The organism is Nocardioides ganghwensis (genome assembly GCF_014779655.1).
GTDB lineage: Bacteria > Actinomycetota > Actinomycetes > Propionibacteriales > Nocardioidaceae > Nocardioides > Nocardioides ganghwensis.
The window spans coordinates 1-55859 of sequence record NZ_JACXYX010000005.1; the positions used below are offsets into that span (position 1 = coordinate 1).

54 protein-coding genes and 1 pseudogene (1 of these 55 running past the window's edge) are annotated in these 55859 nt (G+C 73.0%); 31 read left to right on the plus strand and 24 right to left on the minus strand.

The genetic code is table 11. The features are described 5' to 3' along the window. A pseudogene (locus IEZ24_RS22600) lies at positions 1–111 on the plus strand (IS30 family transposase); the annotation flags it as partial. Between the two features lie 98 nt (positions 112–209). Here the strand turns inward: IEZ24_RS22600 and IEZ24_RS07025 are convergent. Then, complete coding sequence (locus tag IEZ24_RS07025) at positions 210–1109, minus strand: ATP-binding protein (protein ID WP_129455006.1); 900 nt, start codon at positions 1107–1109, stop codon at positions 210–212. Between the two features lie 90 nt (positions 1110–1199). Between IEZ24_RS07025 and IEZ24_RS07030 the strand changes: the two genes are divergently transcribed. The 4 genes from IEZ24_RS07030 to IEZ24_RS07045 all read left to right on the plus strand — a co-directional run bounded on the left by IEZ24_RS07030 (position 1200) and on the right by IEZ24_RS07045 (position 5643). Further along, on the plus strand, positions 1200–2975 hold the full coding sequence (locus tag IEZ24_RS07030) for a GAF domain-containing SpoIIE family protein phosphatase (RefSeq protein WP_129455005.1): 1776 nt from the start codon (positions 1200–1202) through the stop codon (positions 2973–2975). A gap of 75 nt (positions 2976–3050) precedes the next feature. Next, positions 3051–4592: a S8 family serine peptidase gene (locus IEZ24_RS07035; protein WP_129455004.1), complete on the plus strand. Its 1542-nt coding sequence runs from the start codon at positions 3051–3053 to the stop codon at positions 4590–4592. Positions 4593–4692: 100 nt separating this feature from the next. Continuing rightward, positions 4693–5055 (plus strand): SPW repeat domain-containing protein, encoded by a 363-nt coding sequence (locus IEZ24_RS07040; protein WP_129455003.1) that lies wholly within the window; start codon positions 4693–4695, stop codon positions 5053–5055. A gap of 12 nt (positions 5056–5067) precedes the next feature. Further along, entirely contained in the window at positions 5068–5643 is a 576-nt protein-coding gene (locus IEZ24_RS07045; RefSeq protein ID WP_129455002.1) for a TetR/AcrR family transcriptional regulator, read from the plus strand. Here the strand turns inward: IEZ24_RS07045 and IEZ24_RS07050 are convergent. After that, a complete protein-coding gene (locus tag IEZ24_RS07050) occupies positions 5633–10777 on the minus strand; it encodes a family 43 glycosylhydrolase (protein ID WP_129455001.1) in 5145 nt (1714 codons plus the stop codon). The two genes, IEZ24_RS07045 and IEZ24_RS07050, sit on opposite strands and share 11 nt — an antisense overlap. A 177-nt stretch (positions 10778–10954) precedes the next feature. Between IEZ24_RS07050 and IEZ24_RS22040 the strand changes: the two genes are divergently transcribed. The 3 genes from IEZ24_RS22040 to IEZ24_RS07065 all read left to right on the plus strand — a co-directional run bounded on the left by IEZ24_RS22040 (position 10955) and on the right by IEZ24_RS07065 (position 20408). After that, the gene (locus tag IEZ24_RS22040; RefSeq protein WP_129455000.1) at positions 10955–15583 is read left to right on the plus strand and encodes an alpha-L-arabinofuranosidase C-terminal domain-containing protein; all 4629 of its coding nucleotides are present in this window, start codon (positions 10955–10957) and stop codon (positions 15581–15583) included. Between the two features lies 1 nt (position 15584). Further along, a complete protein-coding gene (locus tag IEZ24_RS07060; protein WP_129454999.1) occupies positions 15585–19253 on the plus strand; it encodes an immunoglobulin-like domain-containing protein in 3669 nt (1222 codons plus the stop codon). A 90-nt stretch (positions 19254–19343) separates the two neighbouring features. After that, a complete protein-coding gene (locus IEZ24_RS07065; protein WP_207206795.1) occupies positions 19344–20408 on the plus strand; it encodes an aldose epimerase family protein in 1065 nt (354 codons plus the stop codon). Here IEZ24_RS07065 and IEZ24_RS07070 read toward each other — a convergent pair. Then, entirely contained in the window at positions 20380–20949 is a 570-nt protein-coding gene (locus tag IEZ24_RS07070; protein WP_165356072.1) for a TetR/AcrR family transcriptional regulator, read from the minus strand. The two genes, IEZ24_RS07065 and IEZ24_RS07070, sit on opposite strands and share 29 nt — an antisense overlap. Before the next feature lie 88 nt (positions 20950–21037). On the opposite strand from IEZ24_RS07070, the gene IEZ24_RS07075 reads away from it, so the two are divergent. Then, complete coding sequence (locus tag IEZ24_RS07075; RefSeq protein WP_165356071.1) at positions 21038–23170, plus strand: MMPL family transporter; 2133 nt, start codon at positions 21038–21040, stop codon at positions 23168–23170. Here IEZ24_RS07075 and IEZ24_RS07080 read toward each other — a convergent pair whose 3' ends face one another. Next, positions 23171–24079, minus strand: a complete 909-nt coding sequence (locus IEZ24_RS07080) for a LysR family transcriptional regulator (RefSeq protein WP_129454995.1) — start codon at positions 24077–24079, stop codon at positions 23171–23173. Between the two features lie 212 nt (positions 24080–24291). Between IEZ24_RS07080 and IEZ24_RS07085 the strand changes: the two genes are divergently transcribed. From IEZ24_RS07085 to IEZ24_RS07125, 9 genes are all read left to right on the plus strand, one after another. Then, complete coding sequence (locus IEZ24_RS07085; RefSeq protein WP_129454994.1) at positions 24292–25407, plus strand: PrpF domain-containing protein; 1116 nt, start codon at positions 24292–24294, stop codon at positions 25405–25407. 58 nt (positions 25408–25465) lie between these two features. Continuing rightward, positions 25466–26656: a Bug family tripartite tricarboxylate transporter substrate binding protein gene (locus IEZ24_RS07090; protein WP_129454993.1), complete on the plus strand. Its 1191-nt coding sequence runs from the start codon at positions 25466–25468 to the stop codon at positions 26654–26656. A 10-nt stretch (positions 26657–26666) separates the two neighbouring features. Next, positions 26667–28739 carry a tripartite tricarboxylate transporter permease gene (locus IEZ24_RS07095; protein WP_129454992.1) on the plus strand — a complete coding sequence of 691 codons (2073 nt, stop codon included), beginning with the start codon at positions 26667–26669 and terminating at the stop codon, positions 28737–28739. A gap of 55 nt (positions 28740–28794) precedes the next feature. Beyond that, on the plus strand, positions 28795–29166 hold the full coding sequence (locus IEZ24_RS07100; RefSeq protein WP_129454991.1) for a universal stress protein: 372 nt from the start codon (positions 28795–28797) through the stop codon (positions 29164–29166). A 73-nt stretch (positions 29167–29239) separates the two neighbouring features. Then, on the plus strand, positions 29240–29905 hold the full coding sequence (locus tag IEZ24_RS07105) for a PAS and ANTAR domain-containing protein (RefSeq protein ID WP_129454990.1): 666 nt from the start codon (positions 29240–29242) through the stop codon (positions 29903–29905). A gap of 5 nt (positions 29906–29910) precedes the next feature. Further along, on the plus strand, positions 29911–30684 hold the full coding sequence (locus tag IEZ24_RS07110) for a hypothetical protein (protein WP_242498461.1): 774 nt from the start codon (positions 29911–29913) through the stop codon (positions 30682–30684). A gap of 40 nt (positions 30685–30724) precedes the next feature. Next, positions 30725–31927, plus strand: a complete 1203-nt coding sequence (locus IEZ24_RS07115) for a thiolase family protein (protein ID WP_129454989.1) — start codon at positions 30725–30727, stop codon at positions 31925–31927. Beyond that, complete coding sequence (locus IEZ24_RS07120; protein WP_129454988.1) at positions 31924–32373, plus strand: hypothetical protein; 450 nt, start codon at positions 31924–31926, stop codon at positions 32371–32373. Before IEZ24_RS07115 ends, IEZ24_RS07120 begins: the two co-directional genes overlap by 4 nt. Before the next feature lie 99 nt (positions 32374–32472). Further along, positions 32473–32793, plus strand: coding sequence for an HU family DNA-binding protein (locus tag IEZ24_RS07125; protein WP_165356070.1), 321 nt, complete (start codon positions 32473–32475; stop codon positions 32791–32793). 71 nt (positions 32794–32864) lie between these two features. Here IEZ24_RS07125 and IEZ24_RS07130 read toward each other — a convergent pair whose 3' ends face one another. The 8 genes from IEZ24_RS07130 to IEZ24_RS07165 all read right to left on the minus strand — a co-directional run bounded on the left by IEZ24_RS07130 (position 32865) and on the right by IEZ24_RS07165 (position 36795). Further along, complete coding sequence (locus IEZ24_RS07130) at positions 32865–33563, minus strand: TIGR03943 family putative permease subunit (RefSeq protein ID WP_165356069.1); 699 nt, start codon at positions 33561–33563, stop codon at positions 32865–32867. Continuing rightward, entirely contained in the window at positions 33551–34555 is a 1005-nt protein-coding gene (locus IEZ24_RS07135; protein ID WP_129454985.1) for a permease, read from the minus strand. Before IEZ24_RS07135 ends, IEZ24_RS07130 begins: the two co-directional genes overlap by 13 nt. A 91-nt stretch (positions 34556–34646) precedes the next feature. Then, on the minus strand, positions 34647–34949 hold the full coding sequence (rpsN, locus tag IEZ24_RS07140) for a 30S ribosomal protein S14 (protein ID WP_129454984.1): 303 nt from the start codon (positions 34947–34949) through the stop codon (positions 34647–34649). Next, positions 34949–35119 (minus strand): 50S ribosomal protein L33, encoded by a 171-nt coding sequence (gene rpmG, locus IEZ24_RS07145; RefSeq protein WP_129454983.1) that lies wholly within the window; start codon positions 35117–35119, stop codon positions 34949–34951. Before rpmG ends, rpsN begins: the two co-directional genes overlap by 1 nt. Further along, positions 35119–35355, minus strand: a complete 237-nt coding sequence (gene rpmB, locus IEZ24_RS07150; protein WP_129454982.1) for a 50S ribosomal protein L28 — start codon at positions 35353–35355, stop codon at positions 35119–35121. Before rpmB ends, rpmG begins: the two co-directional genes overlap by 1 nt. Before the next feature lie 24 nt (positions 35356–35379). After that, the gene (ykgO, locus tag IEZ24_RS07155) at positions 35380–35502 is read right to left on the minus strand and encodes a type B 50S ribosomal protein L36 (protein WP_129454981.1); all 123 of its coding nucleotides are present in this window, start codon (positions 35500–35502) and stop codon (positions 35380–35382) included. Continuing rightward, positions 35499–35681 (minus strand): 50S ribosomal protein L32, encoded by a 183-nt coding sequence (gene rpmF, locus IEZ24_RS07160; RefSeq protein ID WP_129454980.1) that lies wholly within the window; start codon positions 35679–35681, stop codon positions 35499–35501. Before rpmF ends, ykgO begins: the two co-directional genes overlap by 4 nt. Before the next feature lie 40 nt (positions 35682–35721). Next, complete coding sequence (locus tag IEZ24_RS07165) at positions 35722–36795, minus strand: CobW family GTP-binding protein (protein WP_129454979.1); 1074 nt, start codon at positions 36793–36795, stop codon at positions 35722–35724. A 144-nt stretch (positions 36796–36939) separates the two neighbouring features. On the opposite strand from IEZ24_RS07165, the gene IEZ24_RS07170 reads away from it, so the two are divergent. Beyond that, positions 36940–37368 carry a Fur family transcriptional regulator gene (locus IEZ24_RS07170; RefSeq protein WP_129454978.1) on the plus strand — a complete coding sequence of 143 codons (429 nt, stop codon included), beginning with the start codon at positions 36940–36942 and terminating at the stop codon, positions 37366–37368. Here the strand turns inward: IEZ24_RS07170 and IEZ24_RS07175 are convergent. The 3 genes from IEZ24_RS07175 to IEZ24_RS07185 form a co-directional block, all read right to left on the minus strand. Continuing rightward, entirely contained in the window at positions 37358–38515 is a 1158-nt protein-coding gene (locus IEZ24_RS07175) for a YibE/F family protein (RefSeq protein WP_129454977.1), read from the minus strand. The genes IEZ24_RS07170 and IEZ24_RS07175 overlap by 11 nt on opposite strands. Positions 38516–38597: 82 nt before the next feature. Further along, positions 38598–39434 carry a mechanosensitive ion channel family protein gene (locus IEZ24_RS07180; protein WP_129454976.1) on the minus strand — a complete coding sequence of 279 codons (837 nt, stop codon included), beginning with the start codon at positions 39432–39434 and terminating at the stop codon, positions 38598–38600. A gap of 107 nt (positions 39435–39541) precedes the next feature. Further along, positions 39542–39985, minus strand: a complete 444-nt coding sequence (locus IEZ24_RS07185) for an SRPBCC family protein (protein ID WP_129454975.1) — start codon at positions 39983–39985, stop codon at positions 39542–39544. Between the two features lie 97 nt (positions 39986–40082). Here IEZ24_RS07185 and IEZ24_RS07190 point away from each other — a divergent pair, with 97 nt between their 5' ends. The 6 genes from IEZ24_RS07190 to IEZ24_RS07215 are packed head-to-tail and all read left to right on the plus strand — an operon-like array spanning position 40083 to position 44565. After that, positions 40083–40604, plus strand: coding sequence for a nucleoside deaminase (locus IEZ24_RS07190; RefSeq protein ID WP_207206794.1), 522 nt, complete (start codon positions 40083–40085; stop codon positions 40602–40604). Beyond that, entirely contained in the window at positions 40601–42211 is a 1611-nt protein-coding gene (locus IEZ24_RS07195; RefSeq protein ID WP_129454974.1) for an amidohydrolase, read from the plus strand. Before IEZ24_RS07190 ends, IEZ24_RS07195 begins: the two co-directional genes overlap by 4 nt. Positions 42212–42224: 13 nt before the next feature. Then, positions 42225–42878, plus strand: coding sequence for an HAD family hydrolase (locus IEZ24_RS07200; RefSeq protein ID WP_129454973.1), 654 nt, complete (start codon positions 42225–42227; stop codon positions 42876–42878). Between the two features lie 49 nt (positions 42879–42927). Further along, positions 42928–43419: a PPOX class F420-dependent oxidoreductase gene (locus tag IEZ24_RS07205; RefSeq protein WP_129454972.1), complete on the plus strand. Its 492-nt coding sequence runs from the start codon at positions 42928–42930 to the stop codon at positions 43417–43419. 40 nt (positions 43420–43459) lie between these two features. Further along, positions 43460–44050 (plus strand): rhomboid family intramembrane serine protease, encoded by a 591-nt coding sequence (locus tag IEZ24_RS07210; RefSeq protein ID WP_207206793.1) that lies wholly within the window; start codon positions 43460–43462, stop codon positions 44048–44050. Positions 44051–44100: 50 nt separating this feature from the next. Next, a complete protein-coding gene (locus IEZ24_RS07215) occupies positions 44101–44565 on the plus strand; it encodes a hypothetical protein (RefSeq protein ID WP_129454970.1) in 465 nt (154 codons plus the stop codon). On the opposite strand, the gene IEZ24_RS07220 is transcribed toward IEZ24_RS07215, so the two are convergent. The 5 genes from IEZ24_RS07220 to IEZ24_RS07240 all read right to left on the minus strand — a co-directional run bounded on the left by IEZ24_RS07220 (position 44562) and on the right by IEZ24_RS07240 (position 48546). Continuing rightward, positions 44562–45560, minus strand: a complete 999-nt coding sequence (locus IEZ24_RS07220; RefSeq protein WP_207206792.1) for a cation transporter — start codon at positions 45558–45560, stop codon at positions 44562–44564. The two genes, IEZ24_RS07215 and IEZ24_RS07220, sit on opposite strands and share 4 nt — an antisense overlap. Next, a complete protein-coding gene (locus tag IEZ24_RS07225) occupies positions 45557–46030 on the minus strand; it encodes a transporter substrate-binding domain-containing protein (protein ID WP_207206791.1) in 474 nt (157 codons plus the stop codon). Before IEZ24_RS07225 ends, IEZ24_RS07220 begins: the two co-directional genes overlap by 4 nt. A gap of 11 nt (positions 46031–46041) precedes the next feature. Next, positions 46042–47478, minus strand: coding sequence for an FAD-dependent oxidoreductase (locus IEZ24_RS07230; RefSeq protein WP_129454969.1), 1437 nt, complete (start codon positions 47476–47478; stop codon positions 46042–46044). Further along, the gene (locus IEZ24_RS07235) at positions 47475–47687 is read right to left on the minus strand and encodes a hypothetical protein (protein ID WP_129454968.1); all 213 of its coding nucleotides are present in this window, start codon (positions 47685–47687) and stop codon (positions 47475–47477) included. The genes IEZ24_RS07230 and IEZ24_RS07235 overlap by 4 nt, the downstream gene beginning before the upstream one ends. Positions 47688–47904: 217 nt before the next feature. Beyond that, positions 47905–48546, minus strand: a complete 642-nt coding sequence (locus IEZ24_RS07240; RefSeq protein WP_165356068.1) for an HAD family hydrolase — start codon at positions 48544–48546, stop codon at positions 47905–47907. A 154-nt stretch (positions 48547–48700) separates the two neighbouring features. Between IEZ24_RS07240 and IEZ24_RS07245 the strand changes: the two genes are divergently transcribed. The 3 genes from IEZ24_RS07245 (at position 48701) to IEZ24_RS07255 (ending at position 51130) form a co-directional block, all read left to right on the plus strand. Beyond that, positions 48701–49363 carry a hypothetical protein gene (locus IEZ24_RS07245; RefSeq protein ID WP_129454966.1) on the plus strand — a complete coding sequence of 221 codons (663 nt, stop codon included), beginning with the start codon at positions 48701–48703 and terminating at the stop codon, positions 49361–49363. Positions 49364–49433: 70 nt separating this feature from the next. Then, on the plus strand, positions 49434–50168 hold the full coding sequence (locus tag IEZ24_RS07250; RefSeq protein ID WP_129454965.1) for a helix-turn-helix transcriptional regulator: 735 nt from the start codon (positions 49434–49436) through the stop codon (positions 50166–50168). Further along, complete coding sequence (locus IEZ24_RS07255; RefSeq protein WP_129454964.1) at positions 50168–51130, plus strand: TIGR03557 family F420-dependent LLM class oxidoreductase; 963 nt, start codon at positions 50168–50170, stop codon at positions 51128–51130. The genes IEZ24_RS07250 and IEZ24_RS07255 overlap by 1 nt, the downstream gene beginning before the upstream one ends. Before the next feature lie 6 nt (positions 51131–51136). On the opposite strand, the gene IEZ24_RS07260 is transcribed toward IEZ24_RS07255, so the two are convergent. Together IEZ24_RS07260 and IEZ24_RS07265 are read right to left on the minus strand one after the other, a co-directional pair. Continuing rightward, positions 51137–51598: a hypothetical protein gene (locus IEZ24_RS07260; RefSeq protein ID WP_129454963.1), complete on the minus strand. Its 462-nt coding sequence runs from the start codon at positions 51596–51598 to the stop codon at positions 51137–51139. A 10-nt stretch (positions 51599–51608) separates the two neighbouring features. Beyond that, on the minus strand, positions 51609–52355 hold the full coding sequence (locus tag IEZ24_RS07265) for a GAF and ANTAR domain-containing protein (RefSeq protein ID WP_129454962.1): 747 nt from the start codon (positions 52353–52355) through the stop codon (positions 51609–51611). A gap of 183 nt (positions 52356–52538) precedes the next feature. Here IEZ24_RS07265 and IEZ24_RS07270 point away from each other — a divergent pair, with 183 nt between their 5' ends. The 3 genes from IEZ24_RS07270 to IEZ24_RS07280 are packed head-to-tail and all read left to right on the plus strand — an operon-like array spanning position 52539 to position 54885. After that, positions 52539–53720 carry an alcohol dehydrogenase catalytic domain-containing protein gene (locus IEZ24_RS07270; RefSeq protein ID WP_129454961.1) on the plus strand — a complete coding sequence of 394 codons (1182 nt, stop codon included), beginning with the start codon at positions 52539–52541 and terminating at the stop codon, positions 53718–53720. Further along, positions 53717–54679 (plus strand): iron-containing redox enzyme family protein, encoded by a 963-nt coding sequence (locus tag IEZ24_RS07275; protein ID WP_129454960.1) that lies wholly within the window; start codon positions 53717–53719, stop codon positions 54677–54679. The genes IEZ24_RS07270 and IEZ24_RS07275 overlap by 4 nt, the downstream gene beginning before the upstream one ends. Then, a complete protein-coding gene (locus IEZ24_RS07280) occupies positions 54676–54885 on the plus strand; it encodes a CDGSH iron-sulfur domain-containing protein (protein WP_129454959.1) in 210 nt (69 codons plus the stop codon). Before IEZ24_RS07275 ends, IEZ24_RS07280 begins: the two co-directional genes overlap by 4 nt. 21 nt (positions 54886–54906) lie before the next feature. Here the strand turns inward: IEZ24_RS07280 and IEZ24_RS07285 are convergent, their stop codons facing one another. Next, a complete protein-coding gene (locus IEZ24_RS07285; protein ID WP_129454958.1) occupies positions 54907–55524 on the minus strand; it encodes a methyltransferase in 618 nt (205 codons plus the stop codon). Continuing rightward, positions 55521–55859, minus strand: partial view of a phytoene desaturase family protein gene (locus IEZ24_RS22285; protein WP_242498460.1) — the final stretch only. It continues 1275 nt past the right edge of the window; only the last 339 of its 1614 coding nucleotides appear in the window; its start codon lies off the right edge, out of view; it ends in the stop codon at positions 55521–55523. Before IEZ24_RS22285 ends, IEZ24_RS07285 begins: the two co-directional genes overlap by 4 nt.

Consider the following 55859-nt stretch of genomic DNA (forward strand, 5'->3'; position numbering starts at 1 on the left):
ACCGACTGCGAGGCCGTCGCGCTAAAGCTCAACACCAGACCACGCAAGACTCTCGAGTGGCAGACTCCCGGCCAGGCCCTCAACAAGAGGCTCGTTGCAACAGCCGGTTGAACTCGCGCTGGGCTGGAGGACGACATACCTGATTCTATCGAACGCATGTTCGACACACAAGACCCTGTGGACGCCGCGGGCAGGCGGTCAGGACTCGCTCATCCCTCCAGCACGAACCACGCGCTGAAGCCGTCGTCATCGCGATCGGACCCCCACCGGCTGGCGAGGGCGTCCACCAGCTGGAGCCCGCGACCGTGGACCTGCAAGGGGTCGCGCAGATCCGGCTCGGGGAGGGCGGGCGGGTGGCCGGGGTTGCGGACCTCCACCGTCAGCGTGCCCTCGCCCCACGTGACCTGCACGTGGCACCCGGACCCGGCGTGGACCACGGCGTTGGTGACCAGCTCCGACATGCACAGGGCAGCTGTGTCGGTCATGTCGCGGTCCACCTCCCAGGCGGACAGCGTGGCGCGGAGCTCCTGGCGGACCGGACCGACCGCTGCCGGGTCGTCGGCGACGGCGAACAGCGCGACCTGCGCTCCCGCCGCCGGCGTACGCATCCGCGCGTCGAGGGCGCCAGCCTGGGCAGTCCGCGTGCCGAGGAGGGCCTCGCCGAGGCGGGCGCCCAGGTCCAGCAGCTCACGGACCGCCCCGTCCGCGAACCCGGGGGAGTGGCGGTAGAACAGGACGAAGGCGCCGAGGGTGTGCCCGTCCGCGACGAGCGGCACCGCCGCGAGCGCCCGCGTCTCCGTCCCGCGCTGGCGCTCGATGAAGGCGGGGTGGCTGGCCTCGAGCTGCCCGAGGTCGCCGACGACGGCGCGGCCGCTGCGCACCGCGGTGTTGAGGGGCACGTCGTCGTAGGCGTCCACCTGGCACCAGGTGACGGGGCGTTGGCCGGGGTGCTCGGCCGAGGTGAAGTTCAGTCGTCGGCCGCCGCCCTCCGGCAGGGCGAGCCCGGCCCGCCGTACGCCGGGGAGCGAGGTGAGTGCGTCCAGCGACTGTTCGGCCCACGCGTGCGTGGGTCCTGCGACCGCCGGATCCGATCCGGCTGCAGCGTTCACGAGCCGAGCGTACGGCGGGAACGTACCCCTTGGGGGTGAGGTGCACGCGAATACCGCCCCGCGGGACCCTGGAGTTGGGATGATGTCCCGGTGATCGGCTCAGACGGCTCAGGCGGCCCCGCGGCTCTGTCCGACCGGCTGACCCGTCTTGCGCGCGTCACCGGTGAGCTCGTCGACGCCGACACCGTCGAAGGGGTCTGCAAGGCCGTCGTGACCCACGGCGCCGAGGCCGTCGGGGCGGACCTGGCCTCGATGACGCTCCTCAGCGACGACCGGCGAACGGTGCGGCTCATGGCCCTCAGCGGCGGCGTCGAGGGGGACGAGGAGACGTGGAGCACCTTCCCGATCACCGTGCAGACACCGTCGGCCGAGGCCATCCGCACCGGGACCCGCCTGGTCGTCACCGGCCCGCAGGCGATCACCCGGCGCTTCACCGACATGCCGGACCGCGGAGCCCAGACCGTCGTGGCCCTGCCGCTGGGCGCCGGCGGCTCCGTGATCGGCGCCATCGGGCTGCTCTTCATGCACGCCCGCGAGCTCGACGATGCCGAGGTCGAGCTCCTCGACATCCTGGCCAGCGCCTGCGCACAGAGCATCGGCAGGATCAAGGCGCAGGAGGACGCCGGCCGGCAGGCTGCCAAGCTCGCGTTCCTGGCCGAGGCGGCCACGGAGCTGGCCAGCAGCCTCGACTACCAGGTCACCCTCGGCAACGTCGCCCGCCTGGCCGTGCCCACGTTCGCCGACTGGTGCGCGATCGACGTCGTCGACGACGGCCGGCTGCGTCGGCTCGCCGTGGCGCACGTCGATCCCGAGAAGGTGCAGCTCGCCCACGAGCTCGCCGAGCGCTATCCCCCTGACCCGGACGGACCGTACGGCGCGTGGCACGTCATGCGCACGGGGCGCAGCGAGCTCATCGCCGAGATCACCGACGAGATGCTCGCGGAGGCGGCCATCGACGAGGAGCACGCAGCGATCGCGCGCGCCCTCCACCTGCGCAGTGCGGTGACCGTGCCGCTCGTGGCGCGCAACCGTGTGCTCGGGGTGATCACGTGGGTGACGGCCGAGTCTGAGCGTCACTTCACGCTCGACGACCTCGTCCTGGCCGAGCAGCTGGCCAAGCGGGCAGCGGTGTCCCTGGACAACGCCGAGCTCCACAGCCAGACGCTCGCTGCCGCCGTGCAGCTGCAGCGTGCCGTGCTCCCCGACGAGGTCGCCGCGTCGTCGGGGTGGGAGCTGGGGCACCACTACAGTCCCGCGGGCCGCACCGAGGTCGGCGGCGACTTCTACGACGTCGTCGAGCTGGACGACGGTCGCCTGGTGATGTTCATCGGCGACGTCATGGGCCGAGGCGTCGTGGCCGCCGCGGCCATGGCGCAGGTCCGCGCCGCGGTCCGGGCGTACGCAGCGCTGGACCCCCGCCCGGCGCTGGTGCTCAGCCGGCTCGACGCGATGTTCGAGCACTACGGCTCCGAGCAGCTCGTCACCCTCCTCTACCTGCTCGCCGACCCGCGCGCCGACACCGTCACCATCGCGAACGCCGGTCATCCGCCTCCCGTCCTGCTGCGGGCGGACGGGTCCGCCCGCCAGCTCGCCTTCGCCGACGGTCCGCCCCTCGGCGTCGGTGCGCCGATCCGCACCGAGGAGCACGTGGGCTTCGGGGCCGGTGACGCCGTCGTGGCCTTCACCGACGGCCTGATCGAGCGCCGGGGCGAGGACATCACCGACGGCCAGGAGCGGCTGGCCGATGCCGCCGTCGGCCTGGCCGAGAAGGCACTCGCCGACCTCGTCCCGTCGCTGGTGCAGCGGGTGAGCGACCCCTCGCGGGACGACGACGTGGCGGTGCTGGCCGCGCGACGCCTGGTCTGAGGCAGGAGGCAGCCGGTAACCACGCCGGGTGCCGGTCGTTGGACCTCCGACGACACGCTCCCGGAGGTTCATCCGATGATTCGATCCACCCGATCCACCCGATCCACCCGATCCACTCCCGCCACCCGACGCACCCGCCGTCTGACGGCCCTCGCTGCGGCGCTCGCGACGAGCGCAGCCGTCCTCGTGCCGCTGTCGGCCGGGGCGACCCTCGAGGCGACGGTCATCACTGCACCGTCGCTGCCGACGGACGAGGCCGGGTTCGCGAAGGCCGTCGTGGCCTTCGAGGGCGGCGTGGTCCCGGCCGGTGCGCTCGTCTCGCTGCGCGACCTCGGCGTCGAGCGCGCCATCGAGCTCCCGAGCATCGGTGCCGTCGCGGTGACGGTCGACCCCGCCGCTGCCGACCTGCTCGGCACCCTGCCCGGCGTCGTCGCGGTGGAGCCGCAGCGCCGGCTGGTGTCGCACCTGTACGCGTCCAAGGAGCAGATCAACGCGCTCGGCGTCGACCAGCCGAAGTCCTACACCACGCGCGTCGGCGCGAGGAAGGTCACCGGGACCCGCCCCGGCGTGAGCGGTGAGGGCGTGACGGTGGCCGTCCTCGACTCCGGCATCTTCGCCGCCCACCCCGACTTCGGCGACCGCGTGGTCAAGGGGCTCAACTTCTCCTACGCCGAGGCTGCGCAGCAGGCGGGCTTCTCGGCCGCCCAGTGGGACGCGTACGCCGAGTCGACCGGTGCGCTCGCCCTGCAGGACGAGATCGGTCACGGCACCCACGTCGCGAGCACCGTCGGCGGCGACGGCAGCCTCTCGGAGTCGCAGGGCGGACCCGACCTGGCCGGGGTGGCCCCGGGCGTGTCGCTCATCTCGATGCGGGTCGCCACCCCCGGGTTCGGCATCGCCGACGACCTCGACTGGGAGGAGGCCGCGCTGGCCGCGTTCGACTGGACCATCCGGCACCGCGAGGAGCACGGCATCGACATCACCCAGAACTCGTGGGGACTGCTGCCCACCGAGCCCAACTGCCTCGGCCTCGACTGCGGCGAGCCGACCGACTTCGACGCGATGTCCGAGATGATCGCCTCGGTCGTCGACAGCGGCGTGCACGTCGTCTTCTCGGCCGGCAACGCCGGTCCCGAGCCCGGCACCATCGGGGGCTACCACGACCCGGCCAACGGGGCGGTCCTCGTCGGCGCGGCCTGCAAGTCCGTCGACTCCTCAGGGTGTGTGGCAGGCCAGCAGATCACCGACTTCTCCAGCCGGGGCGCGGCCGACGGCACCGGCCCGCAGGTCGACGTGGTGGCGCCGGGCGACACGATCATGGCCGCGCTGTCCCCGTCTGTGCTCGCCCCCCTCACCGAGTGCGCCGAGATCCAGCAGCCGGGGTACTTCTGCATCTCCGGGACCTCGATGTCCTCGCCGCACGTCGCCGGCGTCCTGGCGCTCATGCTCGAGGCGAACCCCGCGGCGACGCCCGCGCAGGCCAAGCAGTGCCTGCTCTCGACGGCGGTCGACATGATGAGCCCCGGGTTCGACATCCACTCCGGGCTCGGGATGGTCGACACCGAGGCTGCGCTGACCTGCGTCCACGCGCTCACCGCGACGAAGAGGGGGCGCTGACCGAGGCGACTCTTGACCGGGCGGTCAATCAAGCGCACTCTGAGGGTGGACGACCCGTCCGAGGAGCGGCGGGTCCCGCGCAAGGAAGTGAGGATCAGTCATGCAGAAGTGGACGCGATGGCAGGCCTGGATGGCGCTGGTGGCCGGCGCGTACGCAGCCCTGTCACCCCTGTGGACCCGGACGAACGACACGGCGACGTGGACGATGGTGGCCCTGGGCGTCATCACCGCAGCGATCGCGCTGTGGTCCCTGGCGATGGCGGAGGACCGAGTGTCTGAGTACGCCCTGGTCGTCATGGGCGTGCTGTTCATCGCCTCGCCCTGGGTGATGGGCTTCGAACGCCTCGACGCCATGGCCCTGACGGCCTGGATCGTCGGTGCGATCACGGTGACCGCCGGCGTCCTGGGCATGCCCCAGGTCGAGGAGAGGATGCACCTCCACCACGGCCCGATCGCGCACTAGGCCACTGCCCCGATGGCCGCCCCTGACCGCCGCACCCGCATCCTGGATGCGGCGGAAGGCCTCTTCGCCGCCGACGGCTTCGACGCGACGCCGACCGCGCGCGTCGCCGAAGCCGCCGACGTGCCGAAGGGGCTGGTGTTCTACTACTTCCCACGCAAGATCGACCTGCTGCTGACGCTGCTGCAGGAGCGGCTGCCGACACCGACGCCGGACATCCTCGCCGGAGTGATCCGACGCGGCGACCCGGCCGGCTCGCTGCTGGCCATGCACCGCCGCCTCGGCCTGGAGGACCACGACTCGCTGATGCTGCGCACGGTCATCTTCCGCGAGAGCGGCACCCACCCGGAGGTGCGGAGCCACCTGCGACAGCTGCGCCGTTCACTCGTCGAGCTCACCGAGGCCGCGCTGGACCAGGCCGTCGAGTGGACCGTGGCCAGGACGCTGCGCCGCCAGGCGGCCGAGACGTTCGTCTCGGTCATGCTCGACCACGCCAACGCGCACCGGGCGGGCGGCGCGTTGCCGGACGTGTCGGGTGCAGCTGCCGTGGTGGCGCTGGCGGTGGGGGCGCCGCGCCCGGCTAGCGGCTGACGCGCACCTTCCTCCTCGCCGACGACGGGGCGACGGAGTCCGACCCGGCGTACGACACCGTGAGCGTGTGCCTGCCGGCGGAGAAGGCCAGGCGGAGCACGGCCCTCCCGTCGCCGAGCCGCACCTTGCGCACGACCTTGCCGTCCACCCGGACCACCACGCGACCGGTCGCGCCGACCGAGGCCGGGACCGAGGCCACCCGCACGGTGACCTTGGTCTTCTCGCCCGCAGTGGGCGTACGGTCCGCCAGCCTGGTCCTGACCTTCGCCGGTGCCCTCACCACGGCCCGCGTCTCCGCGGACCGCGCGACGCCCGCCGCGCCACCGGGACGCGAGGCCGTCACCTGCACCGACATCCGGTGACCCACGTCCTCGACCCCCAGCGGGAAGGAGGACGAGGTCGCACCGGCGACCGGCACGCCGTCGCGCAGCCACTGGTAGGCGTACGTCAGGCCGCCCTGGTCCCAGCCGCCGGGGACGGCGGTGAGGGTCCGGCCGACGGCGGGGTTGCCCGCGACGATCGGGGGAGCAGTCGAGACCGGGGCAGCGGGCACCGGGGTCGGAGCCGCCTCCACGGTGAGGGAGCGGACGGCCGAGGTGTTGCCCGCGACGTCGGTCGCCCGCACGTCGATGCCGTGCGCCGCGCCGTCCAGCTGCACCGGCTCCGTCCACACGACCCACGCCCCGCCGTCGAGGCGGTACTCCCGCACCGCCACGCCCGACGCGTCGTCCGTCGCCGTGAGCGAGAGCCTCCGCTCACCCGAGACCGAGCCCGAGGCCACCGGCGGGGTGTCGTCGACCTTGACCGGGCGCGTCCAGACCTCGCTCCAGATGCCGTTGGCCGAGCGCGAGCGCCACGCCACGTCGTACGAGCCGGCCGGCAGCTGCACCGCGCCGTCGTACGCCGCCCACGCGCCGTCGCCGAGGCGGTACTGCACCACGGACCCGCCGCCGGTCAGGGTGAGCGCAGCGTCCGCGCCGAACCACCCGTCGGCACCCTCGTCGGAGACCGCCGCCGTGACCTCGCCGCCGGTGTAGGCCAGCGGGTCCACCGACGACAGCGTCGGCACGACCTTCTCGATCAGCCCGTCCTCACCGAAGCTGAGCTCGTCGATCGTCGTCTCCCGGTGCGTCCCGTCCCCACCGGCCGACTCGAACGTGGGGACCGCGAAGCGGTGGTAGGCGATGTACCACTCGTCGGTCCCGGGCACCTGGACGATCGAGCTGTGGCCGGTGCCGAGGATGCCCTGCGACTCGTCCTTCTCCAGGATCAGCCCGCGGTAGGTCCACGGCCCGGTCGGGGTCGTCGACGTGGCGTAGCCGACGCGGTAGTTGGGCGAACCGGTGTCGTCGATCGCGTAGGTCAGGTGGTAGATCCCGTCGCGGTAGTTCATGAACGAGCCCTCGCGGTAGCCGGTGAGCCCGGACATCGCCGAGATCGTGCCCGGCTTCAGCGAGACCATGTCGTCGGCCAGCTCGGCCATGACGGGGGAGCCGTTGCCCCAGTAGAGGTAGTGCTTGCCCGACACCGGGTCGCGGAAGGCGGCCGGGTCGATGGCCTGGCCGGAGGTGACGGCCTCGTTGTTGAGGATCATCGCCTGCGGCTGCGCCGTGAACGGGCCCGTCGGGCTGTCCGCGACCGCCACGCCGATCGTCTTGCGGTTGAGTGCCGCGTTGTGGCCGGAGAAGTAGAAGTAGTACTTCCCGTCTCGCTCGATGATCGTCGGCGCCCACGCGTTGCCGGTCGCCCACGGGACGTCGCCGTTCGCGCCGTCGAGGGTGAGGATCGGCTCCTCGGAGCGCGTCCAGTCGACGAGGTCGGACGAGCTCCAGACGTAGAACTCCTTGCCGCCCCAGCCCGGGTAGCCGTCGGAGGTGGCGTAGATGTAGTACGTGCCGTCGAAGACCGCGATGTTGGGGTCGGCGTACAACCCCGGCAGCACCGGCGAGCGCATCTCGACCGCCGACACCGTCCAGACCCGGCTCTCGGAGCCGTTGGTGACGGTCAGCGACACCGGCGAGCTGTAGTCGGCCGGGCCGTCCGGCGACACCGTCGCGCCCGCCACCACCGCGTACGCCGGGGCGAGGGCGGTCAGGTCGGTGCCGGGCTGCACGGGCAGGGTGATCTTCCCGGCCGCCGCGTCGATCATCGCCGGGACCTCGAGGGAGGCCAGGTCGACACCGAGCACGTCGGTCGGGCCGGCGGTGAGCTCGGCCACCTCGGCGCCCGAGAGCGCACGCGACCAGATGCGGAAGTCGCGCACCTTGCCGCGCAGCCGGTTGTCGCCGTCGTAGGCCGAGCGGCCGATGTAGTTGGCGGTCGTCACGCCGTCGCCGATGTCGCCCGGCCTGATCGACACGTTGGCGTTGCGGGCGACCTGACGACCGTCGAGGTAGAGCGTCGAGACGCCGTCGCCGAGCGTGTAGGTCAGCGTCTTCCACGCACCGCGCTGGAGCGCCGAGCCCGCGCTCATGCCCTGCTCGGTCGTCCAGTTGCCCGACGCGATCGCCGCGCGATAGGTGCTGTTGCCGGTCGTGAAGAGGTAGCCCTTGCCGACGCCGTCGGTGCCGGTGTTGCCCAGGTTCCACACGAAGTAGTTGCCGGACTGGGCCGGGTCGACCCACACCTCGGTCGACACGGTGATGTCGTCGAGGCCGGTCATCATGTTGTCGGGCAGCTTCACGTGGCCGGTCGAGCCGCCCAGGGTCAGCGCGCCGTCGGCGAAGGTCGCGTCACCGGTGACGGTGCCGTCGTAGCCGTGGCCGCTCACGTCCTCGGCGTCGCCGGTCAGCGGCAGGTGCGCGACCAGGCCGTCCTCGTCGCTCTGCACCGGCGGCGGGGGAGCGGGCAGGTCGGCGCGCAGCGCGTCGAGCTCGGCCTGCGTCACCGGCAGCACGGTGCCGTGGCGCGGGCTGGCCGGCAGCTTGTAGTCGGCCGGCACCTTCCAGTCCGGGGCGTCCAGGTCGTCGGTGGTCAGCGGGATGTAGCCGCGACCGCCGTACTCGTCGACGAACAGGTAGTACTGCCCGCCGGAGGTGTCACCGGGATTGCGCTTGAACACCGTCGGGCCCTCGACCGCCGACGTGCCGGCGTCGCGGCCGATGCAGCCGTCCTGGAACGCCCACGCCTTGCTGCCCACCAGATCCGGCTCGGTGAGCGAGTCGTTCTTCTCCTGGATGATGTCGGAGCACCCGGTGGTGCCGGCGCCCTCGTCCTTGGTGAAGCGGTAGTAGGTCTCGCCCTCCTTGATGACGGTCGAGTCGATCCGCGAGGACCCGATGTCCTGCCAGACCTTCGCCTCGCTGAAGGTCACGAAGTCACGCGTCGTGGCGTAGAGCATCCGGTTGTAGGTGCTGCCGGTGTGGCCGGGGTCGTCCTCGGCGTAGAGCTTCGACGCCCAGAACACGACGTACTGCTGGAGGTCCTCGTCCCAGTACGCCTCGGGCGCCCAGGTGTTGCCCGCGGTCGGCGGGGACACCAGCACGTGGCGCTGCTCCGACCAGCTGACGAGGTCGGTCGACTCCCAGATCTCGAGGTGGCGGCTGCCCTGGCGCTGCGCGCGGTCCCAGTCGCCGTTGCGGCCGATCGACAGGTCGGTGGCGATGAGGAAGAAGCGGTCACCCTCGGGGGAGCGGATCAGGAACGGGTCGCGCAGTCCGAGCTCGCCGTACGTCGACTCGAGCACCGGCTCGCCGTTGTTGAGCTCGTCCCAGCGCAGCGCGTTGTTGCCGCGGCTGGCCGCGAAGTAGATCTTCTCGCCGGCGATCGAGTTGTTGGTGAAGTAGCTGAAGGCATAGCCCGCGTACGGCGCGGGCGCGGGCGCCTCACGAACGGTGAGCGGGAAGTCGCGGGTCGCCGTGGCCTCGCCGACGGTGACCGTGGCGGTCAGGGTGACGCTCGCGTCGCCGGCGCCGGGCGCGGGGCGGACGACGATGCCGTCGGCCGCGACGGTCGCGGGGGCCGAGGACGCCCAGGTGATCGTCGCGCCCGTCCCGCCCTCGGTGGGCAGGGTCAGGTGACCTCGCACGTCGTCGGGGTGCACGAGCTCGATCGCCGCGGCTGCCGCCTCGGCCTTGGCCTGGTCCCCCTCGTCGGGCAGGACGGTCGCGTCGAAGGACTTCGTCGCCGTCCCGGACCCGCGGGTCAGGGTCGCGGTCAGCGTGACGACTGCGGGGTCGGCGCCGGGCCCGGGGCGGGTGACCGCGCCGGCGTCGCTGATCACGGCGGTGTCGCTGGAGGTCCACGCGATGCTCGAGCCGAACGGGCCGGTGGCCGGGAGGGTGAGGTCGTCGGTGACGCCGGACAGGTCGCCGAGCGACAGGGCGGCCGTGTCGGAGGCGAGGCGGTTGTCGTCGGTCAGCGAGATCGCCGCGACCTCCTCGGCGGTCAGGGCACGGTCGTAGACGCGGAAGTTGCGGAGCTTGCCCTTGAGGGTGTTGTCGGTGGCGTAGTTGGACTCGCCGAGCACGTTGTTGGTCGTGGTGCCGTTGCCGATCGCGCTGGGCAGGACGGTCACGGCGGTGCTCTGGCCGACCTGGGCGCCGTCCTCGTAGAGCGTGCCGGTCGTGCCGGTCTGGGTGTAGGTGACGGTCTTCCACACGCCGCGCGCCAGGTTGCCGCCCGAGCTGCGCGCGGTGACCTTCTCGCCCGACCAGTTGGTGGTCGTCGTCGCCGCCCGGAACGCGTTGCCGCTCGCCATGAGGTATCCGGTGCCCGAGCCGGAGGACGCGGTGTTGCCGAGGCCCCAGATGAAGTAGGGCGTCGCCTGCGAGGTCTCGATGAAGACGTCGGTCGACACCGTGATCGCGCTCAGGCCCGCCATCAGGTCGTTCGGCAGCTTGACGTGGTCGTCGACCCCGTCGAGGGCCAGGCCGCTGGTGCCGGTCCAGGTGCCGCCGCCGCTCAGCGTGCCGTCACGGCCGTTGCCCGAGGAGTCGACCACGGTGGTGCCGGACTCCTGGGTGAGGTCGTAGCGCAGGAGCAGGCCGTCGGTGACGTCCGACCCGTTCGACGTGACCGCCGCGGCGGGCGTGGTCGGCAGCAGGAGCAGGAGCCCGGCCAGCATCGCCAGCACGGTGGCGAGTGCGGCGGAGGCGGGCGGGCGGGCGGCGCGGGTGCGGTCGACGTCGGTCATGGGGTCCTCTTCGACATGTGAGCGTTAACAGACGCAGTGTGACCACGGTCACTGTGATTCGTCAACGGTGCCATCCGAAAGCGGGACTGCCCCTTGACGTGTGGTGTGTTAGCGCTAACACTCTCCGCTGTGGTGCCCGTCACATCCGCGTGGCAGGCCTGGACCTCGAGGACCACGATGACCCTGCTCCACCGCCCGGCCGCCGCCCTCACCGCTGCCGCCCTGCTCGCCGCCGGACTGGCCGCCACGACGGGTGCGACGCTCCCGGCATCGGCCGCCGACGGGGGCGTCACCTGGACCGACACCTTCGACGGGACGTCGCTCGACGAGCGGTGGAGCGTGGTGAACCCCGACCCCGCGAACCTCGCCGTCTCCGACGGCGCGCTGCGCATCGCCGGCCAGCCCGGCGACACCTGGCAGGGCAACAACACCGCGAAGAACGTGGTCGTCCTCGACGTGCCGGCCGGCGACTTCACCGCCACCGCCGACGTGTCCGCCGCGGTCGCGAAGGTCTACCAGGGCGCCGGCCTCATCGCGTGGCAGGACATGGACAACTACCTCCGGTCCGGGCTCACCTTCGTCGGCAACCTCTCGCCGTCGGGCGTCGCGATCGAGACCGACCTCGAGAGCGGCGCCACGTTCAGCGCCGTGGGCTTCGCAGACCGCCCGGGCTCCAGCGCCGAGCGGCTGCGCCTCCAGCGCGTCGGCGACACCCTCACCTCCAGCTTCTGGGACGGGGCGGCGTGGGTCACCGCCGCCACCACCGACGTCTCCTTCGACACCACCCAGGTCGGCCTCTACGCGCTCGCCGCGCAGGACGGCACCGTCCTCCCGGCCGCCTTCGACTCCTTCACCGTCGAGCACGGCGCCGGCGCCGACGTCAGCCCGTCGGGCCCGTTCGTGCTGCAGGCGGACGGCGAGGAGCCGTACGTCGTCCTCGACGGTGCCGCGCTGCGCCTGAGCGCCGACCAGCCCACCGCGAGCCTGCGGATGCGGGCCACCGACGCCGGTGAGGCTGGTGAGGGTGCGCTCGCGCTGGCCACCGACGACGGCCCGCTCGTGCTGCGCGACGGCGCGCTCGAGGTCGGCGCCGTCGACGACGAGCCCACACCGCTCCGGCTCACGGACGCGGGCGGCGGCAAGGTCGTGCTGCGCGACGCGGCCGACCCCGCGGCGTACGTCACCGCAGGCGACGACGGTGCGCTGGTCACCGGCACCGAGGCCGCCGCCGTGCGGTTCCTGCTCTCCGAGGTCGGCGCGGGCACGTCGACGCTGACCATCGACGGCGACGGCACCGGCGCCGAGATCAACGACGACATGTTCGGCATCTTCTACGAGGACATCAACTACGCGGCCGACGGCGGGCTCTACGCCGAGCTGGTCCGCAACCGGTCCTTCGAGTTCAACTCCTCCGACAACGGCTCCTTCACCGGGATGACCGCCTGGCAGGTGCTCGACCGCAGCGGCTCCGGCACGACCGCGACCGTCGTCGACGACGCCGCCCGGCTCAACGAGATGAACCGCAACCACCTGCGCCTGACCGCCGCCGCGGCCGGTGACGGCGTGCGCAACATCGGCTACAACAACGGCTTCGCGGTCAAGGCCGGCGCCACGTACGAGGGCTACGTCTGGGCGCGCAGCACCACCGCCCAGCAGCTGACCGTGCGCCTGGAGAACGCCGCCGGCGACGCCGCCATCGCCTCCGCCCCGATCGAGCTCGACGGCTCGGACACGTGGAAGAAGCACCCCTTCACCCTGACCGCCGCGACCACCACCGACGCGGGCCGCCTCGCCGTGCTCGCCGGCGCCCCGTCCGTCGTCGGGCTCGACATGGTCTCCCTGATGCCGACCGACCGCTGGGTCGGCCCGGTCAACGGCAAGTCCGACCTCCGCAAGGACCTGATGGAGAAGGTCGCGGCGATGGACCCCGGCTTCCTCCGCTTCCCCGGCGGCTGCGTCACCAACGTCGGCACCTTCCGCACCTACGAGGAGAGCGGCTACACCGACCGCCGCCGCACCTACCAGTGGAAGGAGACCATCGGTCCGGTCGAGGAGCGGCCCACCAACTGGAACTTCTGGGGCTACAACCAGTCCTACGGCATCGGCTACCTGGAGTACTTCGAGATGGCCGAGGACCTCGGCGCCGAGCCGCTGCCGGTCGTCTCGGTCGGCGCCAACGGCTGCGGCGGCGCCGGGATCCCGGAGATGAAGGACCCCGAGCTGATCGAGCGGTGGGTCGACGACACCGTCGACCTCATCGAGTTCGCCAACGGCGGCACCGACACCGAGTGGGGCGCCAGGCGCGCCGAGCTCGGCCACCCGGAGCCGTTCGGCCTCGACATGATCGGCCTCGGCAACGAGGAGAACACCACGACCTTCGAGGCCAACTTCCCGGCGTTCCGCGACGCGATCGAGGCGAAGTACCCCGACATCCAGATCATCTCCAACTCCGGCCCGGACTCGTCCGGTGCCCGCTTCGACACCCTGTGGGAGTTCAACCGCGAGCAGGACGTCGACCTCGTCGACGAGCACTACTACCGCGACCCGCAGTGGTTCCTGGAGAACCACCACCGCTACGACTCCTACGACCGCGAGGACCCGCTGGTCTTCCTCGGTGAGTACGCCTCGCGCGGCAACACGCTCTACAACGCGCTCGCTGAGGCGTCCTACATCACCGCGCTGCAGCGCAACGCCGACGTCGTGCGGCTCGCGTCGTACGCCCCGCTGCTCGCCAACGAGTCGCACGTGCAGTGGAACCCCGACGCCATCTGGTTCGACAACGACGAGTCGTGGGAGACGCCCAACTGGGAGGTGCAGAAGCTCTTCGGCACCAACGTCGGCGACGAGGTCGTGCCGAGCACGTACGACGGCCCGGCCGACGCCGTGCAGCCCATCACCGGCGGCGTCTTCCTCTCGACGTGGGCCACCGCCGCGGCGTACGACAACGTGACGGTCACCTCCAACGACACCGGCGAGACGCTCTTCTCCGACGAGTTCGCCGACGCCGGGAAGTGGTCTCCGCAGGCAGGGACGTGGGCGGTGAACGGCGGCCGCTACGCGCAGACCAGCACCTCGGTCACCGACGCCCGGTCGATCCCGACCGGCGCCTACGACCAGGACTGGAGCAACTACACGCTCGAGCTCGACGCCACCAAGACCGCCGGCTCCGAGGGCTTCCTCGTCGGGTTCGGCGCGACCGGCACCAACGACTTCTACTGGTGGAACCTCGGTGGCTGGAACAACACCCGCTCGGTGCTCCAGCGCGCCACCGGTGGCTCGGCCGGCGAGGTCAAGGCGCTCGAGGGCCGCAGCATCACCACCGGGCAGACCTACCGGGTCAAGGTCGTCGTCGACGGCACCCACATCGAGCTCTGGCTCGACGGTGAGCTGCAGATGGAGTACGACCAGCCCGCGCCGCCGGCCGACGTGCACCAGGTCGTCACCCGCGACGTGAGGACCGGTGACCTCGTCGCCAAGGTCGTCAACACCTCGACGCGGCCCGTCCGCACCCGCATCGACATCAGCGATGCCGGCATCGAGGGCACCGCCACCGTCACCACGCTGAGCGGCGCGCCCGGGGCGACCAACACCAAGGCGAACCCTGACGCGATCAAGCCGCGGGTGCGTCAGGTCGAGGGGATCAGCGAGTCGTTCGACTACGAGTTCCCCGCCTCCTCGGTCACCTTCATCCGGATGCGCACCGCCGACGCGGTCGCCCCCGTGGTCGACCGCCTCGAGGTGGCCGGTGAGGGCGTCAACGGCTGGTACGCCGAGCCCGCCACCGTGCGGGTCGGCGCCACCGACGACCGTGACGTCGTCGCGCGGCTCGAGGTGTCCGTCGACGACGGTCCCTGGAGGACCGTCGAGGGCTCGAGCGGCGAGGTCACCGTCTCCGGGGACGGCCTGCACACGGTCGCCGTCCGCGCGGTCGACGCCGCCGGCAACGTCGGCGAGGTCCGGCCGCTCACGGTGGGCATCGACGCCCGGGCCCCGGTCACCCGGGCCACCCTCGACGGTCGCACCGTCACCCTCGCCGCGGCCGACGCCGGCTCCGGTGTGGACCGGGTCGACTACCGCCTCGGCGACGGCCCGTGGACGGCGTACGACGCGCCGGTGCAGGTGGGCGCGACCGCGACCGTGGTCGGCTTCCGGGCCGTCGACCGACTCGGCAACGTCGAGCCGGCCGGGGTGCTGGAGGTCCCCGCGTCCGGCGCGCAGCTCGCGGCCACGGCCACCGCGGCCGTCACGGACGAGGACGGCGTGCGGCTCGGTCGTCCGGCCCGGGTGAGCGTGTCGGTCACCAGTGACGGCTCCAGCCCGACCGGGGCGGTCACCGTCGTCGACGGGTCGGGCGCGCTCGCCAGCGGCACCCTCGTCGACGGCCGCGCGACCCTGCGCGTCGACACCGCCGACCTCGGGGTCGGCAGCCACCCGCTGACCGTCCGCTACGCCGGCGACGCCACCCATGCGCCGTCGCAGGACACGGTGACCCTCGAGGTCGTGAAGGCGAGGTCGCGGACCGACGTCGTCGTGAAGCACCGCTCCCCGTCCGCCCGCAAGGCCGTCGTCGTGGCCCGGGTCCGCGCTGCCGTCGCCGCCACCGGCACGGTCCGGGTCACGGTCCGCACCTCCGGGACGTCCCGGAGCAGGACGGTCGCGCTCCGCGACGGGAAGGCCCGGCTCGTCCTGCGCGGCCTCGCCCGGGGCACCCACCGCATCACCGTGGCGTACGCCGGCTCGCCGGACGTCGCACCCTCGCGGGCGAGCACCGTCCTGCGGGTCACCCGCCCTGAAGGGAAGAACTGACATGACCAGCAAGTGGATCGCCGGCGCCCTCGCGCTGGCCGCCTCGATGGGCAGCGTCGTCGCCGGGGTCGGCCAGGCCTCCGGAGCCGCCGCAGCGGCGGACCTCGAGACCGGCCTGGTCGGCTGGTGGAAGCTCGACGAGACGTCCGGCACCGTCGCCGCCGACTCGTCGGGCAACGGCCGCGACGGCACCGTCACCGGCGCCGCCACGTGGAACGGAGGCGACGGCTTCACGTTCAGCGGCGGCGCCAACAGCTCGGGCAACGCCATCACCCTGCCTGACAACCTGCTGTCCGGGCTCGAGGACGTCACCGTCGACTTCGACGTGTGGGTGGACCCGAGCCTGACCAGCGGCAACTGGTTCATGTACAACTTCGGCAACGCAGCGACCTTCCCCAACGGCACGGGCTACCTCTTCACCACGAACGACAGCTCCAACCGGCTGCGCTCGACGATCGCGGAGGGCGGCTACGCCACCGAGCAGAGCGCGTCGCGACCCGGGCGGGTCCCGACCGGGCAGTGGCGCCACATCACCTTCAGCATCGACGGCGGCACGCCGGCCGCCCCTGGCGCGGCCCGGGTCTACGAGGACGGCGTCCTCGTCGCGTCCAACACCGACCTCACCACCAACCCCGGCCTGCTCGGCGAGCCCGACGGGACGACCACCCGCAACGTGCTGGGCCGATCCGCCTACGGCGGGGACCTGTCGTTCAAGGGCCGGCTGCGCGACTTCCGCGTCTACTCCCGCGCCCTGACCGGCGAGGAGGCCTCGGCCAGCGCCGCGGACACCAACACCGCCGCGGCCGAGGCGGACGCCGCTGCAATCGACCTCGGTGACACCACCGCCGTCACGTCCGACCTGGTGCTCCCGGCCACGGGCACCCGCGGCACCACGATCACCTGGACCACGAGCGACGCGTCCGTCGTGGAGGCCGACGGCACGGTGCACCGTCCGGCGTACGGCGCACCCGACGGCGAGGCGACGCTGACCGCGACCGTCACCCGCGGCGACGTGTCCCGCCCCGCCGGCCCCTTCGCCGTCACCGTGCTCGCCGAGGAGCAGGACGACGCCGGCAAGGCGCAGGCCGCGGTCGACGCCGTCGAGCTCGTCCACCCCGACGACGTGCGCGGCAACCTGACCCTGCCCGCCTCCGGCCTGCACGGCACGACGTTCGCCTGGTCCAGCAGCGACCCCGCGGTCGTCACCGCCACCGGCGAGGTCACCCGCCCCGCCCACGGCGGCGACCCGGTCGACGTGGTCCTCACGGTGACCGGCACGCTCGGCGACGCCACCGCGACGGGCTCGATCACCGTGCGCGTACGCCCGCTGCCCGCACCGGCGGACTACGAGGCGTACGCCTTCGCCTACTTCGCGGGTGAGAGCACCGACGACGGCGAGAAGATCTTCCTCGGCGCGAGCCGCGGCAACGACCCGCTCGACTACGACGTGCTCAACGACGGGCGGCCGGTGCTCGAGTCGCAGCTCGGCACGAAGGGCCTGCGCGACCCGTTCATCATCCGCTCCGCGGAGGGCGACCGGTTCTTCCTGCTGGCCACCGACCTCAAGGCCTACCCGGCCGTCGACTTCGGCGAGGCACAGGAGACGGGCTCGAAGTACCTCGAGGTCTGGGAGTCCACCGACCTCGTGAACTGGTCCGACCAGCGCCACGTCAAGGTCTCCTCCGACCTGGCCGGCAACACGTGGGCGCCCGAGGCGTTCTACGACGCCGAGGCCGGTGAGTACGTCGTCTACTGGGCGTCCGCGTTCTACCCCACCGCTGACACGACGAACCGTGACATCAACACGTCCTACCAGCGGATGGTCTATGCCACGACCCGCGACTTCGTGACCTTCAGCGAGCCGCAGCCGTGGATCGACGTCAAGCGCGGCACCGGCCGGGGGATGATCGACGCCACGATCGTCCAGGACGGCGACACCTTCCACCGCTTCGTCAAGGACGAGGCCGTCATGACCCCGCGCCAGGAGCGCTCGACGGACCTCCGGGCCACCGTGAGCGGCTCGCTCCCGACGACCACGTCGTCGCCCGGCTGGCAGCTCGTGCGCGACCAGGTCGGCGTCGGACAGCCCAACCCGTGGGGCGGCACCTACACCCAGGGCGAGGGCCCGACGGTCTTCCCCGACAACGAGGTCGAGGACCGCTGGTACATGTTCATCGACCAGCCGAGCTACCACGGCGGTCGGGGCTACCTCGCGTTCCGCACCGACGACATCGACAGCGGCGACTGGCAGTCCGTGCCGACCGCCGACCTGCCGAGCAGCCCACGCCACGGCACGGTGATCCCGGTGACGCAGGCCGAGCTCGACACGATGCGCGCGGCCTACCAGCCCGACCTCCTTATCGAGTCCGTCGCCGACGCGACGGTCACGACGCGCCAGGGCACCGCGCCCGCGCTGCCCGCCACGGTCGCGGCCGAGCTGGGCGACGGGTCGACCGAGCAGGTCGAGGTGCGCTGGGACGACGTCGACCCCTCGGCGTACGCCGAGCCCGGGACGTTCACCGTGACCGGCACGGTCGTGCGCGGGTCGGCCGACCAGCCGGTCGCGACGGTCACCGTCACCGACGCCGACGACCCGGTGGTCACGTTGTCCGCCGGCGCGCCCGGCGGGACGGCCGGCTGGTGGGTCACCGACCCGGTGGGCGCCACCGCCACCGCCACCGACGCCTCCGGGGTCGAGAGCGTCTCGACGTCGGTCGACGGCTCGCCGTGGGCGACCACCACGGGTGCCTCGGCTTCGGCCACGGTCGCCGGCGACGGCATCCACACGGTCCGGGCCCGAGCGGTCGACGTCACGGGCAACCAGTCGGCGACGCAGTCGCTGGAGGTGCGGATCGACGCCACCGACCCGGTCAGCCGGGCGACGTACGACGCCGAGCGACGCGTGAGCGTGCGGGCCGCCGACGCCACCTCGGGCCTGCTGCGGGTGGAGACCCGCGTCGGGTCGGGTGCGTGGACGACGTACGACGGCCCGGTCGCCGTCGGTGCGGCCCGGACCGTGCAGTACCGCGCGGTCGACCGCGCCGGCAACGTCGAGCCCGCCAACACCCTGTCCCTCCCGGCCGTCGGCGGCGAGCAGGTGGTGGCCTCGGTCGCCGCCTCCGTCCGCGAGGTCACGCGCTTCGGTGCGGAGACGCCCGTCGTGGTGCGGGTCGCCGGCGCCAGCGGGGTGCCGGTGGGCACCGTCCGCGTCGTCAGCGGCGACCGGCTCGTCGGCACCGGCGAGCTCGTCGACGGCCGCGTGCGGCTGGCCGTCGACACCACCGTGCTGGGGGTGGGCCGCCACGACCTGCAGGTGAGGTACGACGGCAGCGCCGGCCACGCCGCGTCGACGGCGACCGTGCCGCTGCGGGTGGTCCGGGCCGGGTCGAGCACCCGGGTGCGAGTCGAGCGCACCGCCGGCGGCACGCGGCTGGCGGCGCGCGTACGGGTCGTGACCGACCCCGCCGGGCAGGCGCCCGAGCGGGTGCGGGCCGTGCTGCTCCGCAACCAGCGGGTGCTGCGGTCGACCTGGCTCGAGCTGTCCGACGCCGGACGGGCCCGCTGGACGGTCGCGCCGAAGCGGCCGGGCGCGTACGTCGTCCGCGTGGTGACGCGTCGCTCGGAGACGCTCGCCGGCTCGAAGGACACGGCGCGGCTGCGGCTGCGCTGACACAGGCCGGCCGGCCGGGGATGGTGTGAGGATCACCCCCGGCCGGTCACTCCACCTGCCCTCCTGCCCACCATGCCCGAGGATGGACCCGTGACCCCAGACCACTCCCGGAGCCAGTCCTTCGGCCAGCTGCCCGACGGGCGCGACGTGAGCCTGCTGACGATCGGGGCCGAGCCCGGCCCGGTGGTCGAGGTGCTCACCCTCGGTGCGACGGTCCACCGGCTGGTCGTCGCGTGCGGCGACGGGCAGCGGCGCAACGTCGTGCTCGGCCACCCGGACGTCGAGGAACGTCTGGCGAGCGGCGACTACGTCGGCGGCACGATCGGCCGCTACGCCAACCGCATCGCTGCCGGGCGCTTCACCCTCGACGGCCGCGACGTCCAGGTGGGCACCCACGACCGGGGCAACAGCCTGCACGGCGGCCCGGACGGGTTCGACGCACGCCTCTGGGACGTCGTCGCCCACGACGCCGACGAGGTCGTGCTGTCGCTGGTCAGCCCGGACGGCGACCAGGGCTTCCCGGGTGCGGTGACCGCGACCGTCCGCTACGCCGTCGACGGCGACGCGGTGCGCGTGACGATGGAGGCGACGACCGACGCCGCCACGGTCGTCAACCTGACCAACCACGCCTACCTCAACCTCGGCGGCGAGGGCTCCGGCACGATCGACGACCACGAGCTGCTCGTCGAGGCCGACGAGTTCACGCCGGTCGACGCGACCGGGATCCCGGTCGGCGGCCACGCCCCCGTCGCCGGCACGCCGTTCGACCTCCGCGTGCCGACGCTGGTCGGGCCCGCGGTGCGCACCGAGCACCCGCAGGTCGCCGACGCCAGGGGCATCGACCACAACTACGTCGTGCGCGGCACCGGGCTGCGCCGCGCCGCGGTGCTCACCTCGCCGGTCACGCGCACCAGCGCGGAGGTGTGGACCGACCAGCCCGGCCTGCAGGTCTACACCGGCAACTTCCTCGACGGCACCCGCCGCTCCACCACCGGCGGCCGCTACCGCCAGGGCGACGGCGTCGCGCTCGAGCCGCAGCTCTTCCCCGACTCGCCCAACCGCCCGGAGTGGCCGTCCGCGGTGCTGCGGCCGGGGGAGGCGTACGTCTCCCGCCTCGAGTGGCGGTTCAGCGTGAGGTCCTCCCCGGCCCGCTGAGCCCGGCGACCACCCAGTCGAGGAGCAGCTCGGCGTCGTCAGGGGACACCGTCCGGGACGAGAGGGCGGCGAGGGTCGCGGTGTGCCGGACCCGGACCTCGTCGGCGTCCAGGTGCGGCAGGTGGCGCGTGAGGAGCGCGAAGAGCTCGTCGTCGACGCCGGCGCTGACGCTGCCGACGGCGGCGCCCAGGCCCGGCGCCTCCTCGCGCATCCCGCGTGCGATCAGGGCCCACAGCTGCGCCTCCCGTGGGTCCTGCGAGGACGGGTCGAGGGCGGGCGCCAGCCATGTGCGTACGACGTCGCGCAGGTCGGCGTCCGGCGCGAGGGTCGCGAGCTGCCGGCGGCGCTGCTCGGTGACCTCCTCGAGCGCCCGCCGGAAGGTCTCCTCGACGAGGGCGTCCTTCGAGCGGAAGTGATAGCTCACCGCGGCGACGTTGGCGCCGGCACGCTCGGTGATGTCGCGCAGCGAGATCCGGGTCTGGCCCTGCTCGTGGAGCAGCTCCTCGGTGGCTCGCAGGAGGCGTTCGGCGGTGGGGTGCACGCTCCCATCCTCGCAGTAGTTGCCGATTCGTCAAGCACCTGCTTCAATCAATTGATTGAATCCGAGGACCGGTAGCGAGGAGCAGGGCATGTCGACATGGTTGGGCTGGATCGGTGGGGTGGCGGCGCGCCGCCCGTGGCGGGTGGTCATCGGGTTCGTGGCCGCTCTGGTCGTGCTGGGTGGTGCGGCGGGCGGGGTCGGTGCGGGGTTCACCGACGAGGTTCGGCTGGGCGAGAGCGACTCCCAGCGTGCGGCTGACGTGCTCGCGGAGAGGTTCCCGACAGCTGCGGGCGACACCGCGACGCTGGTGTTCCACGACGACGGGCTGCAGGGGTCGGACCGGGCGCGGGAGGTGGACTCGGTGCTCGCCGCGGTCGCCGACCAGTCGGACGTCGCGTCGGTGAGTCCGCTGCAGTACTCACCCGACGGTGCGACGGGCTTCGCCACGGTGCTCTACGACGAGGTGGCCGCCGACCTGTCGCAGGGGCATCTCGAGCGGCTCGAGGAGGCGGTCGCCCCGCTGGACCGCGCCGGGGTCGAGGCGAGCATGCGCGGACCGGTGGTGGACCGCTGGCGCGACCGGCCCGTGCCGGTCGGTGAGTTCGTCGGCGTGCTCGCCGCGCTGGTGCTCGTCACGGGGCTCTTCCGGTCGGTGCTGGCCACGGTGGTGACGGTCGGCTCCGCACTGCTGGGCCTCGCGCTCGGCAACACCGTGCTCGCGGTGGTGTCCGGCTTCGTCGACATCCCGACCGTGGCGCCGACCATCGCCATCATGCTGGGGCTCGGCGCCGGGGTCGACTACGCCCTGTTCCTCGTGGCTCGCTTCCGCGCGCGGCTGCGGGCGGGTGACGACGTGCCCACCGCGGTGCGCAACGCGACCAGCACGACGGGCGCGGCGGTCGTCACGGCGGGAGCCATCGTGGTGGTGTCCATCTGCGGTCTCTACGTCACCGGGATCACGGTCATCGGCCGGATGGGACTGGCGGCGGCCATCGTCGTCGCCGTCGCCGCCCTCGCCGCGGTGACCCTCGTGCCTGCCCTGCTGCGCCTGGTCGGCCGTCGGGTCCTCCCGCGCTCGGAGCGCGGCGAGCAGCACGTCGTCGTCGAGGGCGCGGACGACCGCGAGGGCCGGTGGGCCCGTACGGCCGCGGTGGTGGTGGCGCGACGTCCGTGGGCCGCGGCGTCCGCAGCGACGGTCGTGCTGCTCGCGCTTGCCGCACCGACCCTGAACCTCCAGCTCGGCCAGCCCGACGACAGCAACCGGCCGGCCGGGGACACCATGCGGGTGGCGTACGACCGGCTGGCCGACGGGTTCGGTCCCGGCTTCAACGGACCGCTCCTCGTGGCCGTCGACCTGCGCGACGCCGACGGGTCCGAGCGCGACGGCCTGGTCGAGCGCCTCGGGCTCGACCTCGCCGCGACGCCCGGCGTGCAGCAGGTCGCGCCGGCCCAGGTCAACCCGGCGGGCGACACCGCCGTCGTCACGGTGATCCCGACCACCGCCCCGCAGAGCGAGGAGACGAGCGACCTCGTCGAGGAGCTGCGCTCGACGGTGATCCCCGACGCGCTGGGCGACGCCGTCACCGCGCACGTGGGCGGCCAGACCGCCACCTTCGACGACCTCGGGACGCGGGTCGGCGACACGCTCCTGCTGCTCATCCTCGTCGTCGTCGGGCTGTCGCTCGTGCTGCTCACCCTGGCGTTCGGCTCACTCGTCCTGCCGGTGGTCAGCGCCCTGATGAACCTGCTGTCCATCGGTGCGGCGTACGGCGTGGTGACGCTCGCGTTCCAGACCGAGGTCGGGACCGGGCTGCTCGGCGTGAGTGAGCAACCCGTCGTGTCGTTCGTGCCGATGCTGATGTTCGCGATCCTCTTCGGCCTGTCGATGGACTACAACGTCTTCCTGCTCTCGGCCGTGCGCGACGAGCGGGCGGCCGGGAGGGACGCCCGGTCCGCCGTACCGGTGGCAGTGGGGCGCACGGCGAGCCTCATCACCACTGCCGGCGCCATCATGACCCTGGTCTTCCTCGGCTTCGCCGTCACCGACGAGACAGAGGTGCAGATGATCGGCATCGGCCTCGCCACGGCCGTCCTCATCGACGTCACCCTCGTGCGGCGCGTGCTCGCGCCCGCCCTGCTCGAGCTCCTCGGCGAGCGTGCCTGGTGGCTGCCGGCCGGCTGGCGGGGCAGGCTCGGGGGTGGGCTGGCGACGTCACACTGATCACCGCCCGGGGTAGCTCGAGGCGGTCTCCACCAGCACGTCGTGCAGCGCGAGCTCGGCCGCGCCGCGCACCCGTCCGGCCCGGTGCGCGACGAGCACCCTGCGTGAGGGCGCGCTGGAGCCCAGCGAGATGACGCGGACGTCGGGATGCTGGTTGACGGTGGCCGTACGCGGGGCGAGCGCGATGCCCAGGCCGACGCTGACCATCGCCTGGGCCTCCTGGTAGTCGTTGGCCTGGAAAGCGATGGTGGGGGTGAACCCCGCGGCGACCGCGCTGCGCTCGAGCACCTCGACGACCGGGTGGCCTCCGGCGCGGATGATCCAGGGCTCGTCGGCGAGCGCGGCGATGTCGACGGTGCGACGTCGTGCGAGGCGGTGCGAGGCGCCGACGAGCAGCACGGTCGGGTCGGTGAAGAGCTCGGTCAGGACCAGCTCGTCGTTGCTGACCCGATCCCACTCGTAGTCCCAGAGGAACGACATGGCGACCGCGCCCTCCTCGAGCATCCGCACCAGGTGGTCCTCGCGGCCGCTGCTGATGGTGAGCGTGATGTTGGGGTAGAGCTCGCGGTAGCGGCGCACGGCCAGCGGCAGGAACGAGCTGCCCACGGTGGGGAAGGTGCCGAGCGTGACGCTTCCGCGGCGTACGCCCGCGATGTCCTGCAGGTCGGCCTCGGCGGCGGCCAGCTGGCGCACCACCTTGCGTGCGTGGGTGGCGAGCACGAGCCCGGCGTCGGTGGGCCGCATGCCGCGGGCGTGCCGGTCGAGCAACGGCTGGCCGGCCTCGCGCTCGAGGCGCAACAGCTGCTGGGAGACGGCGGATGGGGTGTAGCCCAGGGCGGCGGCGGCTGCGGTGACCGAGCCCTCCTCCACGATCGCTAGGAGCACCTGGAGGCGTTTGACGTCGAGCATCGCACCAGTCTGCATGAAGGACTGCTTCACGGCCATGTAGATCCACCCGCTCGCGGTTGACGGTGCGGGGAGGCGTCCACGGCGGACCGACGGCTCTCGTCGCATGTAGCAATGCTTCATCGACATGTGCAGATTCGCGATTGTGCTACACGTCACCCGGCGCGCAACCTGTGGTGGTCCGGACGGCCCGGACGCTCGCTGCAGGAGGCCCGATGCGTGAGATCGACGCGACGTGGATGCGCGGAGGCACCAGCAAGTGCTGGGTCTTCCGCCGCGACGACCTGAGGATTCCCGACCTGTCTGTCGACGAGGTGCTCCTGCGCCTCTACGGCAGCCCCGACCACCGCCAGGTGGACGGTGTGGGAGGCGGCACCTCGACGACCAGCAAGGCCGTGATCCTCGCGCCGTCGACAGACCCTGGCGTGGACGTGGAGTACACGTTCGCCCAGGTCGGCATCGAGGAGGCCAAGGTCGACTGGGGCAGCAACTGCGGCAACTGCTCGGCCGTGGTGGCGTCCTTCGCGATCCGCGAGGGCTGGGTCGGCACCGGTGCGGCCGAGACCTCGGTCAGGGTGCTCAACACCAACACGCGCCAGCTGATCGTGCAGCGGGTGCCGACCCCGGGCGGCCGCCTGGACGAGGCCGCGACCGAGCACATCCCCGGTGTGCCCTTCCCCGGCTCACCCGTGCGCATGGGTTTCGTCGATCCCGCCGGTCGCAGCACCGGCCGCCTGTTCCCGACCGGCCGCGAGCGCGACCGGCTCTCCGACGCCGTGGGCGGCGTGACGGTGACCATGGTCGACGCCGGCGCCCCGGTGGTCGCGGTCCGCGCCGTCGACGTCGGGGTGCGCGGCGACGAGGACATCGCCGCGCTCGACGCGGTCCCGGGCCTGCTTGCCCGGCTCGACGCCGTACGACGCGAGGCGGGCGTCCGCATGGGGCTCGCCGAGACCCCCGAGACGGTCGCCCGCGCCGTGCCCAAGCTGGCACTCGTCTCCGACGCGGTCTCCGACGACGCCCCGGAGACCGACCTGACCGTCCGGATGCTGTCGATGGGTCGCTTCCACCCCGCCGTCCCCGTCACCGGGTCGGTCGCCCTCACGCTCGCCGCGGGGGCCGCCGGCACGGTCGTGCACGACCTCGTCGCACCCGACGGATCCGTCGACGGCCCTGTCCTCGGGCTGCGCCTCGCCACCCCGGCGGGTTGCGTCAGCACCTTCGTCGAGGACCACGACGGCGTCCCGGTCGTGGGCGTCGTACGGACCTATCGCCGACTGGCCAGCGGCTCGGTGCTGCTGCCCGATCCGCCGCTCCAGCCATCGGCATGAACGTGACCACCCTTGACATCGCGGGCCCGGACGAGGCTCGCTTCACCTGGAGGAACTCATGACCCAGCACGTCGACGTGAAGGACGTGACCGCCGTGCCCACGCAGGACCCGCAGCCGGCGTCGGACCGAATGCCGCCCAGCCCGGGGCTCGCTGCAGCCGTGGTGGCGGGGTTCGCCGCCCTCGCCGTCGGGGTCTCCGTCCTCGGTGGCGACCTCCTCAACCCCGCCGCCTCCACCACGGACGGTGACTACTCGGGCGAGACCGTCGAGATGATGATCCCGCTCGCCGAGGGTGGCGGGACCGACACCTGGGCCCGGTTCGTCGCGACCGAGCTCACCCAGGAGGTACCGGGATCGCCCGGGCTCGCACCGGTGAACGACGACGGCGGCGAGGGCATCCTCGGCACCAACCACTTCATGTCCTCCGCGCGCACGGACGGCACCGAGGTGCTGGTCAGCACCGCGTCGACCGTGGTGCCCTACCTGCTCGACATGCCGGCCGTCCGCTACGACTTCGCCGAGCTGCGGCCGATCCTGGCCAACGGCACGGGGGCGGTCGTCTACGCCCGGACGGGAGCAGGGGTGAAGGGGGTCGAGGACCTCGTCGACCGTGACCGTCCGCTGGTGTTCGGCGGCATCGCCGCGACCAGCCTCGACCTGACCACCCTGCTCGCCTTCGACCTGCTGGGCGCCGACGTCGAGTCCACCTTCGGCTTCGAGGGCCGTGGCCCGGTCAACCTGGCGCTGCAGCGCGGGGAGGTCGACATCGACTACCAGACCACGTCGTCGTACGGGCCGGCCGTCGAGCCGCTCGTCGAGGACGGCACCGCTGTGCCGCTCTTCTCCCTCGGCCAGGTCGACGAGTCCGGCGAGATCGTCCGCGACCCCAACTTCCCCGACCTCCCCACCGTGGTCGAGGTGCACGAGGAGCTCCACGGCGAGCAGCCCGACGCGGACGAGCTGGACACCTACCGCGCGATCCTCGCGCTGACCTACACGTACCAGAAGGCGCTCTGGGTGCCCGAGGACACTCCCGACGAGGCGCTCGAGCTGCTCCGCTCGACGGCCGAGGACATGGGCGCCGACCCGGAGTTCCAGGAGGCGGCCGCGGAGGTGCTCGGCGGCTACCCGCTGGACGCCTCACCCGACCTCGCCGAGCGCATCGGGGACGCCTACCGAGTGGACGACTCCGTCCGCGAGGACGTCCTCGAGCTGCTCGAGACCGACTACGACATCACGATCGACTGAGGACGCCACCATGACCGACGCAGCCTTCTCGGCACTGGCCTCCCTGGCCGACCCCTCCCTCCTGCTCATGCTCGCCATCGGCGTCGTCGCCGGCCTGGTCATCGGACTGATCCCGGGCCTCGGCGGCACCGGCGCCGTGGCGATCCTCCTGCCCGTCACCTTCGGCATGGAGCCCGAAGCCGCCCTCGCCATGCTCATCGGCGCCCTCGCCGTCGTCCACACCTCCGACACCGTGGCAGCCGTCCTGCTGGGCGCACCCGGCTCGGCGTCGGCGAGCGTCACGATGCTCGACGGCTACTCGATGGCGAGGCAGGGGCAGGCCAAGCGGGCACTCTCGCTGGCGTTCCTCTCCTCCATGGCCGGCGGCCTGATCGGCGCGGTCGGCCTGACCCTGGCGATCCCGCTCGCACGGCCGCTGGTGCTGTCCTTCGGCAGCCCCGAGCTCTTCATGCTCACCATCCTCGGCGTCTCCCTCGCCGCGGTCCTCTCGCGCGGCAACGTCGTCAAGGGCCTGATGGCCGGGTTCCTGGGCCTGCTGCTCGGCCTGGTCGGCACCTCGCCCACCACCGCCGAGGAGCGCTTCTCCTTCGGGTCGCTCTTCCTCAGCGACGGGGTGTCCCTGGTCGCCGTCGCCCTCGGCATCTTCGGCCTCGCCGAGATCGCCAGCCGTGTGGGTCAGCGCAAGGTCACCGAGAAGCCCGTCGAGCTGACCGGCGGCTGGGGAGCCGGGATCCGCGAGTGGCTGACGCACTGGACCCAGGTCGTCCGCGGCTCGCTCATCGGCATCTGGGCCGGCGTCCTGCCCGGGGTCGGTGCGACCGCCGGCACCTGGCTCGCGTACGGACAGGCGGTCGCGACCGCCAAGGACAAGCGCAAGTTCGGCAAGGGCGACCCGCGCGGCATCGTCGGCCCCGAGAGCGCCAACAACTCCGTCGAGGCCGGTGACCTCATCCCGACGTTCCTCTTCGGCATCCCCGGCGGCGTGCCGTCCGCGATGCTCCTCGGGATGCTGCTGACGTACGGCATCCAGCCCGGTCCGGCGATCGTCACGGAGCACCTCGACCTGATGTACCTCATCGTCTGGGCGTTCGCGATCGCGTCCGTGGCCGGTGCGTTCCTCTGCTTCCTCGCCACCGGTTCGCTCGCCAGGCTCACTCGCGTCCCGTTCGCGGTGCTCGGCCCCGGCCTGCTCGTGATCATGCTCCTCGGCGCCTTCCAGGAGGGTGGCCAGATCGGCGACCTCTGGGTGATGGTGCTGCTCGGCGTCGTCGGGTTCTTCCTCAAGACGACCGGCACACCGCGGGCGCCGTTCCTCATCGGCTTCGTCCTCGCCATCCCGATGGAGCGCTACTACTACCTCACCGCCAACCTCTACGACGGGGCGTCGTGGATGCTGCGGCCCGGTGTCCTGGTCTTCGCCGCCGTGCTGGTGGTCCCCGTGCTGTGGTCGCTGGTGAAGAAGCTGCGCGGCACCTCCGGCCAGGCCGACGACGGCCACCGCGACGAGCACGACGGTCCGGAGGCCGACGTCGACGACCTCGAGGGCTCGTTGGCGGGCACCGCCTGGTCCGCCGGTCTCGCCGTCCTCGCCGTGCTGGTCTTCGCCGGTGCCCTGTGGGTCAGCGGGTCCTTCTCCGAGGAGGCGCGCCTGATGCCGCGACTGGTGGCCACCTGCGGTCTGGCCGCCGCTCTCCTCCTGACGTGGCAGGAGGTCAAGGTCCGCCGCTCGCGCACCGCCCGGCCCGTCGGGACCGCGCCCGGGACTGCCGGCGAGGCGCTCGGGACCGGTGGATCGACGATGGTCGCCACGCGGGTCGAGCCGGTCACCGACAAGCGCACCCACGCCCACGCGCACGACCTCCGGATCGCTGCCCGAACCTTCGCCGCGATGGCTGCGTTCCTGGTGCTCGCCATGGTCGGTGGCTACCTCGCGGCGACGCTGGTCTTCACCCCGGCCTTCCTGCTGTACGCCGCCCGGGTGCGGCCGCGCACCGCGATCGCCTACACCCTCGTGCTCGGTGCGGTCCTGCTGTCGCTGCCCACGCTGCTCCCGGTCGACCTCCCGCTGGGGCTCCTCCAGTGACCGGCCGGCCGGACCCCGCCCCTCGCCTCGACCCCACCTCCAGGAAGGACAGCCGATGACCGTCGTCGTCGCCTACGCCGACACCCCGCCCGGACACGCTGCGATGGCTGCCGCCGTCGCCGAGTCCGCCCGGGAGCAGGAGGCCGTGGTCCTGGTGACCGCCGTCCGCGGCGAGTCCCCGCCGGAGGTCGCGGACCTCGAGCGGGCCTGGCCCGAGGCCGCCGGCCGGATCGAGGTCGCCCGGGGCGACCTCGGCGACCCCAGCGACGCGGTCGTCCAGGTGGCCCAGCGGCGCGACGCGCGCCTGGTGGTCCTTGGCCTCCGCGCCCGTACGCCGGTCGGCAAGCTCGTCTTCGGCAGCACGGCCCAGCGCATCCTGCTGGACGCGACGTGCCCGGTGCTGGCGGTGAAGCCCGCGCCAGGGTAAAGACCTGTCGCACGACGAAGCGGAGTGGGCGCACCGGCTTGTCGCCGGCGTTCCGAGTGGGCAAGATCCGGTCATGACGACTCGTCCCCGGGGTGGAGCGACCAGGGCGCCGCACGCCGCCCTCGTCGGGCACTTCTCCCACCGCCCCGACGCGGACGAGTGGTGGTGGTCGGACGGCATGTACCGCATCCACGGCTTCGAGCCCCGGGAGGTCGTCCCCACCACGTCGCTGGTGATGAGCCACGTCCACCCCGACGACCGGGCGGCGGCGGAGGAGTCGCGGAAGAACGCGGTCCAGCACGGCGAGCCGTTCTCCTTCGTCCACCGCATCACCACCGCCGCCGGCGGCGACCGGGTCGTCGTCGCGGCCGGGCACGTGGAGCACCTCGACGAGCGGCTCGTCATCGTCGGCCACCTGATCGACATCACCGACGTCCGTCAGGAGGCGGTCGCCCGCGAGCTCGACGGCGCCGTCGAGGACTTCGTCGAGCACCGGGCGGTCATCGAACAGGCCAAGGGCGTGCTGGTGCAGCTCTACAGCGTCGATCCCGACACCGCCTGGGCGGTGCTGCGGGCCTTCAGCGCCGACTCCAACCGCAAGGTCCGCGACATCGCGGGCCTGCTGGTCGAGGCGGCGGGGGACAACCTCACGCCCACCCGCGGCCGGTCGCCGTCCCCGCACGTCATGCTCAAGCGGCTCTACGTCGACGGGCCCGACGCGGCTGCCCGGACCGGCTGACGCGCGTGCTCGGCGAGCTGCCCGACCCTCCCCGGCGCGCGCCCGACATCCAGGACGACTTCCGAGGCGGTCCCCGCGCGGACCTCTGGGTGCCCCACTACCTGCCGCACTGGACCACCCCCGACCGCTCGGCAGCGCGCTTCGACGCGGTGGACGACGGGCTGCGGCTGCGCATCGATGCCGACCAGCCCGACTGGCGGCCGGAGGACGCGCCGCTCCGGGTCTCCAACCTCCAGACAGGCACCTGGTCCGGGGCGGTCGGGACCTCCCGCGGGACGCACCGGCACCGCGAGGACGGGCTCGTGGTGCGCACCGAGGCGCCGACCCGCCTGCTGTGGGCACCCTCCTCGGGGCGGGTGGACGTCACCGTGAGCGCCAGCCGCGACCCCGGGTGCATGCTGGCGGCCTGGCTCGTCGGCACGGAGCACGAGGACGCCCGCGCGGCCGGGGAGGTGTGCATCTTCGAGATCGACGCCGATGCGATCGGTGACGAGTCCACGGCCCGCTCGGGGGTGAAGGCCCACGGCGACCCGGGCCTCACGACCGACATGGCCGAGGTCCGGCTGGCGCTCGACGCCGGCGAGCCCCACACCTGGACCGCGATCTGGGGTGACGGCGAGACCGTGATCGGCTGCGAGGGGGTCGTGGTGCGGCGCATCGCCCAGGCGCCGGCCTACCCGCTGTTCCTCCTGGTGGACCTCTTCGAGATCGGCGGCCCGCAGGGCAGCTATCCCAAGAGCGCGGTCATCCACTCCGTGCGTGGGTGGGACCGGCGGTAGCGCACTACGGTGTGCCGAGTCCGCGACGAGAGGAGCCCCCATGACCGACTGCTACGTCTATGCCGCGGTCCGCACCCCGTTCGGCCGCTTCGGCGGCGCCCTGGCCGGCGTACGGCCCGACGACCTCGCGGCGACCGCGCTGACCGGCGCGCTCGACCGGGCGCCGGACCTCGACCCGGCCGAGGTCGGTGACGTGGTCTGGGGCAACGCCAACGGCGCCGGCGAGGACAACCGCAACGTGGGGCGGATGGCCGTCCTGCTCGCCGGCCTGCCCACCTCGGTGCCCGCCACCACGGTCAACCGGCTCTGCGGCTCGTCGCTCGACGCGGTGATGATCGGGTCGCGGACCGTCGAGACCGGCGACGCCGACGTGGTCGTGGCCGGCGGCGTGGAGTCGATGACCCGCGCCCCGTGGGTGCTGCCCAAGCCGTCGCGCGCCTTCCCGGCCGGCGACGCCACCGCGGTGTCCACCACGCTCGGCTGGCGACTGGTCAACGAGCGGATGCCGGCCGAGTGGACCGTGTCGCTCGGCGAGGCCAACGAGATGCTCGCCGACCAGCACCGCGTCCCGCGCGAGCGGCAGGACGCCTACGCCGCCGCGAGCCACCAGAAGGCAGCCGAGGCCTGGACGGAAGGGTTCTACGACGAGCTCGTCGTGCCCGTCGCCGGCGCCGCGCTCGCGCGCGACGAGGGGATCCGCGACGGCGCGAGCACCGAGTCGCTCGCCGGCCTGCGCCCGGCGTTCCGCCCCGACGGCACCATCACCGCCGGCAACGCCTCGCCGCTCAGCGACGGCGCCGCGGCGGTGCTGCTCGGCTCGACCGCGGCTGCCGACCGGATCGGGGCCGAGCCGCGGGCACGCGTCGCCGGCCGCGCGGCGTACGCCCTGGACCCGCAGCAGTTCGGGTACGCCCCCGTCGAGGCGGCCACCATGGCGCTCGAGCGCGCCGGCGTCGCCTGGTCGCAGGTCGGGGCCGTCGAGCTCAACGAGGCCTTCGCCGTCCAGAGCCTCGTCTGCGTCGACGCGTGGCTGTCCCGCGGCCTGTCCGCGCCCGAGGTCGTCAACGCCCGCGGCGGTGCGATCGCCATCGGCCACCCGCTCGGTGCCTCGGGCGCGCGCGTGGTCGGCACGCTCGTGGCCCGGATGCGCGAGGAGCGGGTGCGCTGGGGTGTCGCCGCGATCTGCATCGGCGTCGGGCAGGGCCTGGCCGTCGTCCTGGAGAACCCGGAGGTGGAGCGGTGACCACGCCCCGCGCCGTGCTCGCGATCGGCGTGCTCGCGCTCGTGGCGCTGATCGTCCTCGTGCAGCGCCCGGCCGGCGACTCCGAGCCGGACGACACGTCCACCACCGCCCCGGAGGAGACGACATCCGCACCGGCGGCGCCTGCGGTCGCCAGCGACGAGGACTTCTGTGCCGGGTTCCGCGCCCTCGCGCAGAGCCAGGCGGAGTTCGCCGCCGGCTCCGCCGACGAGGCCACGCTGGAGGAGTCGGCCGACGCGCTCGTCGACACCGGCGTCCCGGCCGGCATGTCGCTGCCTGCGCGCAGCGGCTACTACACGCTGATCGGGAGCGTGTACGACTCGATCGGCCTCGACCTCGCGCCCGAGGCGGTCGGCGCCACGGCCGAGTCCGTCGACGGTGGCGACGCCGCGTTCTCGGCGTACCTCCAGCAGTCCTGCCCGCCCTGACCGGCCGCCATGACCCGCCCTCAGAGGTGACCGGTGCGCGCCTTTGTCGCCCGGCTCTGACAGTGTGGGGCGGTGGAGAGCAGCGCCTCTCCCACTATGATGAGAATCATTCCCAATGTCTGCAGCACCAAGGAGAAGAATCAGATGAACAAGCGTGAGCTCGTCGACGCCGTCGCCCAGGGCGCCGACCTGTCCAAGTCCGGTGCCGAGTCCGCGGTGGACGCCGTGGTCGAGGCCATCTCGTCCGCCCTCGCCAACGGCGACAAGGTGACGCTGCCCGGCTTCGGCACGTTCGAGGTCCGTGAGCGCGCCGCGCGCTCGGGCCGCAACCCGCAGACCGGCGAGGCGATGGAGATCGCCGCGTCCCGCAGCGCCGGCTTCAAGCCGGCCTCTGCCCTCAAGCAGAGCCTCAACGGCTGACGTACGCCCCGCACGACGAGGAGGCCGCACCGCTCACGGTGCGGCCTCCTCGGCATCTCCGGGGGCCCGGCTCAGCGGTACTGGTTCTTCGGCGCCTCGATGAGCTCGAGCTCCTCGACCGTCACCTCCGGCGAGTCCACCCCGCCGTCGCCGGTGCCCGGGACGTGGGTGGCGACGACGCGCACCCACTGGTCGTCCGGCGGCGGCTCCACGCCGGTCGCGGCCACGCGCATCACGGTGGCGTCGGCGGCGCAGCAGTTCATCCCGAACTGCGTGACGTACCACGTGCCTGACTTGTCGCGGCTGACGAAGCCGGTGAGCTCGAGGCGGCGGTCGGCGAGGGTCGCCCCGTCGTCGTACGCCGCGCGGAACAGGACGTCGTCGAGCGTCAGGGGCACCGGGTCCGCCTCGGGCAGCGGCGGCAACGAGACCTCGCTCGCGTCCTTGATCGGGACGGTCGCGTTCTGGGCGCGCTCGGCGAAGTGGGCGCCGAGGGCCGGGGGTGCGACGAGGAAGAAGACCAGCGACGGCGCGAAGAGCAGCCAGGCCGCGCGCGGGACGTGGGCGTCGTGCTCGTCGCCCTGCGAGCCCTGGTCGCGCCACAGGTCGGCGAGCGCGAGGACGATCAGGAACACGCCGCACGCGATCAGCGGCCAGCGCATCCACGAGTTGACGTAGCGCAGGTAGCTGTCGCCCGCCGCCATGCGGACCAGCACGGCGCCGGTGACCGCGAGCAGGAGGGTCTGGGTCGCGCGGGTCACAGCAGCCACCATCCCATGCCACAGGCCGACAGCACGGCCACGACGATCACCAGCGGCACGAACCGCAGCGCGAACGCCCCGCCGAACTGGCCGGACTCCATCGAGGCGAGCTTCACGTCCATCGCCGGTCCGACGACCATGAAGACCAGCTTGGCGGTGTCGGAGAAGGCGCTGAGGCTGGCCGCGACGAACGCGTCGGCCTCGGAGCAGAGGGCGACGACGAAGGCGAAGATCGCCATCGAGCCGACCGCGAGGAAGAAGTTGCCCGCGACGCTGTCGATGATCTCGCGCGGCACGAAGGTGTTGATCGCGGCCGCGATCATCGCGCCCAGCACGAGGAAGCCGGCGGCGTGGATGAAGTCGTGGCGCACGCTGCCGAGGAAGGCCTGCGCGGCGCCCTCGGCGTGGTCGTGCCCGCGCTGCCGGTGCAGGATCGGGACCCGCCCCGCGAACCGCAGCCACAGCCACCCCACCGCGATGGCTGTCACCAGCGACGCCAGGAAGCGGGCCAGCACGACCTCGGGCCGGTCGGGGAAGGCGACGGCGGTCGACACCAGCACGACGGGGTTCACCGCAGGCGCGGCGAGGAGGAAGGTCAGCGCGACCGCCGGAGCGACCCCGCGCCGCATCAGGCTGCCCGCGACCGGGACCGACGCGCACTCGCACCCCGGGAGGGCGACGCCGGCCAGTCCGGCGACGGGCACGCCGAGGGTGGGGTTGGCGGGCACGAACCTGCGCAGCGCCTTCTCCGACAGCAGCGTCGCGATGACCCCCGCGAGCAGCACGCCGCCCACGAGGAACGGGATCGACTGCACCACGATCGCGACGAAGATCGTGCTCCACGTCGCCAGTGCGGGCGAGTCGAGGCGGGGCACCAGCCACTGCTGCGAGACCACGAGGGCACCGAGCACGCCGAAGACGACGTAGACCTGGAGCGGGAGGCCTCCCACGTTGCGCCCGGGCGCGGTCGGGCGCGCCTCCTGCTTGGTGGATCCACTCATCCGGGGACCTGCTCAGCCACGATCACCGGGGGATCGTAGGTGACTCCCGTTATCGGTGGAAGCCGTCCGCCGCGGTTGTGGAACGCGGGCGCTACCAGGACGACTTCGCGATCCCCGGCAGCTCGCCGCGGTGGGCGAGCGTGCGGAGGTTGATCCGCGACAGCCCGGCCTTGCGCACGTAGCCGCGGGGCCGCCCGTCGACCTGGTCGCGGTTGCGCACGCGCACCGGGCTGGCATCGCGGGGCAGCCGACTCAGGGCACGTACGGCCGCGTCCCTCTCCTCGGTGGTGCGCGCCGTGCGCACCGTCTCCTTCAGCTCCGCCCGCCGCGCGGCGTACCGGGCGACGGTCCGCCTGCGCCGCTCGTTGGCGACGATCTTGGACTTCTTGGCCATCAGCGCTCCTCGCGGAACTCGACGTGCCGGCGCAGGCGCGGGTCGTACTTGCGCAGCACGAGACGGTCGGGGTCGTTGCGCCGGTTCTTGGTCGTGACGTAGGTGTAGCCGGTGCCGCCGGTGGAGCGCATCTTCACCTTGGGCCGGAGGTGGTTGCCGCGAGTCGCCATCAGACCTTCCCTCCTCGGGCGCGGATGCCGGCGACGACCGCCTCGATGCCGCGCTGGTCGATCGTCTTGATCCCGCGCGCGCTGACGGTGAGCGTGACGTTGCGGCGCAGGCTCGGGACCCAGTACGTCCTGGACTGGACGTTGACGTCGAAGCGTCGCTTGGTGCGGCGGTGCGAGTGCGACACGTGGTGGCCGAAGCCCGGCGTGGCGCCGGTGACCTGGCAGGTGCGTGACATGGGCTCTCCTCCCTTTCTGGCGGGTCAGCCCTGGCGGGTCTTCAGCCGGGGGTTGCGCTTGTTGATGACGTACGTGCGGCCGCGGCGGCGCACGACCTGCGAGCCCGGCTGGTTCTTGACCGACCGGATGGAGTTGCGGACCTTCATCGCACCGGCCTCCCGCTCGCGTCGACGAGGCCGCGCTGGACGGCGCGGACGAGGCGGCGCGGGACGTTGCGCACCTCGCCGTCGACCGTGACGGGCACGAGGTCGACGGGGGTCGCCTTCCACTGCGAGCGGCGGTGGCGGGTGTTGCTGCGTGAGGTGCGGCGCTTGGGGACGGCCACGGGTTCCTCCTGGAGTGTCGAGGGGTGGTCTGGGATCGGGTCAGGCGACGTCGCGGATGTCGCCGAGCCACGGCTCGAGGCCGTCCTCGACGACGTCCCACGGCTGGGCGTGGCGGGCCTCGGCGGGGGTGAGGAGGACCTCCTCGAACGCGGCCCGCAGGTCCTCCGGCGGCGCGCCGAGGCCGGTGTAGAGCAGGCGGGTGACGGGCGTACGCCGCCCCCAGGGGCTGTAGCCGCCGATGCTCAGCTGGCCGCCGGCGCCGGACCACTCGAGCAGGTCGCCGGGCCGGGTCGGCACCCAGAAGCAGCCGCGGGCGCGGTGTGCCCCGGTGCCGAGGCGCTCGATGTGGTCGAGCAGCCGCTCGGGGTGGAACGGGCGCCACGAGCGCAGGTCCAGCCGCCAGGCCGCGCCCTGCTCCAGTGCGGGCAGCTCGAGGTCGAGCTCGGGGGAGCACCACGCGTTGGCGAGGCTGTGGTGGTGCCGGTCGGCGACCAGCGCGGGCCCGTCGACCTGGTCGGCGCCGTGGACGACGGGGGCGCCGGGGCGGGCCAGGGCGTGCAGCAGGTCGGCGGCCTCGGGCCGGGGCTCGGCGTCGAGCACGACCACGTCGGCGAGCTCGACCTGGGCGCAGGCGACCTCGCCCACGCCGCGGTCGTCGTACGGGTTGGTGTGCACCCCGCGCTCGCGGAGCAGGTCGTCGCTGAGCAGGTCGCGCTCGGTGTCGCCCGCGCCCACCGCGGCGACGACGGCGCTGAGCTTGAGGTGGCGCGCCAGCCGCGTGTCGGTGGCGAGGGCGTGGGCGAGCTGGCCCGCCTCGGTCGCGGTCGGCAGGCCGGAGACGATCGAGCTCCACCGGTCGTCGCGGGCGAGGCGCTGGAGCGTGGGCAGGATGTCCTCGCGCAGCGCGCAGCTGACGCACGCGTGCTCGAGCTGCACCTCGTGCCGCTCCACCACGCCGTTCGCGTCGCTGACGGTCCGGGTGAGCACCTGCGACTCGGGATCGATCGTGTGGCGTACGGAGACCGCGCGCGGCAGGTCCCACGCCAGGCTGAGCAGCGTCGCGTCCATCGCGGCCGGGTCGACGCTCGTGACCACCACCAGCGGCGTCCTCATCGCGACCCGCCGGTCGAGAACGGGTGGCTGTCGCTCGTGATGGGTGGGTGGATGCCGTGCTTCACTTCTCCTCCTTGTAACGAGAATCGTTCTCAATAGTAGACCACGGCTGCAGGAAGGGGAAGCCCAAGTAGCATGACCGCCATGACAGCGCGCACCTCCGGCTCCGCGCCGGCCGGACCCGGCCGCAGGGACACCCGTCAGCGCCGGCTGCTGCGTGACCAGCTGTCGCGGCAGGAGGCGTTCGTCAGCGCCCAGCAGATGTACGACGACCTGCGGGCGAGCGGTGACCGCGTCGGTCTGGCCACCGTCTATCGCACCCTCCAGGCGATGACCGAGGCCGGCGAGCTCGACGTGCTGCGCTCCGACGACGGCGAGGTGCTCTACCGCCAGTGCGGTCCGCAGCACCACCACCACCTGGTCTGCCGCAGCTGTGGCGTGACCGTCGAGGTCGACGGCCCTGCGGTCGAGAAGTGGGCCGCCAAGGCGGGCGAGGCGCACGGGTTCACCGAGGTCACGCACGTGGTCGAGCTGTTCGGCCTCTGCGCGGCCTGCTCGCGCGCTAGCCGCTGACCGACCGGCTGCGGTGCGCCCAGGCGGCGAGCGCCGTGGTGAGCGGCACGGCCGCGATCAGCCCGATCGTCGCAACGGAGCTGCGCACGATCTCCTGCGCCACCACCTGGCTCGGCACGACCGCGGTCAGCGAGCCGTTGTCGGCCACCAGCAGCACGAGCAGCGGCAGGGACGACCCGGCGTACGCCAGCACGATCGTGTTGACCACGGACGCGACGTGGGCGCGCCCGACCCGGCTGCCGGCGCGGAAGAGCCGCGTGAAGCCGGCGGACGGGTCGGCGTGCGAGATCTCGGCGACGGTGGCCGCCTGGGTCACTGTGACGTCGTCGAGGACGCCGAGCGAGCCGATGACGATGCCGGCCAGCAGCAGGCCGCGCATGTCGACGCCCTGACCGGCGCCGACCGAGGCGGAGAGGTCGTCGGTGACCCCGGTGAGGTGCAGCGCTGCCACGGACAGCCACGCGAGCGCCCCGGTGAGGGCGAGGGCGGCCAGGGTGCCGAGCAGGGCCATCGTCGTGGTGAGGCCGAAGCCGTGGGTCAGGTAGAGCACGACCAGCACGACGGCCGCCGACCCGACGACGGCGACGAGGAGCGGCGGGCTCCCGTCGAGGATCGCCGGGATCACGAAGAGCGCCAGGATCGCGAAGGTCGCCGCGAGCCCGGCCAGCGACGCCACGCCGCGCCACCGGCCGAAGGCGACCAGCGCCAGCACGAACGCGAGGCCCACGAACCACAGCCCCGTCCCGCGCTGGTGGTCGACCACGGCGTACGCCACCCCGTCCGGGGTCTCGTTGCGGATCAGCACGACGTCGTCGTCGACCTCGACCTCGGGCGCGCCGAGCCCGCCGGGCAGCGGGGCGGTCACCTCGACGGGGTCCTCGGTGCCGACCGACACGCGTACGGTCCCGCACCGCTCGACGTCGGCGGGCGTGCCGTCGGGACACGTCTGCTCCTCGACGGCGACCACGCGACCGGGGATCTCGGGTGCGGAGGCCGAGCCGTCACCGATCGCGCCGGGCGAGGGCCACAGCCACACGAGCGCGACGACCGTCAGCAGGGCGAGCGGTGCGACGATCGCCAGCGCGGCGGTGCGGTGCAGCCGGGAGCCCGCTCGGGCCGGGCCGCGGTGGTGGTGGTGGGTTCCCATGGGGCGTCCAGCATCCCACGCGTGCGACGGCCCCCACCGGTGCTCCGGTGGGGGCCGTCTGCGTACGCCTCGGGCGGAGGTGTCAGCGGTTGGGCGGGGCCGGGGGCGTCATGTGCTGGGTCGCCTCCGGGTCCACGCTCGTGGGGTAGTTCGTGGTCGTGGCGGTGCTGGACGCGCCGTTGCCGTACGAGCTGCCGGAGTGGCCGCCCATCTCGTCGCGGGCACGGTCGGCACCCACGCGGGCGTCGTGCTTGGCCTGGTCGGCAGCCTGGCTGCCCTTGTCCTTGGCCTGGCGGAGCAGGTCCGCGGCGAGCTCGCGACCGCCGAGGCCGAACGCGAGGGCGAGGCCGAGGGCCAGGGCGAACATGATCGCGGTGAAGGCGATCCGCACGATCTCGGGAGCGATCTGGAGCTGCTCGAGGATCATGAAGAAGGCGATGGTCATGATGACCGCGGGAGCGACCGCACCGACGACCTTGCCGGTCGGGGTGTCACCCATGAAGCGCACGACGGCGCCGGCGACCGCACCCGAGAGCAGCGCAGCGACGATGAAGATGAGGATCGCCACGATCACGTTGGGCAGGTAGGCGAGCACGTCGTTCATGAAGCTCGTCGCGGCCGGGATGCCGAGGGCACCGATCGCCGCGGTGATGAAGAAGATGAAGATCAGCCAGAACACGACGCGCGAGATGCCGTTCGCCGGTGACGCACCGGGCAGCACCGCGTCGACGTACCTGTTGGCCGAGCTCTCGTGAAGGCGCCTGTCGAGGTGGACCTTGTCGAGGATCGTCTTGACGATCTTGGCGACCACCTTCGAGACGATGTAGCCGACCAGCAGGATGAGGAGGAATCCGACGAGGTTGGGCAGGAAGCCGAAGATGCCGTCCGTCGTCCTCTGGAAGCTGTCACCGATGTCCATGGGGGTGTCCTTTCATCCGGTGATGGAGGACTCCACGGTGCAACGCCGTGCGCGGCGACGACACACCCCGAGGATCCGAATGATTTCGCCCGGATCGGGTAGGTCGGTCAGGCCGCCAGGCGGTTGAGGACGGTCGTCATGTCGTCCTCGGTGTCGCTGCCGATCTTCTCGAAGACGATCTTCATGATCGGGTCGGCGACCTTCGCGGCGCCCTTGAGCTCGATGACGGCCTCGTACGTGACGCGGCTGCCGGTGCCCTCCGGGTTGGGGACGACGGTGATCGTGTCGACGGACCGGGCGGTGTCGTTGCTCCCGACGAGGACGATCATGTCGTCGGTCAGCTGCTGGAGGGTGTAGGTCAGCTCGGTGCTCACGCCGGCGATCTTGGAGACGTTGTGCCAGGTGGAGCCCACCTGCACCGGGCCGGGGTCGATCCGGGTGCAGGACTCGGTGCCCGGGTCCCACTCCTCGGCGTGGCTGAAGTCCTTCAGGTAGTCCACCACGACGGCGGGCTCGGGGCGGACGTCGAACGTGCGGCTCACTGTGGTCATGCCCCGACATTAGGCACGGGTCTTTCCGGGACAGACCGCCCGAAGGGGTGCGCGCAACCGCCTTGCCCCACCCCTCCGGATCGGACAGATTGGCGCCATGTCGCACGAGATGACCGACCTGACCGACCTGCCGGACCTGTCGGGCTTGCCCGGCTTCCACGACCACCTCGAGCTGTGCCTGCGCCTGGCCGAGCAGGCGCTCGAGGCGGGCAACTCCGCCTTCGGGTCGGTGCTGGTCGACGCGGACGGCACGGTCCTCGGGACCGGGCACAACGAGGAGGTCTCGCGCGCCGACCCGACGGCGCACCCCGAGATCGAGCTCGCCCGGTGGGCCGCCGCCCACGTCGCACCGGAGGAGCGGGCGTCGTGCGTCGTCTACACCTCCGGGGAGCACTGCCCGATGTGCGCCGCGGCGCACGCGTGGGCCGGCCTCGGCCCGATCGTCTACGCCGCCTCGACCGCGCAGCTCGTGCAGTGGCGTACGGAGTGGCGGCTGCCCGCCGGGCCCGTCGCGGCGCTGCCGGTCACCGACGTCGCGCCCGGCGTACGGGTCCACGGCCCCGTCGCGCCGTACGACGAGCGCATCCGCGCGCTGCACGAGCGCGGGCTGCGCCGGTGAACGACCTCGTCCTCGCGGGGGCGCGGGTCTTCGACGGCGTCCGCTACCTCGGCGAGGCCGGCGACGTGCTCGTGCGCGACGGGCGGATCGTGTCGGTGGGCGGTGCGGACCGTACGCCCGGGGCGGAGGTCGTCGACTGCGGCGGGGCGCTGCTGCTGCCGGGCTTCGTCGACGCGCACGTCCACCCCGTCCAGGGCGGGCTCGAGCGGCTCACCTGCGACCTGAGCGGGCTGCCGATCGACCGCGGGGCCTACCTCGCGCACGTCGGGTCGTACGCCGCCTCGCGCCCCGACCTCGCCTGGGTGCAGGGCGGCGGCTGGGCGATGGCGGCCTTCCCCGGCGGGCTGCCGACCGCGGCCGAGCTCGACACCGTCGTCGCGGACCGGCCCGCCGCGCTGGTCAACCGCGACCACCACGGCATGTGGGTCAACACCCGCGCTCTCGCCGACGCGGGGATCACCCGTGACACCCCCGATCCATCGGACGGACGCATCGAGCGCGACGCCGCGGGCGAGCCGACCGGCGTGCTGCACGAGGGTGCGATGGACCTGGTGCTCGCGGTGCTGCCGGTGCCGGATGCGGACGAGCTGTACGCCGGGCTGCTCGAGGGCCAGCGATACCTCCACTCCCTCGGCGTCACCGGCTGGCAGGACGCGATCGTCGGGGCGTACGCCGGGATGCAGGACACCGGGCCCACCTACCTCCGGGCAGCGCAGTCGGGCGACCTCACCGGAAGCGTCGTCGGCGCGCTGTGGTGGGAGCGCGAGCGCGGCCTGGAGCAGGTGGCCGAGCTGGTGGAGAAGCGGGAGGCCTGCTCGCACGGACGGTTCGCCGCGACGGCGGTGAAGATCATGCAGGACGGCGTGGCAGAGAACGGTACGGCGGCGCTGGTCGAGCCCTACCTCGACCGGTGCGGGCACGCGACGTCGAACTCGGGCCTCTCCTTCGTCGACCCTGCCTCCCTGCCGGGCATCGTGGCCGCCCTCGACTCCGCCGGCTTCCAGGTCCACTTCCACGGCCTCGGCGACCGCGGCGTGCGCGAGGCGCTCGACGCGCTGGAGGGCACCGACCCGCGGCGGCGCCACCACGTCGCGCACCTCCAGCTGGTGCATCCGTCCGACGTGCCGCGGTTCGCCGGGCTGCAGGTCGCGGCCAACATCCAGGCGCTGTGGGCCTGCCTCGACGAGCAGATGGTCGACCTGACCATCCCGTTCCTCGGTGCCGAGCGGGCCGCGCGCCAGTACCCGTTCGGCGACCTCCACCGTGTCGGCGCCCGCCTCGTCGCCGGCAGCGACTGGCCCGTCAGCACCCCGAACCCGCTCGAGGCGATCCACGTCGCCGTCCACCGGATGGCCTACGGGGAGTCCGGGCCTGCTGGGAGCGAGCCGTTCCTCCCCGATCAGGCTCTCCCGCTCGAGGTGGCCCTCGCGGCGTACACCTCCGGGTCGGCCTGGGTGTGCCACCGCGACGACGCGGGGATGGTGGAGCCGGGGGCGGTGGCCGACCTGGTGCTGCTGGACCGGGACGTCTTCGAGTCGCCGGAGGACGTGGGGGCGGCGTCGGTGGAGCGGGTGTGGGTGGGGGGTGAGGTGCTCGGTGGCTCCTGAGAAGCGTGAGTCCATGCCCTCCCGCCTCGCCGCCGTCCTGTGGGACATGGACGGCACCCTCATCGACTCCGAGCCGATCTGGATCGCGCAGCAGTTCGTCCTGGCCGAGCAGCACGGCGGCACGTGGACCACCGAGCAGGGGCTGGCGCTGGTCGGGGCCGACATGCACGACACCGCGGTCGCGATGCAGGCCGCCGGCATCGAGATGGAGGCCGCGGAGCTGGTCGCCGCCATCGAGCGCGGGGTCATCGACTCCCTGCGAGATGAGGTGCCGTGGCGGCCGGGCGTACGCGAGCTGCTGGCCGACCTGGTGCGCGAGGGCATTCCCTGCGCGATCGCCACGACGTCCTCGCACGAGATGGCGGCGCTCGTCGCCGCGGCCGCGCCCGACGGCGCGATCAGCGTGGTCGTCGGGGCCGAGGACGTCGCGCGGACCAAGCCGTCGCCGGAGCCCTACCTCCGTGCCGCCGAGCTGCTCGGCGTACGTGCGGAGGACTGCGTCGCCGTCGAGGACTCGCCCAACGGCCTGGCGGCGGCGATCGCGTCGGGCGCGACCACCATCGCGGTGCCCAACGACGCGGTGCTGCCGGAGAGCGGCGACTTCCTGCTGTGGCCGACGCTCGCGGGGCGGACCGTCGAGGACCTCCGAGACAGCCTGTCCGGGTAGTCGATCGCCGGCGACCACCGGTTCCACCGACGCAGATAGCCTCGACGCCATGGCACCCACCATCGCGACGAACACCGAGGTCGGGCTCGACGAGCTGCTGGAGTTCGTACGCCCGCGCCACCACATGCTGCTGATCACCCAGCGCGCCGACGGCAGCCCGCAGGCCTCGCCCGTCACCGGCGGCGTCGACGACAGCGGCCGGATCGTGGTCGCGACGTACCCGCAGCGCGCCAAGACGAAGAACGCGCGTCGGCGTCCCGACGTCTCGGTCGTCGTGCTCTCCGACGAGTGGGACGACGCGTGGGTGCAGGTCGACGGCACGTGCGAGGTGCTCGACGCCAGCGAGGCGGGTCGCGAGAACGAGGAGGCGCTCGACGCGTTCGTGGAGTACTTCCGCAACATCGCCGGCGAGCACTCCGACTGGGACGAGTACCGCCGCGCGATGGTCGACCAGGGCAAGTCGCTGCTGCGGATCACCCCGACCCGGTGGGGCACGGTGTCGACCGGCGGCTTCCCGCCCGAGGTCGCCGCGGGCTCCTGAGCCACTGCCGGCTTTCAGCCTGCCTGTCACGATGAACGGCATGCAGACCACCGCCCGGAAGCCCGCCTGGAAGGGCGCCGCGCTGCTCACCGGCGGGTTCGTCGTGGTGCTCTGGGTGCTCGAGATCTTCGACGCCGCCACCGGCAACCCGCTCGACGCGTACGGCGTGCGCCCCCGCAGCGAGGACGGCCTCGTCGGCATCGCGACCGCCCCGACGCTGCACTTCGGCTTCGACCACCTCGTCAGCAACACGGTCCCGGTGCTGGTGCTCGGGTTCCTCACCCTCGCCACCGGTGTCGCCCGCGGCCTGGCCGCGACGGCGATCATCTGGGTCGTCGGCGGGCTCGGCGTGTGGCTGTTCGCGCAGCCCGGCAGCAACCACGCCGGGGCGTCGGTGCTGATCTTCGGCTGGATCGTCTACCTGGTCGTGCGCGGCTTCCTCAACAAGCGGACGACGGAGATCTTCATCGGCGTCGCCGTCTTCCTGCTCTACAGCAGCGCCCTGCTCGGCGTCCTGCCCGGCCAGCCGGGCGTCTCGTGGCAGGGCCACCTGTTCGGCGCGGTCGGCGGCTTCGTCGCCGCGCGGATGCTGACCACCCGCCAGCGCAGTGAGTCGAGCATCACGTACTGATCAGTAACGAACGCCGGACGGCGCCCGCCGGGCGCTCCTAGCCTGCGGGCATGCGCGCACTCAGCCTCCGCTCCCTGGTCCTGGCCGCCCTCATCGTCCCTGCCCTCGCGGCCTGCTCGGGCGGCGACGGAGATGCTGGAGAGGGGAGCGGTACGGCGGCGAAGGCCTCGCAGTCCGAGAGCCAGGAGGCTGCCGAGTGGCGCGCCGCGCTCGAGGAGGAGCTGGGCACCGACACGTTCGACTTCGCCGCGCTCCAGCAGGCCGCGGCCGCAGACTGCGCGCGCACCGACGCCGCGGCGTGGACCGTCGAGCTCGCGCTGAGCGGTGACCTGTCCACCTCGGACCTGACGCGCGTCGGCCTCGAGCACGCCTGCGAGGACGTCGTGCCGGCCTTCGACGAGGCGGTGGCCACCGTCGAGCAGGCCGCCGACCCGCTCGACCTGGTCTGCGGACCGGGCGTCGAGCTGCCTGCCGAGGCGGCGCTCACCGCCGACCTCGTCTGCAGCAACCGTTAGTCCGGCGCGGGGATCGTGTCGGGCAGGTCGCGCACCGGCATCACGACGACGTCGTGGATCTTCCAGTCGAGGTCACGCAGCACGCTGACGGCCGCCTCGAGCTGCTCGAGCGTGGGCGTGTGGCTGGCTGAGGGGCGTACGAACGCCTCCACGTGGAAGACGTGCCCCTGGTCGCGCACGCGGCTGCGGCTGTCCTCGACCCACGAGAGGTTCGTGAGGGCCTCGTCGACCTGACGCGTGAGCGGGTGCGGGCGCTCGTCGTCGTACGTCCGCGCGCGCTCGTCCATCAGCGCGCTCGTGGCATGGCGGAGGTTGGTCCAGCCGTCGTGGACGATCGACAGCGAGATGAGCAGCGCGACGCCGGAGTCGGCCCACCACAGCCCCACGCCGATCCCGAGCACGCCCGCGATGGTGCCGGCGGCCGTCATCCAGTCGGCCTTCTGCATGTCGGCGTCGGCGTAGAGGACCTTGTCGTGCAGCTCCTCGGCGAGCGGGAGCTTCATCCGGCCGAGGACGAACGGGCCGATGCCCGTGTAGACCATCGCGCCGACCATCAGCCAGCCCGCCCAGAAGGTCTGGCCGAGCAGGTGGACGGTGCCGATGGGCGGGTGCTCGGCACGGACGAGGCCCATCGCGGACTCGACGGCCAGCAGCAGCCCGACCGCGAGCAGCGCGACCGCGGCCGTCAGGTGGCCGACGCCGGTCGACCGGTGGAAGCCGTACGGGTGGTCGGCGTCGGGGCGCCGACGGCCGAACCGGACCGCGACCAGGAACGCGAGTGGCGGGACGAGGGCGAGGGTGTCCTCGACCCAGGCCGTCTTCATCGCCTGCGAGCTGCCGGCCGTCGCGAAGACGACCGCCACGGCACTCGTCATGTAGAGCAGGGTGACGACCTCGAGACGCTTCGCCCGCCGCAGCGCGTGCGCCTGGCTCGGCGGCAGCTCCGTGTGCCCGAAGTGCTGGCGCGACCCGCCCGGCTCGGCCGCCGGGCTCACTGGCCACCGCCCGACTCGTCGAGCCAGCGCTCGAGCCGCGACTGCAGGGCGTTCTCGCCCATCGGCACCATCATCACGTGCGTCCCGGCGTACGGCCGGGTGAGGCCGACCTCGGAGACCCAGGCGTTGGCCTCGGTGAAGCCGCCGACGGCGAGGTCGATCTCGCCGTCCTCCAGCAGCCGCACCAGCTCCTCCTCGCCCGCGACGGTCCACTCGACCTCCGCGTCGAGGTCCGCGGCGAAGCCCTCGACGAGGCGTGGCTCGCGCCCGGTGGGGTCGCCGTCGCCCACCTCGACCCAGCCGGGCCGCGGCGAGGCGCCAGCACGTACGACCCCGTCGGCACGGATCCGGTCGAGGGTGCCGTCGGGGTCGGCGGGGAAGTCGTCGGGCAGCGGGGAGGTGCCGCAGCCTGCGAGCAGCACGACCGCGGCCACGAGGAGGAGCAGCCGTCGCAGCATCGGCCCGGCCATCGGTCCGACCCTCAGCCCGGGGTGTCCGCCGAGCGCCTGCGCAGCGGCCGCGTCGCCGGACCCTCGAGCACCTCGCCGTCGCGCGAGAAGCGCGACCCGTGCAGGGGGCAGTCCCACGTGTCCTCGGCGTCGTTCCACCGCAGCAGGCCGCCGAGGTGCGTGCAGACGCCGACGACGCCGCACTCGTACGCCTGGGCGGGCCCGCCGGTGCCGGGGAGCCGCTCGCGCACCGTCCGGACCGCGCCGGTGACGAGGGACGCGCCCACGCCGAGGTTGAAGCGGGCCACCTCGGCGACGCCCGACGGGTGCGGGAGCCTCCGGTGCAGCGGCTTCGCCCACGACGGCTCCGCGCCGAGGATGTCGCCGGAGATGGCGCGGGCCGCGACGACCGCCGTGGCCATGCCCCACTTCTCGTAGCCGGTGGCGACGTGGATCCGGCCGCCGCCGCCCGGGAGGTGCCCGATGTACGGGAGGGCGTCGTGGGTGCGGTAGTCCTGGGCCGACCAGGCGTGCGTCTCGGTGACGCCGTGCCAGTGGCTCCCGGCCCACCTGCGGAGCGCCTCGACGTGCGCCTGCGCGGAGCGGGTGCGGCCGACGACGTGGCCGCTGCCGCCGACGAGCAGCACCCCGCCGGGCGCGTCGCGCACCGAGCGGGAGTCGCTGCCGGCGGAGAGGTACATGCCATCCAGGTCCGAGGCGCCCGCGAAGGCCAGCGCGTAGGAGCGCTGCGGCTCGAGCCGCGCGAAGTGCAGCCCGCGGTCGAGGATCGGGGCCCCGGTCGCCAGCACGAGGTGCCGGGCGCGGACGTCGCGACCGTCCTCGAGGTGCGCGACGGGATCGCCGGAGGTCGAGACCGACCGGACCCGGCGGCCCTGGTGGATCGTGCCGCCGTGCTCGCGCACCTGCGCGGCGAGGGCGAGGAGCACCTCCACCGCGTCGAGCTGGGCCTGGTCGGCGAGGACGGTCGCACCGACGTGCGGGAACGGCACGTCGAGGCGCTCGCGCCACGCCACCGGCAGTCCGAGCGAGCCGGCGACCCGGTGCTCGCGCTCGACGGCGCTGAGCTCGCCGGTCGTCGCGGCGTACGTCACTGCCGCGCGCCGCTGCGTGGCGACCCCGTGGTCGTCGCAGAACCGCAGCAGCCACTCCATGCCCTCGCGGCTGGCGTCGACGAAGGTGCGCGCCGTCGACTCCGACCCGTGCCGCCGGATCCGCGAGAGGTGCGTGCCCTGGAGCAGGGAGACCTTGCCGGTCGTGTGCCCGGTGGTCACCGCGCCGACGTGGCGGGCCTCCAGGCAGGCGACCCGCAGGCCGGCGCGCGCGAGCAGGAGCGTCGTGGTCAGGCCGGTGAGCCCGGCGCCGACCACCACCACGTCCAGCGGGGCGCCGGGCGCGGGCAGCTCGTCGTCGGGGACCGCCTCGGCGCGGTCGAGCCAGAGGGAGGTCACGTGTCGGTGGCGGGCCCGGCGGGGGTGGCCCCGCCCTCGGACTCCCAGCCCTCGTCGCGGCCGGTGTCGTGGGCCGGGTCGTCCTCAGAGTCCGGGGAGGCGTCGGGGGAGGCGTCCGGCTGGTTCGCCGGGTCGGTGTCCAGGTGGGTCTGCGGGTCGCCCTGGGGATCGGTGGTGGGACCGGTGGTGGCGTCGTCGTGGGCACTCATCGTCAGTCTCCTCGAGGGGTCGGTGGAGCGGAACGTCATCCCCGTACCCGCATGTCGACCGCGGATGCGTGCGAGGTGCGCATGGATCCGCGGTCAAGGGGTACCTGACGTCACGCCGGGGTCGTCCCGCCACGACCTCGGCGGCCAGGCGCGAGACCCGCCGGGACCGACCTCCCGTACGCCGTGCGAGGTGGTCCCGGCGGGTGTCGTACGCCTCTCAGCGTGAGCGCAGCGGGCTGTCCTCGAGGCGGGCCAGGAGGTCGCGCGGGCCGTCGTACACCCAGGACGCACCTGCCGTCCGCAGGCGCTCGGCGCCGATGCCGCCGCTGCGCACCCCGATGCAGGGGACGTCCGCGGCCTCCGCGGACAGCGCGTCCCACACGGCGTCGCCGACGACGATGGCCTTGCCGCCACCGGCCTGCTCGATCGCGAGCTGCACCATGTCGGGCGCGGGCTTGGTGGCGGCGCCGTCGGAGCCGGTGACGACCGCGGCGAGGTGGCGGCGTACGTCGAGGAGGTCGAGCATCTCGTCGACGAGGTCGGCCTCCGAGGAGCTGGCGACGACGACGCGGTGCCCGGTCCCGACGAGTGCCTCGACCAGCTCGGAGGCGCCGTCGAGGCCGCAGACGGTCCGCAGGCCGGCGCGGAAGTACTTGTCGTGGAGCTCGCGCACGTCGTCGCCGACGGCGGCCTCGGCCGGGTCGCCGGAGACGTGGGCGACGAGGCGGTCGCCGCCCATCCCGATGGCCTCGTGGACCCGGACGGCGCTGACGTGGAGGCCGACGTCGTGGAAGGCGGCGTGCCAGGCGGCGACGTGCTCGTAGACGGAGTCGACGAGGGTGCCGTCGAGGTCGAGCACGACAACAGGGTGGAGGGGTTCAGCAGTCACGGTCGCACGTACCCCGTGGGGCGGGGTGGCATGCGTCTCAGTCGCCCCGGCGGGTGTGGTGTGGCCACCGGTGGCAGAGGACCATCGAGGGCTCAGGCAACACCAATGTGATGAGGGGATCGTCATGGAGCTGCTGCCTCAGAGCCGGGAGGCGTTGGACGAGTACGTCACGGCGTCGGTGGACGACGTCGAGGGGCTGCTGCGCGTCATCGAGGGATGGGCCGTGCGGTCCGTGCCCGACTGCGTGGCGCTGAGCGTGACCCTGCTCGACGAGGACCTGACCTTCACCCTGGTCGACCAGGGTGCGACGCGGCCGCGCGAGGGTCTCGACGACCGCACGACCGGTCATGACGCGGAGCCGGAGCAGGCGTACGCCCTCGACGAGAGCGGGTGGGCCGACATGGCGCGGGAGGCGGCGTTCGACGGGATCGCGAGCACGGTCTCGCTCCCGGTCGTCGAGCACGGTCGGGCGGTGCTCACGATCGACCTGTACGCGTCGACGGCCCACGCCTTCCGCGACCGCATCGACGGCCTGGTCGAGGCGCTGGGGGCGTGGCAGGCCGGCGCGGTGACCAACGCGGACCTCAGCTTCGACACGCTGCGCCGTGCGGAGCTGGCCCCGCTGCGCCTGCGCGAGCAACGCCTCGTCGACGTCGCGATCGGGCTCGTCGCGGCACGGATGGCGGTCACCACGGAGGACGCGGCGACGCTGCTGGACCGGGCGGCCGAGGAGGCCGGCGTCACCGAGGGCGAGGCCGCGTGCGTCGCCCGGGTGCTGCTCGGCTAGCCGCGACCGCCCCGGCCACTACCGCACATCGGCCGCGTATGTACCCCGCCCAAGGGGGTACTGCGGTGCCATGCAACGACCTACTGCCCCCGCCTCGCGCCACGTCAAGGTGGCGATCATGGAGGAGAGCGAGCTCGTCGTGCACGGCCTGCGCGCCATGCTCGAGCCGCACTCCGCGCTGATCTCCGTCGTGGCCCACCGGGCCGACGGTCCTGCCCCCCTGTGTGACCTCACCCTCTACGAACCCCAGCGCCGCACCGCCGGCGTTCGCCCGGCCCCGCAGCGGTTCCCGACCCGCATGGTCGCCTTCGGCTGGGACTGCAGCCCGGAGGCCGTGTCGACCGAGATGTCGCGCGGCGCCGCGGGCTTCGTCAGCAAGTGGCTGCCCGGCCGGCGCCTGGTCTGGGACCTCCTCCAGATCGCCGACGGTCGCACCGTCGTCGACGCGTGGACCAGCCAGGCCGAGGCGGAGAAGGCTGCCGCCCAGAGCTGGCCGCTGACGCACCGCGAGACCGAGGTGCTGTCGATGATCGCCGCCGGCAAGGCCAATCGCGAGATCGCCGAGGAGACCAACCTCAGCATCAACTCGGTGAAGTCCTACATCCGCGGCGCCTACTCCAAGATCGAGGTGAGCTCGCGCTCGCAGGCGGTCCTCTGGGCGATCCAGCACGGACTGCTCATGTCGAGCGAGCCGGAGCCGGCCCGCCCGCCGATGGCCCGCCAGCCGGTGCGCCAGCCGGTCCGCCAGCCCGTACGCCAGTCGGCCGTCCCGCCGGTCCGGCCCGGGATGCCCGCCGCCCGCTGATGACCCGCTTCGGCTACTTCCTCTCGTGCGAGGAGTACGCGCCCGAGGAGCTCCTCGAGCAGGCGCGGCTCGCTGAGCGGGCGGGCTTCGACAGCCTCTGGATCAGCGACCACTTCCACCCGTGGACCAACGCCCAGGGGCAGTCGCCCTTCGTGTGGTCGATGATCGGCGCGGTCGCCCAGGTGTGCGACCTGCCCGTCACGACCGCCGTCACCTGCCCGACCGTGCGCACGCACCCGGCGATCATCGCGCAGGCCGCGGCGACGTCGGCCGTGCTCCTCGGCGAGGGCCGGTTCACCCTCGGCGTCGGCTCCGGCGAGGCGCTGAACGAGCACGTGCTCGGCGACGTCTGGCCGCACACCGAGCTCCGCCTCGAGATGCTCGAGGAGGCGGTCGAGGTGATCCGCGAGCTGTGGACCGGCGAGGTGGTCTCCCGCGAGGGACGGCACTACACGGTCGACACCGCGCGCATCTACACGCTGCCCGACGAGCCGCCGCCGATCTACATGAGCGCGTTCGGACCGAAGGCGCTCGACGTCGCGTGCCGCATCGCCGACGGCTTCATCACCACGCAGCCCGACGCCGAGTCGGTGCAGACGTTCCGGGCCGCCAAGGGGGCCGACGCCCCGACGCAGGCCGGCTTCAAGGTCGCGTGGGGACCCTCGCGCGACGAGGCGATCGACGCTGCCTACGAGCTGTGGCCCAACTCCGGCGTCCCGGGCGAGCTGGCCCAGGTGCTGCCCAGCCCGCAGCACTTCGAGCAGGCGAGCGAGCTGGTCACGCGCGAGAAGTTCGCCGAGAAGGGAGCCTTCGGTCCCGACGTCGCCGAGCACGTGGAGGCGTACGCGCCGTTCGTCGACGCCGGCTTCGGCGAGGTGTACGTCGCCAACATGGGGCCGCACTACGCCGACATGCTCGCGGCGTACGGCTCCGACGTCCTGCCGGAGCTGCGCGGACGCTAGGACCGGTCAGTCGTCGTACTCGGGGTGGCCCTCGACGTCGGCCGGGCGGGCCTCGTGGCCCTCACGCCCGCGGGTGCGGCGCAGCTCCTTCATCTCGGCCTCGAAGACGTGGCGCTGCCCCTCCATGAGCTCGTCGAGCGCGCGCTGGTGCAGGCCCTTGGTGCGGGCGTAGAAGCCGTCGTCGAAGGCCTCGACCATCTGGAACGACCACATGCCAGGCAGCGGGTTCTGGCCGAGGACGTCGCGGTCCATCGCGTCGGCGATGTCCGTGTGCCCGGCCTCGCGCACCAGCTCCTCGGCCTCTTCGAAGGTGCTCTCGGCGCTGCCCATGAGGCGGTGGAAGGCGTAGAGGTGGCCGCGGGCGTCCTCGACGTGGTCGAGGGCGGCCGACAGCTTGCCGACGGCCTCGACGGTGGCGTCGGTGACCCCTGCGGGGCGGCGGTGCTCGGGGGAGGGCTGGTCGCTCATGGCCCGAGCGTCACAGGGTGCTGCCCTGCTGCGCCACCTGCGAAGGGGCGGGGTCGAGCCTCCTGTCCCCGACGGACTCCGGGAGCCGACGAGTGGCGACCAGCTGCGCCGCGACGTCGCGCAGCTTGATGTTCTCGTGGGAGGAGATCCGCCGGAGCACGTTGAAGGCGCGCTCCTCGTCGAGGTCGTAGCGCTCCATCACCATGCCGACCGCCTGCCCGATCACGGTGCGGGTCTCGATGGCGCCGGCCAGCTGCTCGTCGTTGATCGAGCGCGCCAGCGCGACCGCGGACATCGCCGCGATGGCCTGTCCGTGCTCGACGTCCTCGTCGGTGAAGGCCGACGGGGTGCGCGAGTAGACGTTGAGGGCGCCCCACGTGCGGTCGGGTCGGGTGAACAGCCGGAAGCTCAGGCTCGAGCGGATGCCGAGCTCGTCGACCATCACCCGTCCCCACCTCGGCCACCGGGGGTCGGTGGCCAGGTCGTCGACGACGACGATCGCGTTGCTGCGGATGGCGTCGTGGCACGGGCCCTGCCCCATCTCGTACTGCGCCTCGTCGAGCTCGCGCAGCCGCTCGTTGGTCGCGGCAGGGGTGCGGATCCGGTCCTTCTCGACCAGGGAGACGCCGACGAAGTCGCACGCGTCGAAGAACTCCGGCGCGATCTCGACCAGGCACTGGAGCGTGCGCGGAGAGTCGGGCTGGGCGTCCAGGTGTCGCACGGCGTCCACCAGCCGGCGTCCGAACTCGTCGTTCATCGTCCGTCGACCTCCAGGGGTCACGGAGCGAAGGACCTGCCGTCGCGAGCCGGCGTGCCCGTCCGCGGGTGGGGTGTGGCAGTGGCTCCACGGTCCCACCGCGGGAGGCGGGCCGCAAGGTCAAGGAGCAGTCACGGGGGACCGCGACGCATGCCGGACGTCGTGCGGGGCACTGGTCAGTCCATGAAGGCAGTCACCTGGCAAGGCAAGCTCGACATGCAGGTCATCGAGGTCCCCGACGCGAGGATCGAGGAGCCCACCGACGTCGTCATCGAGGTGACGTCGACGGGCCTGTGCGGGTCGGACCTGCACCTCTACGACCCGCTAGCCCCGTTCATGACCGCGGGGGACATCGTGGGCCACGAGCCGATGGGCATCGTCCGCGACGTCGGCTCCGCCGTCACCACGCTGACCGCCGGCGACCGGGTCGTCGTCCCCTTCAACATCAGCTGCGGCACCTGCTGGATGTGCAGCCGCGGCCTCCACAGCCAGTGCGAGACCACCCAGAACCGCGACACCGGCACCGGCGCGAGCCTGTTCGGCTACAGCAAGCTCTACGGCCAGGTCCCCGGCGGGCAGGCCGAGCTGCTGCGTGTCCCGTTCGGCGACACGCTGCCGATCAAGGTCGAGCACGGACCCCCGGACGACCGGTTCCTCTTCCTCTCCGACGTGCTGCCGACCGCATGGCAGGCGGTGGAGTACGCCGACGTCGAGGACGGCGGCACCCTGCTCGTCGTCGGCGCCGGACCGATCGGCGACATGGCGGCGCGCATCGGCATGCACCGCGGGCTGCGCGTGATCGTGGTCGACTCCGTGCGCGAGCGGCTCGCCCGGGTGCACGGCCGCGGCGCGGAGACCATCGACTTCACCGAGGTCGACGGCGTGGGCGACGCGGTGCGCGCGCTGACCGACGGGCGCGGTGCGGACGCCGTGATCGACGCGGTCGGCATGGAAGCGCACGGCTCGCCGGTCGCCGAGACCGCCCAGAAGGCGCTCGGCCTGCTGCCCAGGAAGGTGCAGGAGAAGGTCATGCTCAACGTCGGTGTCGACCGGCTGGCCGCGCTGCTGAGCGCGATCGACTCCGTACGCCGCGGCGGCACCATCAGCATCTCCGGCGTCTACGGCGCCCCGACCGACCCGCTGCCGATGTTCGAGCTGTTCGACAAGCAGGTGCAGATCCGGATGGGCCAGGCCAACGTGCGCCGCTGGAGCGACGACATCCTCGACCTGCTGCAGCAGGACGACGACCACCTCGGCGTCGAGTCCTTCGCCACCCACCACCTGCCGCTCGACGACGCCCCCGAGGCGTACCGCAAGTTCCGGGACAAGGAGGACGGCATGGTCAAGGTGGTGTTCCGCCCATGAGGCTGCCCAAGCCGCGCGGCCCGCTGAGCGAGTGGCTGGTCGCCCGACTGGCAGGCACGGGCGTGGCGGGTGCCGCGCCCACCTCCGACTCGTGGGCCGACTCGTGGGACGACGAGTGCATCTCCCTGTGGACGCTGCACGAGCTGTCCTTCCGGGGCTTCGAGGACGCCGACGACCGCGCCGAGTGGGACCCCGGGCTGCTGGGCGTACGCCACGACCTCGAGACCGCGCTCGAGGCGCGGCTGCGCGAGCGGTGGGCCCGAACGGACCCGGCTCCCGTGGCACCCGAGGACGTCCCCGCCGCGCTGGAGACCGTGGTCGCCGAGGACGACGGGCCCTCGCTCGCCGACCACGTACGCCGCCACGCCGACCGCGACCAGGTGCTCGAGCTGCTGCGGCAGCGCTCGGTCTACCACCTCAAGGAGTCCGACCCGTCGGCCTTCGTCGTGCCGAGGCTGCCGGTGCGGGCCAAGGCCGCGCTGATGGCGCTGCAGTTCGACGAGTACGGCGACGGCGACCCCAACCGGTTGCACTCCCACCTCTTCGCCCGCGGCCTCGAGGCCGTCGGGCTGCGCGCGGAGTACGGCGCGTACGTCGACGACGCGATGCCCGAGAACCTCGAGATGAACAACGCCGGCTCACTCCTCGGGCTGCACCGGCGCCTGCGCGGGGCGGCGATGGGCCACCTCGCGGCGTTCGAGATGACCAGCTCCCTGCCCTCGCGCAAGATGGTGCAGGGACTCGAGCGGCTCGAGCTTGACGGGCCGATGTCGGCCTACTACGACGAGCACGTCGAGGCCGACGCCATCCACGAGCACCTCGCCTCGCGCGACATCTGCGGGACCCTCGCCGAGGACGAGCCCGACCAGGCGGACGAGATCCTCTTCGGCGCGTTCACCTGCCTCGACGTCGAGGCACGCTTCGCGTCCGCGCTGCTGGCGTCGTGGGGTGCCCGATGACCCGCCCGCCGGCCCCGCGCGACTTCGACCACCCGGACGTGGTGCTGGTGCCCCACGGGCCGATGCTGCTGCGCGGCGCGGAGTCGGTGCAGGACGTCGACGGGACCGTGCATCCCGTCGAGCGCCCGGTCGTCGCGCTGTGCCGCTGCGACAAGTCCAGCCGGCTGCCGTGGTGCGACGGGACGCACAAGGTCATCCCGCGCTGAGGCTCGTACGGCCGCTGTCGCTCAGGCGCGGTCGATGCGCGTGAGCACCCCGCGCTCCTCCTGGCGCACCTCGACCATCGCCAGGCGCTCCTCGGTGAAGCACGGCTCGCGGCGCAGCACGGCGGCCTGCTCGCGGGTGCCGACCTGGAGCACGGCAGAGCCGCCGGGTGCGAGGTGCGCGTCGATCACCGCGAGGCAGGCCCGGGCCACGTCGAGGCCGTCGTCGCCGCCGTCGATCGCGGTCAGCGGGTCCTCGGGGTAGCGGCCGGTCTCCGCGCGCGGCACCCACGGCGGGTCCGCGATGATCAGGGGGAACGTCTCGTCGGGGCCGATCGCCTCCTCCAGCCGGCCCTCGCGGACCTCGACCCGGTCGGCGAGCCCGGCCGCGAGCGCGTTGGCGCGGGCGTAGTCGCACGCCACGCCGTTGGCGTCGACGCAGACCAGCCGCCGCCCGGTGGACGCGACGGCGAGCAGGCCGATGTGGCCGGCGCCGGCGCAGAGCTCGAGCACGGTGCCGCCCGGGACGGTCGCGGACAGCCGGGCTGCCCACTTGGACTGGGCGGTCGTCCACTCGCGCGGGCGCAGCACGCGGTCGTCGAAGGCGATGGTCAGCGACCCGAAGTCGAGGTGCTCGGTCATGCGGTGGTCCTTCCCGGGCGCAGGCGCGCAGTCCGATGCTGCCAGATCGCGGCCCGGGCGGCGTTGGCGCCGGCCGCGCCGTGGACGCCGCCTCCCGGGTGCGCCGAGGCGGAGGCGAGGAACAGCCCCGGCAGGCCGGTGGCCGCGCGCCCGCGCATGGCGGGCACGGGCCGGAAGACCAGCTCCTGGTGCAGCTGCGACGTGCCGCCGTTGACGGCCCCGCCGACGAGGTTGGCGTCGCGCGCCTCGAGCTCGTGGGGGCCGAGGACGCGGCGGGCGAGGACGAGGTCGCCGAACCCGGGGGCGACGGCCTCGATGCGTGCCTGCATGCGGTC

Coding starts and splice junctions, on each gene's coding strand:
- IEZ24_RS07250 (WP_129454965.1), top strand. CDS start 49,434: ATGCAACGACCTACTGCCCCCGCCTCGCGCCACGTCAAGGTGGCGATC.
- rpsN (WP_129454984.1), bottom strand. CDS start 34,949: ATGGCCAAGAAGTCCAAGATCGTCGCCAACGAGCGGCGCAGGCGGACC.
- IEZ24_RS07045 (WP_129455002.1), top strand. CDS start 5,068: ATGGCCGCCCCTGACCGCCGCACCCGCATCCTGGATGCGGCGGAAGGC.
- IEZ24_RS07165 (WP_129454979.1), bottom strand. CDS start 36,795: ATGAGGACGCCGCTGGTGGTGGTCACGAGCGTCGACCCGGCCGCGATG.
- IEZ24_RS07180 (WP_129454976.1), bottom strand. CDS start 39,434: ATGGACATCGGTGACAGCTTCCAGAGGACGACGGACGGCATCTTCGGC.
- IEZ24_RS07260 (WP_129454963.1), bottom strand. CDS start 51,598: ATGAGCGACCAGCCCTCCCCCGAGCACCGCCGCCCCGCAGGGGTCACC.
- IEZ24_RS07085 (WP_129454994.1), top strand. CDS start 24,292: ATGCGTGAGATCGACGCGACGTGGATGCGCGGAGGCACCAGCAAGTGC.
- IEZ24_RS07100 (WP_129454991.1), top strand. CDS start 28,795: ATGACCGTCGTCGTCGCCTACGCCGACACCCCGCCCGGACACGCTGCG.
- IEZ24_RS07185 (WP_129454975.1), bottom strand. CDS start 39,985: ATGACCACAGTGAGCCGCACGTTCGACGTCCGCCCCGAGCCCGCCGTC.
- IEZ24_RS07095 (WP_129454992.1), top strand. CDS start 26,667: ATGACCGACGCAGCCTTCTCGGCACTGGCCTCCCTGGCCGACCCCTCC.
- IEZ24_RS07135 (WP_129454985.1), bottom strand. CDS start 34,555: ATGAGTGGATCCACCAAGCAGGAGGCGCGCCCGACCGCGCCCGGGCGC.
- IEZ24_RS07275 (WP_129454960.1), top strand. CDS start 53,717: ATGAGGCTGCCCAAGCCGCGCGGCCCGCTGAGCGAGTGGCTGGTCGCC.
- IEZ24_RS07265 (WP_129454962.1), bottom strand. CDS start 52,355: ATGAACGACGAGTTCGGACGCCGGCTGGTGGACGCCGTGCGACACCTG.
- IEZ24_RS07175 (WP_129454977.1), bottom strand. CDS start 38,515: ATGGGAACCCACCACCACCACCGCGGCCCGGCCCGAGCGGGCTCCCGG.
- IEZ24_RS22040 (WP_129455000.1), top strand. CDS start 10,955: ATGACCCTGCTCCACCGCCCGGCCGCCGCCCTCACCGCTGCCGCCCTG.
- IEZ24_RS07205 (WP_129454972.1), top strand. CDS start 42,928: ATGGCACCCACCATCGCGACGAACACCGAGGTCGGGCTCGACGAGCTG.
- IEZ24_RS07080 (WP_129454995.1), bottom strand. CDS start 24,079: ATGCTCGACGTCAAACGCCTCCAGGTGCTCCTAGCGATCGTGGAGGAG.
- IEZ24_RS07255 (WP_129454964.1), top strand. CDS start 50,168: ATGACCCGCTTCGGCTACTTCCTCTCGTGCGAGGAGTACGCGCCCGAG.
- IEZ24_RS07115 (WP_129454989.1), top strand. CDS start 30,725: ATGACCGACTGCTACGTCTATGCCGCGGTCCGCACCCCGTTCGGCCGC.
- IEZ24_RS07200 (WP_129454973.1), top strand. CDS start 42,225: ATGCCCTCCCGCCTCGCCGCCGTCCTGTGGGACATGGACGGCACCCTC.
- IEZ24_RS07235 (WP_129454968.1), bottom strand. CDS start 47,687: ATGAGTGCCCACGACGACGCCACCACCGGTCCCACCACCGATCCCCAG.
- IEZ24_RS07210 (WP_207206793.1), top strand. CDS start 43,460: ATGCAGACCACCGCCCGGAAGCCCGCCTGGAAGGGCGCCGCGCTGCTC.
- ykgO (WP_129454981.1), bottom strand. CDS start 35,502: ATGAAGGTCCGCAACTCCATCCGGTCGGTCAAGAACCAGCCGGGCTCG.
- IEZ24_RS07225 (WP_207206791.1), bottom strand. CDS start 46,030: ATGGCCGGGCCGATGCTGCGACGGCTGCTCCTCCTCGTGGCCGCGGTC.
- rpmB (WP_129454982.1), bottom strand. CDS start 35,355: ATGTCACGCACCTGCCAGGTCACCGGCGCCACGCCGGGCTTCGGCCAC.
- IEZ24_RS07035 (WP_129455004.1), top strand. CDS start 3,051: ATGATTCGATCCACCCGATCCACCCGATCCACCCGATCCACTCCCGCC.
- rpmG (WP_129454983.1), bottom strand. CDS start 35,119: ATGGCGACTCGCGGCAACCACCTCCGGCCCAAGGTGAAGATGCGCTCC.
- IEZ24_RS07215 (WP_129454970.1), top strand. CDS start 44,101: ATGCGCGCACTCAGCCTCCGCTCCCTGGTCCTGGCCGCCCTCATCGTC.
- IEZ24_RS07040 (WP_129455003.1), top strand. CDS start 4,693: ATGCAGAAGTGGACGCGATGGCAGGCCTGGATGGCGCTGGTGGCCGGC.
- IEZ24_RS07190 (WP_207206794.1), top strand. CDS start 40,083: ATGTCGCACGAGATGACCGACCTGACCGACCTGCCGGACCTGTCGGGC.
- IEZ24_RS07280 (WP_129454959.1), top strand. CDS start 54,676: ATGACCCGCCCGCCGGCCCCGCGCGACTTCGACCACCCGGACGTGGTG.
- IEZ24_RS07105 (WP_129454990.1), top strand. CDS start 29,240: ATGACGACTCGTCCCCGGGGTGGAGCGACCAGGGCGCCGCACGCCGCC.
- IEZ24_RS07075 (WP_165356071.1), top strand. CDS start 21,038: ATGTCGACATGGTTGGGCTGGATCGGTGGGGTGGCGGCGCGCCGCCCG.
- IEZ24_RS07050 (WP_129455001.1), bottom strand. CDS start 10,777: ATGACCGACGTCGACCGCACCCGCGCCGCCCGCCCGCCCGCCTCCGCC.
- IEZ24_RS07170 (WP_129454978.1), top strand. CDS start 36,940: ATGACAGCGCGCACCTCCGGCTCCGCGCCGGCCGGACCCGGCCGCAGG.
- IEZ24_RS07270 (WP_129454961.1), top strand. CDS start 52,539: ATGAAGGCAGTCACCTGGCAAGGCAAGCTCGACATGCAGGTCATCGAG.
- IEZ24_RS07060 (WP_129454999.1), top strand. CDS start 15,585: ATGACCAGCAAGTGGATCGCCGGCGCCCTCGCGCTGGCCGCCTCGATG.
- IEZ24_RS07125 (WP_165356070.1), top strand. CDS start 32,473: ATGAGAATCATTCCCAATGTCTGCAGCACCAAGGAGAAGAATCAGATG.
- IEZ24_RS07245 (WP_129454966.1), top strand. CDS start 48,701: ATGGAGCTGCTGCCTCAGAGCCGGGAGGCGTTGGACGAGTACGTCACG.
- IEZ24_RS07090 (WP_129454993.1), top strand. CDS start 25,466: ATGACCCAGCACGTCGACGTGAAGGACGTGACCGCCGTGCCCACGCAG.
- IEZ24_RS07285 (WP_129454958.1), bottom strand. CDS start 55,524: ATGACCGAGCACCTCGACTTCGGGTCGCTGACCATCGCCTTCGACGAC.